Origin of the sequence: Acinetobacter sp. YH12254 (assembly GCF_013417415.1) — a bacterium.
Classification (GTDB): Bacteria; Pseudomonadota; Gammaproteobacteria; order Pseudomonadales; family Moraxellaceae; genus Acinetobacter; species Acinetobacter pseudolwoffii.
In genome coordinates, this window is the sequence record NZ_VPEB01000001.1 from 173,014 (window position 1) to 229,582 (window position 56,569).

The window sequence follows — 56,569 nt, forward strand, 5'->3', positions numbered from 1 at the left end:
ATAGACCAATTCTTTTACAACATATGTCCCTTGTTCTGAACCACCCCTAATTGTGGATACCGGCTCAATATTTACCGATGATGGATTTCCATCATCGACCAATTCAGCAATAAGTTCTTGTGTCTTGTCATTTTGTAGAAAATTAGATGGCTTGTTTTTTACGTCACCACCACTTGCCTTATGTAAATCATTCAGGCTGTAACGACCATATTGATCTTGGTGAATTAAAGCGCCGTCAATATTGATTTGATGTACAGAGGATCTGGTTAATAAATTTGCAGAAGCATTCATAATTAAGCCTCCAATCCTTTTGAAGCCATCCATGCTTCAATATCTTCAATGCGCCATGCGGTGATGCGCTCGGTTAGCTTGATCGGGGCAGGGAACTCGCCAGCACGTACTTTGTCCCAGATTGTTGTTTCTCCCATTGGGAGTAAGCCTTGACGCTCAGGACGTGCCTTGATTATTCGAGTTGTTCCATCTTTGGCAGTGTACTTGCGTTCCTTGCGTGGTGCGGTAGTCGCAAGGTGCGACATGCGGTAAAAACCTTTCGGGGAATGATTTAATTTTTCAGTAGACATAAAAACCTCTAACAATGTGTCGTAGTGCAACGGCGCTAGAGGTAGTATCTAATTTGATTGAATAAAAAGTTGTGGAACAGGTTAGGTAATCACTTTCCCAACTTTTTGTTGAAATTCCTGATCCGCAAGATAAATTAAATATTCACTATCTGTACTTTTAGAATCTAATAATGATTTGGAAAGTGGAAGAATTGTGTCAGTGAGCCGATCATTTTCGAAACTACCATTTCGATAAAGTAGTTGATCTAGCATGTTTTTTTCAAGTGTGTAGTCATTTAACTTAGCCCATAAAATTAGGTCCATTAATTGAATAATTTTGTATTGTTTAATCTTTTTTATAAATTCTTTGGGTTTATTAAATATAGATTTACGCTTTGTTATCTGTCTTAAAAATTTCAGATGTTGCTTAAACTCTTCAATTATAGCGTTATCTGAAAAATTCAAATTAGTTGAAAATGAATAGTTATTACGTTTAGATACAAGCAATTTTCTAAATTCGTTATAGCTAAGGTCATATCGTTTTTGTAGTCTTTGATCTGTATTGAATATTGGTCTTATATAGGGCCTATTATCCCAGCTTATCTGATTTATAAATTGCGAGTCTTCTGTAGGTATTGGCTTAGTGGAATTTTTAGATAATTCTTGAAGTTTATTATCATAATGATTTTTCTCGATTTCTATTTGTTCAATAGTGGTAAGTTCTAATCTACCATCAGGAAGGTTTTGTTCATATTTGCTAAACAAAATTGATAGCGTAATACCCGGGAATAACGCTCTATTATATGTTTCCGGATGTCGACAAAATTTCTTAAATTCTTTTATTTCTCGATAAAGCATTTGTCGGTTATAAATCTCAAAAGAAAGCCGTCTAGCACTATACTTAGCTTGATATTCATCATAAGAAAGACTTTTTAAATATGTAGGAATTAGGCCAATATACTTATTGGAAATACGCTTAACTTTCTTCATTTAATAATCCTATCTTCATTCAAATAGTTAAGTAAAAGCACTAACTTTGTTTTTTTGTTAGAAATACTTAACTAGAGAATGAGGCTATGCTTCTTTAAAACTTATGCGGTTCTGGTGTGCTGTTTGAATTGGATCAAATTTTCACTTTCATCATTCGGCTTAAACTTCGATACATCTCCACCTTGACGTAAGGTATCTAGGTAATCCGCCCATAGCTGCATCATTTCGCGTCTACGGCGTAAAAACTTAGTTCGGTTGTAAGCTGTACCATTTGGGTCTCTAACCTTATGTGCGAGTTGGTGCTCTACAATGTCGGTTCTATATTCGATCTCTTCATCGAGCAGCGTTCTCGCCGTTGCTCTAAATCCATGTACTGTGTGTTGTCCTTTAAAACCTACTCGTTTTAATACTTGGGTTAGAGTGCCGTCACTCATGCACTCAGATGAAGTTTTGACGCTTGGAAATACATATTTTGAAGTTGTCCGCAGCTCCTCAAGTTCTTTGAGAATGTCATAAGCTTGGATTGATAACGGCACTATATGGTCTTGATTGGTTTTACTTGCTGCAAATGACAAGCATCTGTTTTCAAAGTCTACCGATTCCCATAGTAAGGTTCTGATTTCTCCCGGGCGCTGATAAATATACGCTGATAGCTTTATTGCTAATTCAGTTCGGATCCGTGTGCGTGGAAAGTCTTTGGTTAAGTGCCATGTTTTACGAAGTAGATCGGCTAACTCTCTCTCATCCGTCACAGCATTATGATTACCCTTAGTTGGTTGGGGGAGGCTAATGTCTGGAGCAGGGTTATAAGTAATGATTCTGCGTTTTAACGGAAGTTTAAGCACCATATTTATAATTGACTTCACACGTCTAGCTGATTCAAGCGCACCACGCTCTACAAGTGCATCGGTCACATCACGCTCTAGTTGCTCAGTGGTCAGTTGTGCTACTGGCAACTTACCAATAAAGGGAAGTATGTCTTTATCAAGTTTGCGTATTGTTTCACTGTCCACCTTTCCTTCACGTCGGCGTAGCTCTAACCATTCCACAGCAAATTTACTAAAAGTGTTCTCTAAGGTTTCAAGCTGCTCACGTTTTTTATTATTCCGTTGCTCGGCTGGGTCGATACCATCTGCCAGCATCTTTTTAAATTCTTCTCTTTTTGCTCGTGCCTGTTCAAGGCTAATGGTTGGATAAGTGCCAATTGCAAGGGTGTTGTATTTTTGCGTCACTGGTCGGCGGTAATCCATGCGCCAATACTTCGCTTCAGTATCATCAATCAATAAATACAGGCCACCACCGTCAGGGTGTCTTTGCTTTTTTGCACCATTCACATCAAAGCTAAGGTTCTTAACCCCTTTAGCAGTCAGCTTATTAGACTGTTTTGCCATTCTGATTTCTCCTAGTTGTCGGTATAAAATCAGCACTTCTTTGGTTTGGTGGTCAAAATTTAGCTGATTTGAATTTATACCGACAAATATACCGACAAAGTTGTCGGTATACTATAGTTATCCATCGTAGTGTATCGGGCATAAAAAAAGGCTCAATCCCTTTGGAATCAAGCCTTTTGCACTACGGTAAACTACCGTAAAAGTCGAATTTGGCGGTGAGAGAGGGATTCGAACCCTCGAAACGCTATAAACGTTTACACACTTTCCAGGCGTGCTCCTTCAGCCACTCGGACACCTCACCATAGGCCGAGGATAATAGCGAAAAAAACCAGCTGTGCCAAGCTGAAACAATTGATTTGCAGAAAAACTTTTAATGTGGTGCTATGATTCGCAAAAATGCTTGTTAAAAACGAAGACAATATATGCAAAGCACTGCACAAAAAGCAGCTCTCCCGGTGATTACACTGGCTGCGCTTGGGGTCGTTTTCGGAGATATTGGCACCAGTCCACTCTATGCACTGCGCCAATGCTTCCTCACCGCACATCTCGCCATTAGCGAGGCCTCTGTACTCGGTATCCTGTCGCTGATTTTCTGGTGCATGATGCTCACCATCAGCTTTAAATATGTCACGGTCATCATGCGTGCCGATAACAACGGCGAAGGCGGGATCATGTCATTATTGGCATTAAATCTGCGTACCACACGAATTGCCGATCAAAAGAAAATTTTCCTGATTGCCTTGGGTTTTATTGGTGCATCGCTATTCTTTGGTGACGGTATTATTACTCCGGCAATTTCTGTGCTGTCTGCCATTGAAGGCTTGAGTATTGCGACACCTATTTTCAATCAATGGCTGGTACCGCTATCGATTGGAATTCTGGCGGGGCTGTTTATGGTGCAGCGTCACGGTACAGCCACCATGGGGAAATTTTTCGGGCCTTTAACCATGCTCTGGTTCCTGTCCATTGGCGGTTTTGGTTTGTGGAGCATTATCCAGACCCCGTCTGTCCTCTGGATGGTGAATCCGTACTGGGCATATCACTTTGTGGTTGATCAGCCCTACGTGGCTTTCCTGACCATGGGCGCGGTGATTCTGACCATGACCGGAGGGGAAGCAATTTATGCCGATATGGGGCATTTCGGTCGTCTGCCAATTCGTCTGGCCTGGTTTATTATTGTCTTGCCCTGTTTATTGCTGAATTATGCCGGACAGGGCGCATTGTTGTTGCGCAGTCCAGAAGCGCTGGCCAATCCTTTCTATATGCTGCTGCCAGAATGGGCTTTATTCCCGATGATTGGACTGGCCACGGCTGCAGCGGTCATTGCCTCGCAGGCAGTGATTACCGGGGTATTTTCGATGGTCAATCAGGCCATTCAACTGCGTTATTTGCCGCGTCTATCGGTCAAGCATACCTCGGCAGTCGAACGTGGCCAGATTTATCTGCCCTTTATTAACTGGCTGCTGTTTATTTCGGTCTTGATCCTGATTTTACTGTTTGAAAATAGTGCCAATCTGGCCAGTGCTTATGGTGTTGCAGTGACCATGACCATGCTCTGCGGTACTATTCTGATCTCGATTCTGGCTTATGGTTTATGGCGTTGGCCGGTCTGGAAAGTGGCATTGTTTGCTGTGCCATTTTTGGCTCTGGATTTGGTCTTTGTAGCCTCAACTTCTTTAAAAATCACCTCGGGTGGCTGGGTGCCGATTCTGATTGGTGCCGTGCTGTTTACCATTTTGATGACCTGGAAAGATGGACGCGCTTTGGTTTTGAAGCGTCTGGAACAGGATGCCTTGCCGATTGATCTGTTTATTAAAAGTATCTCAATGGGGGAAGGTACCAAATATGTGCCAGGTGAGGCCATTTTCCTGACGGGTACACCGAATATTGTCCCGCATGCCATGCTGCATAATATCAAGCACAACAAAGTCTTGCATGAACGTAATATTATGCTCACGGTCATTACCCGTGATGTTCCCTTTGTAGCTAAGCAAGATCGGGTTGAACTGGAACAATTGAGTGAGCATTTTTATCGGGTATTTATCTATTATGGTTTTAAGGATCAGCCCAATATTCCAGTAGCTTTACAACAGGCTTATCGAAAATGGGGTTTTGAATATGATCTGATGCAGATCAGTTTCTTTATTTCACGTGAACGGATTATGCATACTGTGGGTGAGGGTATGGCACCGTGGCGGGAAAAACTGTTTATTTCCATGCAGCGCAATACCAGTCCGGTCAGTGATTTCTATCAGATTCCACCCAACCGTGTGGTCGAGCTGGGCACCCAGATTCAGATGTAAATAAAATTAAAAAGCATAAAAAACCAGAGACACACTCTGGTTTTTTATGGGAGAAACAGTAAATAACTGAGCTTCGGATTATTGCTCAAGTTCTACGGCAGCCGGCACTTCAGGTGCAGCATTCAAAGGCTGCTCCATCAGCACTGGTTCTGCATCGGCTTGAGCTGCAATTTCAGTTTGTGCATTCATTGCATTGGCTTCAACTACAGCAGCTTGCTGTTGCTCTTCAAGCACAGGCTGTTGTTCTGGCGCAGCCATAGATGTGGTTGCTTCGACTTCAGTACTGTTGGCCGGTTCAGCCAGATTGGCCGGCATGTCTGATTGATTCATACCCGGTTCTGCCACAGGAGGTTGTGGCGAAACCATGTCTGAATTACCTGGTGCCTGCATCATCGCTGGATCATTTGGCATCGCTGGCTGCGTATTTGGCATTGGTTGCTGTGGCGCAGCTGTACGCGGATCGACAAGGCGGATTTGACCAGAGTTGACTAGAGTTTCTAGAGAGCCTTCCTGACCATTTACCGTGGTACTAATTTTAGCTTTAGACAAGCTTTCAAGTGTTTCACCCGGTTGAACCGGTGGCTCGGCAAATGCGCCTGCGCTGATTACACTTGTGAATAATCCTAAACCTAATATTTTAGAGAGTTTGGAATTCATGATTGACACCACTGCTAATAATTGTACGAATTGGGATAGGCGCTTAGCTTTACATACTCATCCGGCAGCTCCAATCAAAGCTACTCAAAGACTGCGAAACCTCATTTAAAATGAAATAAAAAATAGACAGTTTGTTACAGCTTTCGTGGCTTTTAAGCCATTATTGTTTATTTGTTAAGCGAATGGCAGGGTCAAGATATACTTCATATACACAGCTTGTTAAGCTCGGGAAAAATCGGTATTGATCTAAAAAGTACGTGTAATAATGGCCAAGAAGCAGCGTAAATCCAAGAACTCTCTTTTTCAGTTTTTAAGTAAAAATAGTACTAAAGTCATTCTGGGTGTGGTGGCTTCGAGTAGTTTTGCCATCGCCTTTGGTCAGGAAAAAATCAGTCAATGGGTGTCTCTGCCATCTTCATCCGATTCCGCCTGTCTGACACAGTTTTATCGTGATGTTCCGCCGTATCTGATGAAAGACAGCCTGAAAAAAGACAGTTATTCACTGTGCTTTAATGGCTTTAACGTTGGTTATTCCGGTGTTTCGAAAACCCCACTTTGGGTGGCTGAAGCACTCACACCGGCACGCTTAAGCCAGAAAATTCCGCGTCAAGATAATTTTCATGAAGAGACCCAGCTCAAACCTGTGCATCGGGCGACGTTGGCGGATTATCGTGGTTCCGGTTATGATCGCGGGCATATGGCGCCAAATGCGGATATGCCCAATAAGGCTGCACAGTCGGACAGTTTCTCACTGGCCAATATGGTGCCGCAAGCACCGAAAAACAATCAGCAGGTCTGGCGTGAACTGGAAGAAGCGACCCGTGCCATTGTAACCAAACAGAAGCAGGATGCTTATGTTGTTACCGGGCCGGTATTTGCGGCGAAAAAACTAAAAACCATTGGTAATGGCGTGATTGTACCGACGGCGGTGTATAAGGCAGTTTACCTGCCGAAAACCGGTGCGATTGGTGCTTATTATGCGCCGAATGATAATTCGCTCAAAGTGCGTATTGTTAGTGTCTGTTATCTGGAGGAACAGCTCGGAATTAACCTGTTCCCACAATTGACCGAAGAGCAGAAGCGCAATACCTATCGTTTGCCATTGACGGCCAAGGCGGTTAAAGCCAATCAGAAAATCGAATATTCTAACTGGGATGCAGAAAGCCAGTGTGCGGAAGACGTCTCTAAAGAAAACTTGCAGGCACTGCAACGTGAGTTTAAATCTTCAGGTTCAAATACCTCGACGTCCTCAGCGACTGGTGGTGCAATCGATAACGACACCCAAAATACGATTATAAAACAGCTGATAGATGCGCTATTGCAATATATTTTGCAGTTATTGAAATAAACTTGCTGAAAAAAGTGGGATTCGAGTAGCATCGATCTCACCCATTATTGAAAATAACAAAGACAGGTGGAGAGGATATGTTTAAAGCATTTGAAAATGGCAGTGAATCCCATGCCATTCATGATCTGACCTTGGAAAATGATCTGGATTGTGTCAGCCTATATGGAAACTTGCAGATCACCAAGGATCAGGAAGGTCTTAAGGCTGCCAAGGTTTTGCAGGCTTTTGTAAATGATGTGGTGCAGCAACTGGAAAATACTGTAGATCTGCCAGAAAAGCTGCAGCGGGATGATCTGGACGAAATTGAAAATCCATTTTTATAAGATTTTTTCATTTGTTGGAGAATGTTCCATCTGGAACCAGACACAAAGCCCAATATTCCTATTGGGCTTTTTACTGTTTTTAGTCTCAGTATTGCAGCGTCTCAAGCTGTCTGAGCCAAAGATTCTAAGCGCCATTGTTGTGGCGTCAGCTGGGTCCATTGCTTAAATGCCCGCTGAAATGCACTCTGCTCGGAGTAACCAAGCAGCATGGAAATTTCCTGTAAGCTTAAATGCGGATCTTTCAGATATTGCATTGCCATCATAGAGCGGATTTCCTGCATGCATTGCTGATAGGTTTTACCCTGCTTTTGCAAATGTCGTTGTAACTGACGGACAGAGAATTTTATTTGCTGGGCAATATGTTCAATCTGGAACTGGTTTTTTTGCAGGCCCACCAGAATCGCCTGCTGTAACTGCTGGTCAACTTGGGTGGAATTGGGGAATTTTTCCAGTAAAGCTTCAGCTTGTTGTTTCAGAAGCTTTTGTAGGGTCTGATCACCCTGTTTTAAAGGCGTAGACAGCTCGCTGACCGGCATCAGGACTTGAGTCTTGGCTTGACCGAAACGAACCTTGCAGCGGAAATACTGTTCATACAATGCTATATTTTTGGGTGTTGGATGCTGAAAATGCACTTCATGCAGATGCAGATGATTATTATCCAGAATATTCGATTTAATAAATTCGATCATGAGTGCAATCGCGATTTCATCGGTCAGTTGCGTACTCATCTTAAAAGGAACCTCACCCCAGGCAATCGAAAGATGATCTCCTTGCCCCTGGATTTGTAGCGGGCTACCATCATAGATCAGGCGATGGTAGTCATGATAGCGCATGAAGGCTTCACCCAGCGTGTCACTGGAAAGTGCCAGATAACCGATAATCCCGAGATGTTTAGTCTCGACCAGTTGCGCAATTTCCAGGCCCAAAGCCGGGCGCTGCAGCTGTTGATCAAGTGTCGTCAGCAGATCACGCCACAGAGTAAAATCAAAGCGTTCCAGATTTTGAATGGCCAATAATTTCTCAGGGACTTCGAGCTGTTTCAGCTGATAATAGTCCAAAAGTAAATGTCCTAAACCACCGTATATCGAGCCTACGTAGTTTTTTAGAACCAGCATTTTTTAATTCTTTTATTTTGTCGTATTTTGTCAATCATATTGAATATTTTGGTCAATATCTAGTCTTTTACTTAGCCTATATTGAAAAATAGACCAAGAGGTAAAAGATCATGTGGAAAGGTTTTCTGGCAGGACTCGTCGTTGCCAATGGATTTGAATGGTTTGCGCATAAATATGTGTTACATGGAATTCACCGCCAAGGACAGAGCCGCTATAGTCCGGTTCCAGAAAGCATGTGTTCGCATTGGGAACATCACCGCATTGTGCGTAAAACGGAATTTTCCGATTTCGGTTATGTAGAAGGACTGAACAACTGGCGTACCCGCAATGAAATTGCTTCTCTTGCCGTGGTTGCTACAGTCTTTGGATTGACGTTTTATCCTTTTTCCAAAGGGATGACGCTGGCCGTATTATATAGTGCAGGCAATTATTATTATCGGCATCGTCGTGCCCATCTGGAGCCAGAATGGGCCAAAAAAAAGCTGCCTTGGCATTATGATCATCACATGAATAGTAATCAGGATGCCAACTGGTGTGTGACCAAACCCTGGTTCGACTATCTGCTGGGTACCCGGGTGATTTCCTCCGCAGATTTACAGGAGCAGAACCCTTTAGGTATGGTATTGCCTGCACCGATCTCGAAAAAACTGAACTATTGGGCAGACCGTTATTTTCCAGCCAAGTGGGCAGAAACTCCGGCTAAAATTGCTAAAAATCCTGCGACCAATCACTTAAATAGGCCATTAAATCGCTAAAACCCGGTTCTTGTCGTGATTTGTCAATAAAATGCAGATGTATTGTCAATATTATCCTTTTGATTTGGCCTATATTCACGGTTGTTGGTGAGTGAAGCCACATACTTATATGTTTTAGGTGTAATGAATTATTTTGAATACCAAGCGCTGTGGTCTAATCTTGGTTTTTACAGGGAGTCGCGAGACTCCTTTTTTTTTATTTAATTTTTACTTTTGAATATCGGTCAAAATAGAGCGATCTTGTTCATCCTCATACTGGGGTGAATATTGAAAGAAAATAACGTCCTTTATATTTAAGCTGCTCAGCACTGGAAAGCTTCGCGCTGTCCGGCGGCTATTGATCAATAACAATCCCTAAATATCATTTTGAACATACAAGTCCTTTTCTATTAACTCTTTTTTGTCGTGTTTGCTGTTCTGCTTTAATCCACAGAACGATGGATATACTTTTTCAAAGCAGTCATCATTAGAGCAAACCCGGATGTGCCACAGATGATGAGAGTATTTTCCAAATGATTTATTGCCTAGGCTTATCCTGTAGAAATAAAAAAGAGCATCGTTGTGATGCTCTTTTTTTAAATAGGAATTCGTTTTTGAATTAAAGGCGCATTTCAATGCCTTGCGCTGCCATATAGGCTTTGGCTTCAGGAATGGTATGTTGACCAAAATGGAAAATTGACGCTGCCAGTACCGCATCAGCACCGCCATGAATAATCCCGTCTGCCAGATGTTGTAAATTTCCTACACCGCCAGAGGCAATAGTCGGTACAGTGACGCGGTCATTGATAGCACGCATCAGGGCGATGTCATAACCGGCTTTGGTGCCGTCGGCATCCATTGAGGTAATCAGGAGTTCACCTGCGCCGTAATTGGCCATTTGTTCTGCCCATTCCAAGGCATCAATGCCGGTCGGTTTGCGGCCGCCGTGGGTGAAAATTTCCCATTTATCTTCGCCGGTTTTTTTGGCATCAATGGCGACCACGATACATTGTGCGCCAAAACGTTGTGATGCTTCCTGGACAAATTCCGGATTAAATACTGCTGCCGAGTTGATGCTGACTTTATCTGCACCAGCATTGAGTAGCAAACGGATATCTTCGACTTTACGCACACCGCCACCGACCGTCAGGGGGACGAAAACCGATTCAGCCATACGTTCTACAGTACGGTAAGTGGTGTCGCGTCCATGATGTGTAGCGGTAATATCAAGGAAAGTAATTTCATCGGCACCTTGTTCGTTATAACGACGTGCGACCTCAACTGGGTCACCTGCATCACGAATATCAAGGAATTGAACACCCTTGACCACACGACCATTATCAACGTCGAGGCAAGGAATAATACGTTTAGCTAGCATAAATTTTTCCAATTATTACAGCCGATTATGAAACTCACCCACGCAAGCGCTACACCTTGGCAGATGGAAACGGTATTCTAGCAAAATTATGTAAGTTTTTTCGCAGGTTTTCTATGTCGGTTTATACCACTTTGACTTTAAAGGAAGTTCAGGATTTTGCAGCGCCCTACGGTTTAAAGGCGGTTGATCTGATTCCGATTCAAGGCGGTATTCAAAATACCAACTATTTTTTGGTCTGCGAAGACGCACACTATGTGCTGACCGTGTTTGAGGATATGGATGAACAGGCGGCAGGGGAACTTGTGCCTGTATTACAACATTTGGGCAAAGCAGGCTTGGCCGTTCCGGTGCCTTTATCGCATTCAGGCAAGGCTATTCATAGTATTAAAGATAAACCGGCACAGATTGCACCGCGCCTGTTGGGTAAGCATCCCATGCCATCGACCGTGGCACAAGTTGAAGCAATTGCAGTGGCGCAGGCAAAAATGCATGTGGCATTGCAGGACTTCAAATTAGAACGTAATTTCGTGCGTGATCATGCGTATTGGCTGACCGTGTCCCAAGAAATCAAACCAAGTTTAAGTCCGGCCGATAAAGTATTGCTCGGCAAGCTTTTAGGCCTGTATGACGCTTTAACAGCAGTCTATCCAGATCGTCCACGTGGCTTTATTCATTCCGATCTGTTCCGGGACAATACCTTATTTGAGGGTGATCAACTCAACGGTATTCTGGATTTTTATGAACTAAACAAAGATGAATTTTTATTTGATATCGCGATTACTTTAAATGACTTTTGCACCAACTATCCGGATGTCACTTTAAACGAAGAAAAAGCCATTGTCTTTTTAAATGCCTATGAAAGCGTCCGCCCCTTAACAGCAGATGAAAAATCATGTTTAGAGTTGTACTTGGCCATGGCCGCAGGTCGCTTCTGGATGATGCGGTTACAGGTGGCACAGCGTAACGCGGCCTTGGGTCGTACTGGCGAAGATATTTTGCAAAAAAATCCAGTCGAGATGCGTAATATGTTGATTGAGCGATTAAAATTCGTTACAGCTTAAATATTTAAAATTTATAAAGACAAAAGGACAGGGGATATGCGCGATCAGGGGCGTTTAGTAGAGTGGTTTGATGACAAGGGTTATGGCTTTATTCAGCCCAATGATTCGGCCAAAGATCGCGTATTTCTGCATATCAAGGACTTTGCCAAGCAAGGTCCGCGTCCGATTGTCGGCTGTGCCTTAGATTACACGGTCATTTTAGATGAGCGCGGACGATACAAAGCACAGCAGGTCATGTATCTGAAAGCATCGCAAACCAAAACGTCTCAGGCCAAGCTCAAACCCTCCAAGCAACAGCAGTCACAGAAATTACAACCGATGCAGATTGCCTGTGTGGTTTATATTCTGTTGCTGACCGCATTGACTTTGGGCGGTCTGCTCAGCGGACTGGTCTTGTTGCTGATCAGTTTGATGAATGCATTGAGTTACTGGTTGTATGCGCAGGACAAGGAAGCGGCGCAATCGGGTAAGCAACGTATTCCGGAAAATACCCTGCATCTGGTGGCTTTTTTAGGTGGTTGGCCAGCAGCCTGGTTAGCCCAGCAAAAACTGCGACATAAAACACAAAAACAACCGTTCCGACAGATATATTTTTGTACTATAGCCTTTAACATCATTTTGATTATATGGCTAATTTCCCCATTTAACAGTTTAAATATTTAGGGGAAAGATCAGGAGGGGACGTGAACTATTCTATTGATAAAGACCCAAATCGCACACTGACTTTTGCACTGTACATTCTATATATTGTGGCCATTTTTAGTGCTGGCCTTTTGGCTGTCGTGGCGTTGATCATTAACTATGTCAAACGTCGCGATGTGCGTGGTTCAATTTTTGAAAGCCACTTCACCTGGCAGATCCGCAGTTTCTGGTGGTATCTGGTCTGGAATATCATTGCCTTTATTCCATTTTTGTTTCTGTTCTTTACTGGCGAAGATCCGAACCTGTTTGCAGGCGTGGCATTTGGTGCATCCGCTTTCTGTTTGTTGGTGGTCTTTCTGGCCTGGATCTGGATTGTGTATCGGGCGATTCGTGGCATCATGCGCTTGAATGACAATCGACCGATGTATAAATCCTAAATTTTATTGTAGAAAAAGCAGCCAAAGTGCTGCTTTTTTTATGCCTCATGTAATAGAACGGATTCCGGCTGTCCGCATAGGCTGAAAAAAATTACCAACTCGCACCACTTTTATTCAAGCTTGCTCTATTTTAGTGAGCAATTCTTATCATCATTGAACATAATGACGAACATTGCTAAATATTTTTAATTTTATAAATTTACATTTTTAATATTTAGACTTTACTTTTTTGTTTCATAAATTTACTTTTTTAATAAATATAGTTTACGTTTTTAATAAAGAAAACTTACATTAATGTACATTTATTTTTTTAAATTTAACAGGTCGAATTATTTTATTGTCGGGCTCATTTTTAATTTAAGAATAAAAGCGACCACGACGGCGACGCATGCGTAAAACATGAATAGCACGCACCAGAACCGCATAAGAAACTGCATAACCAAAGCGCTGTTCAAATATTGGAACCAAATCACTAATATTTTGAAATTTTAAAGATCTTACAAACACTTGAAATTCATTCCAATCTTTAATATGGCCCGGTGCGCCGCGATTTTTTACAGGTTTATGGACCAAGTCGCCAGTTTCTTCTTCAAGGCGGATCCATGCATCCAGAGTCACCCGAGAGATGCCAAATTCTTTACAGACAGCCACCTTGTAATCGGTCTTTTTATACATCTGAATGGCTGCAATTCGAGTTTCTAAATTGTACTTTGGCATTTTCTATCCTCACTCAATTTATTTATATTTTTATTATATGGCATAGTCATTGCAATTGAACAAATAACGAAAATAAATAATGTTCAGGTGACATCAATGGAAAAAGCACAAGTTGCTTTCAAAAAAATGTCTTTGTGGCAGGTCGTGATCATTGGTGTGGCATATATGACCCCGATGGTTGTTTTTGATACCTTTGGGATTGTTTCCGGCATCACTGAGGGACGTGTTCCACTCGCGTATATCCTTGCCTTAGGTGCCATGCTGTTAACGGCATTCAGCTATGCGCGATTTAGTCGCCAGACAGAAAAACCGGGCTCGGCTTATACTTATACGGCGGAATCTTGCGGGCCGAAAGCCGGTTTCTTTGTTGGCTGGTGTGCCTTAATGGATTATATATTGCTGCCGCTCGTGAATGCTTTACTGGCCGGGATCTATTTGGAAGCCCTGATTCCAGGCGTGCCATATTGGGTGTGGGTCTGTATCTTTACCGGTTTGGTGACCCTGATTAACTGTTTCCGCATTAATATCTTGGCGAACTTAAGCCTGATTTTTGTGGTGGCTCCCTTGATTTTAATGCTGCTGTTTATCTATCTGGTGATCAAGGGTATTGGTACGGAGCAAGGTTATCATCACGTCCTGACCATGACGCCATTATTGAACGGCGATAGCAGTATATTGCCGTTAATTGCCGGGGCATCAATTTTATGTTTCTCGTTTCTGGGCTTTGATGCCGTGACGACGATGTCACACGAAACTAGAGACCCGAAAAAAAATATTCCACGTGCTGTAATGCTGACCACGTTGACAGGCGGGGTGATTTTCTTCTCGGCATCGTGGTTTATCCAGTTGTATTTCCCCAGCAATGTCCGCTTTAACAACCCCGATGAAGCATTGCCTGAAATTGTGATGTATGTCGGTGGGGCACTGTTTCAGGCGGTGTTCCTCTGCGCGCAAATCATGAATACCTTTGCTTCAGGTTTGGCGACTCATGCCAGTGCCTCGCGTTTAATCCATATCATGGGACGTGACGGAATTTTCCATAAACGCACATTCGGTCAAGTGCATAACAAGTTGGGTACACCACTTTATGCCGTGCTGTTCATTGGCTTAACTTCACTCCTCGCCATCAGCCTTGATCTTGCGACAGTGGTGAGTATGGTGAGTTTCGGTGCCCTGATTGCCTTTACTGCAGTGAATTTCTCGGTATTTGTAAAATTTTTTGTTCAGGACAAACAGCGTCAAGGCTTAAAAAATGTCTTCCTTAACTTGGTTTTGCCCCTGCTTTCGGTGGGCGTGATGTTGGGTTTATGGATCAACCTGGAAATGTCAGCTTTGATCTGTGGCTGTATTTGGCTCGCAGTAGGCGTGCTGCTCTATATGTATAAGCGTCTGCGTAAACAGAATATTGTGATTAGTAGTGCTTACTAAGATCGAATCAATTGTATTGAAGTAATAGTGAGAAGATGAAATGAATAAACCAAAATTTATTGAAGATGTCGAGTTTAAAGCCAGTATTAATACACAGAGTGGCAAAGAGTGGAACTGGATTAATCCCAAACATGGCAATTTTGAACATCCTGCCAATTACTATGAAAGCTCACTCGAAACTGGGCATGCGTTTCCAGGTTTAAATGCCGATCTTGAATGTGATGTGGTGGTGATTGGTGGTGGGCTACTTGGAGCATCGACAGCACTCCATCTGTCTGAACATGGCATAGATACCATTTTGGTAGAAAAAAATCGCATTGGTGGCGCTGCTTCAGGACGTAATGGTGGACAGCTCACACCGGGGCTAGCGCGTTGGGAAGCGTCAGAAATGATTGAGCATTTCAGCTATGCAGATGCAAAAAAACTCTGGCACTTTAGCTCTACTGAAGCGATGTCTTTAATCGATGACATTGCAGAAAAATACCAACTTGAGCTACAGCGTAAACGTGGACATATTACCGCAGCAGTGCATGAAGGGCACTTGGTTGGTTTAACTCAAGGGGCAGATGCACGTAAATTTTTAGGTGAAGACCACACCAAAATTGTCGGTGAGCATGAGCTGAAACAGCATATTGCTTCAGAGAATTATTGTGGTGGTCTAATTGACTCGCTGGGGGGACATATCCATCCACTCGCACTGAACCGTGGACTGGTTTATGGCTTCTGCCAAAACGGTGGACAGGTGTTTGAGCAAACTGAAGTGGTGTCAGTAGAAGAGCGTGAAGATGGGATTTATGTCACGACCATAAGTGGCGTAATAAAAGCGCGTAAGAGTGTGGTCATGGGCGTACATCATGCTTCGTTTAAACTGCTGCAAAAGAACAATCGAACCACAATTCCATTTTATACTTATGTATGTACCACAGCCCCTTTAGAAGTAAATTTAAAAGAGCTATTGCCAACCGATGCGCCTGTCTACGACACCCAGTTCCAGATTGATTATTACCGGGGTGTGTCTCAAAACCGAATTTTATTTGGTGGTGAAGGGACAGGTTCGTGTTGGAGTCCTGAAAAAACCCATCAGTATTTGTTAGGTCGAATTCAGCATGTATTCCCACAATTAAAACAGGTTGAGCTGGATTTTGTCTGGAGTGGAACCACGGATCTGACCATGAATGGTGCAGCCGACAGCCGTAAATTTGGCAATAAATTCCCGATTTATGCCGTGCAAGGCTGGAGTGGGCATGGTGTGGCGCAAACGGTGCGTATCGGTAAAGCGATTGCAGATGATTTCTGTGGCAAGGCAGATGATTTCAATATGCTGACCACTATTCAGCATCAGGATATGTTGTTTGGTCGCACACTTGCCCCTGTGGTGATTCCAATTGCCAAAACTGCCTATGGACTGGGAGTACTGGTGAATCCGGGCAAGATGGTGTCTTTCTAAAATTAAATACAAATATAAAAAATTCTCCTTTCTTAAAAGGGGAATTTAGGGGGATTAAAAATAGGAAATTAAGTGATTTATTCTTTTATTTTCCGCTTTAAAAACTTCGGTTTCCATTCACTGGCAATTACGCCCAGTACCACCATTAATCCGCCCAACAGTGCCAGTGCAGGTAGGCGTTCTCCTGCAAGTCGGTCAAAAAGTGCTGCCCATACCGGTTCACCGGCATAGATAATCGCTGCCTGTGATGCATCTACCCTACGTTGTGCCCAGTTCATGACCAGTTGAATCATCGCACTGGCAATGCCTAAACCGACTAAAATGCCTGCCAGATGCCAGTGAAATTCAGGTAGCTGAGATTCACCTAAAACAGGTGCAATCATAAAGCAGAACAAGGACGCAAAAATCAGTTGCAGCACTGTGACCCGGCGTACATTCACCTGCTCAGCAAAATAACTGATCAAAATAATCTCCAGGGCAATGGCAATGGAGCCAAGTAAAGTCAAAGTTTGTCCAAAACTGAGCTGAATTGCTGCAAAGCCATTACCAGTCAAAAACACTAACCCGATAAAGGCAAACAATGCCCCGATCCAGGTCATCACCTGTGGTTTTTGACCAAACAGCAGCCAGAGCAGGATTGGTACCAGTGGAACATACAAGGCGGTTAAAAAAGCAGACTCGCTGCTGCTAATCGTTTGCAATCCCACGGTTTGGGTGCCGTAACCGATGGCGATCATGATCCCAATCACCGCGCCGGCAATAATTTCCTTGAGGGTCATGCCTTTTAAAGATTTTAATGAGATCAGGGTCACGGCAATGGCGGCTGCAGCAAAACGCAGCCCAACAAACATAATCGGACTGCTAAAATTCAGCCCGTATTGTACAGTAATAAAACTGCCGCCCCAGATCAGGGTAATCAGAATTAAAGCAAGCTGCGGAAGTTTGGCTGCCAGAGCGGGAGAGCGAAAGCTGGAAATGAGGGTCGGCATGTCAGGAGATCGGAAAATAACAAATAAAAAAAGAGGTCCGAAGACCTCTTGTGCAGCAGGCTTAATTATAGCGTTTGTTGTTCATCTAACAATAACTGCGCTTCACGCAGGCTTAATGTACCTTCGTAAATGGCACGACCAGTAATAGCACCTAGAATGCCCGGCTGATCTTTCAGGTTACGGACGTCATCCATATTGGTTACGCCGCCTGAAGCAATCACAGGTAAACCTGAATATTGTGCCAGATTTACGGTTTGCTCAATATTCACACCCTGCATCATGCCATCACGGGCAATATCAGTATAGACAATGCTGGATACGCCCGCATCGGCAAAACGCTTGGCCAGATCTGTCGCTTTGACATCCGTCACATTGGCCCAGCCATCGGTTGCCACCATGCCATTCATGGCATCAATGCCGACAATGATATGACCCGCGAATTTTTTGCATGCTTCTTCCACAAATTCAGGATCCTGAACTGCTTTGGTACCAATAATCACAAAAGATACGCCTGCTTGCAGATAATGCTCGATGGTTTCCATCGAACGGATACCGCCGCCAATCTGGATCGGTAAATCTGGCTGCGCTCTGGCAATGGCTTCAACCACTGGCTTATGGATAGGCGTACCTGCGAAAGCACCGTTTAAATCCACTAAATGCAAGCGGCGAGCGCCTTCATTTACCCAATGCTGTGCTGTTGCGACCGGATCGTCAGAAAATACGGTATCGTCTTCCATACGACCTTGTTTTAAACGGACACATTTGCCATCTTTCAGGTCAATTGCAGGGATGATCAGCATGCTTTCGCTCCTTGCTTAATCTTTAGAATGAATTTGAGTGAGTTCATCTTAGCAAATAAAGTCGAAATTTCTAACTCTTAAACAGTATCAATAAAGAAAACCTGTCCGAAGACAGGTCGCAGTCAGGTAATTTATTTTTATCCTTTTAATGATTCAGCGACTGCGCATACGATCTGCTTTATTTTCACTGTCAGACTGATTAGACATAGCTATAAGTTTGAGACAGATGGTCTAGTGAATTGACTTGGCCCAGCTGCGCTCCCAACTTATAAAGTCCCTGATTGACTGTACTGACAGTTTCACCCACTAAACCGACCACCGTACCTGCAACTGGCAGGCTGGTCGCGACGTCCGTGACCGGAACCAGGTCATTGAGCAGGGCATCCAGTGTGCCCGATACATCCTGAATTACGCCGCCGACACTGGCGACCGGATTTTCTAGGGTATTGTTAATCAGCTCAAGTGGATTGATTGCTGCCACATATTGTCCGGTTTCATCGACCAGACCACTTAGATTGCTGCCAGTCTGCCCAATCGCGGTCACCACATCACCCAGGATCGGTAAGTTAGCCAATGGAGCAGTCAATGGAGCCGTAGCGGCAAGCATACTGTCCAGAATGTCAGATACACCCCCTAGACCCTGACCCAGCAGATCAGTCGTACCATTCAAGGCAGTATTAACACCGCCTGCTAAGTCTCCTGCAATCCACTGGTCCGAGATGGCATGTACACCTGCGCTGACGCCACTGACCAGACCAGTGCTGACATTCAGGACGGTCGATAGCAGATCTCCGACAACGGGCAGTGCACCGAGCTGAGCGCTAAGAGGCGCAGTCAGATCCGATACGGTTGATACCACTTCATCTACCACGGTGATCACCGTTTTAGTCAGCACACCCAGTGCTGTCGTAATCCCTTGCAGTGCCAGACTCAGCACGCCACTGATTTTTTCATTCAATAAACTGAACATGTGTATTAACCCTCTAGAACATGCACATCCTGATCGGATGATGAATAAGATGGCTCATGTTTTAGCAAATTTTTTAATAAAAAACAGAACGGAGAAACTGCAAATAGATCATGAAAAATAAAGAAATTATAAAAAGTTGAATATATTCAAATTGCTAAGTTTGAAAATGGTTATTGTTTTAAAATGTAAATAAAATCAGTAAATTAATTTGAATTTTATGGTGCTTTTTGAGATTTTATGCCTCAAGATTGGGCATGATTCTATCTGAAGTTAAGTTTCAAGTTAAAGAGACGCTGAAAGTTGCTAAATTCACTTGGGATGGGCATTTAAGCAGTCTTAATATTGCCAACTTTTGGGGCAGAATCTGATTTACACAAAGTTACATTGTTGCGGTGTGCTGAAGACATTAAAGCCTTGACGAAGGGCGTAGACGTAATTTCAGTGATGTATTCGGAATTTCTTTAGGGAGTAGATTTCGGCGCAGCAATTCTTCAAATACCAACACTGGCGCATAGGCATCTGCAGCTGCATAGTCAATCTGGGCTGCACTTAAGTTTTTACTGGCCCAATTGGAAGTGCTAATCCGTTTCGATTTAGGGAAATTTAGTCCAAATAACAGGGCGATGGCATTTTTCAGTCCGACCGGATTTTTTAGACCAAAATGACCGAAGCATTTCGACAGCTCAATCACGCTATTCAGTTCTATGCCTCGTTTACGAAACAGATGCGCATCATTTTTCAGGCCAAAACCAACCTTGATCTGATCACGATTGGCAAAAATTGGTGCAAGAAAAGCCCAGATGGCCGGGTTCATTTGAAATAAATAGGCTTTGTCTAGAGTGGCCAGCTGAATTAGATGTGGCCCGGTAGAGATTTCATCGACTTTAAAGGTCGGTTTGGATTCAGAATCAAAGCCAAATAGTGCACAGCTTTTCAGCTCCTGTTCAACAGCCAGACATTGTTCTAGACTATGAATAAGTTGAATCTGCTGCATGGGAAGATTTTGAAATACAGGAAAGGCCTGAATCTGTTCTTTGCTCGGCAGTATTGTCGGCTGGAGCGCTTCCATAATTATCAATAGTTCACTGGGCTTGGGCACTCAGCTTAATTACTTTTCTACGTTTAAGCAAAAATAAAGCCTAGATTGACCAGCGGAATGAGGATCAGGAGCGACAAGGTCATCAGCATGTTCCAGCCAGATAAGACAGGCGGTCAAAACATCCATTTGGGTTTAAGGCTGATTCACGAGTGTGAGAGTATTGATACATTATTTTATTCCCATATGCTTTAATTATTGTTTAAATATAAGGGCTTGACTAAGCAGAATAATAATTCTAGTGACTAAAAAATAGTCATGATTCTGGTGGTAGATTAATCTGAACGAATAAAAAAGCCCGCAATCTGCGAGCTTTTTAAGTGAAAGGAAAATCAGATTTTCCAGTCCACAAAGTTTTTCAGTAATTGCAAACCTGCGGTATGGCTCTTTTCCGGATGGAACTGGGTCGCGAACAGGTTTTCTTGATGAATCGCGGTACAGAACTCGATGCCATAGGTACAGCTGGCAGCCACCAGCTCTGAATCTTGTGGCTCGACATAGTAGCTATGTACAAAGTAGAACCGCGCATCCTGTTCAATATTGTTCCACATCGGATGGTCTGGATTGGCCTGATGTACCTGATTCCAGCCCATATGTGGCACTTTTAGACCGGCCATTTCCGGGAAATGCTTGACCGCACCTTTGAAAATACCCAGCGCATTTGTGCCACCATTCTCTTCAGAATGCTGCATCAAGGCCTGCATACCGACACAGATTGCCAGTACCGGTTTGTTAAACACGGCATTGCGTACCACTTCATCGATACCTGCTTCATGCATACCTTGCATACAGTCACGCATGGCGCCTACACCCGGAAAGACAATTTTGTCTGCTTGCGCAATCAGTTTGGGATCATTGGTCACATCAACCGTGGCACCGACATGTTCGAGTGCTTTTGCTGCAGAGTGCAAATTTCCCATGCCATAATCAAGAAGGGCAATACGGGTCATTACAGCGTTCCTTTGGTTGAAGCGACCGTGTTCGCAGCACGCGGATCCACTTCACAGGCCATACGCAGCGCACGCGCAAAAGCTTTAAATACGCTTTCGATCTGGTGATGGCTGTTTTTGCCTTTCAGGTTATCGATATGCACGGTCATCAATGAATGGTTCACAAAGCCCTGGAAGAATTCAGAGAATAAATCCACATCAAAACGGCCGATCATGGCACGGGTAAATGGAATATCCATAAACAGGCCTGGACGACCAGACAGATCCACCACAACACGGCTTAAAGATTCATCGAGTGGTGCATAAAAGTGACCGTAGCGTTTCAGGCCTTTTTTATCGCCCAGCGCTTGTGCAAAAGCCTGACCCAAGGTAATACCACAGTCTTCTACGGTATGATGGTCATCAATTTCCAGATCACCTTCACAATGAATATCAATATCAAACAAACCATGACGCTTGATTTGATCAATCATATGGTCTAAAAATGGAATACCCGTGTTTAAGGTGCCTTGACCAGTACCGTCGAGATTCAAACGAACTCGAATTTTGGTTTCGTTGGTATTTCTTACCACTTCACTGATACGATCTGTCATAGACACGTTCCTCAAATACGTCAAAATGATTGATGTAGAAAATATTTTCGCCGTGACGACGTCACCGCATATTAGATTGCTCAGGAGGGTTTATCAATGCCTATTACCGTACATGCTTATACTTCTTTAGAAAATGATGAAGTGCGCAGCCAGCTTGAGCGACTGTATGACACTAGCCCTGAATTTAGTGATGGGGCAGATGCCATGGAACAACTAGAGCAAAACCTTACACAGTATACCTCAGTTTATAGTGCAGAATTTAATACCAAGATTATCGGGGCAATCTGGTGCACCGGACAGGGAGAAAGCCGGATTCTGGAAAATATCGTGGTGCATCCGGCCAACCGCGGGCGTGGCGTTGCAGAAAGGCTGGTCAGTGAAGTCTGCCGCATGGAAGAAGAAAAAGGGGTGAAGAATTTTGTGCCGGGGTGTGGTGCCATCCATCGTTGTCTGGCCAATCTGGAAAAAATCTAAAAATAGATCAAGCAGTCGCAGCCTTCGGGCTGCTTTTTTTGTAACTAAGACCGCAGATTTGTTTTATTAGTGAAGTCTTTGGTAAAAACTGTTTAATTTATGACTCAAATTGATGCGATTTGATGGAAAAGTAAACATTTGATGAAAATTATTCTCTGCGCTCTTGACGATTTAAAGCTGAAACTGTTTAATACGCGACATCGGCGTGATAGCTCAGTAGGTAGAGCAACGGATTGAAAATCCGTGTGTCCCCAGTTCGATCCTGGGTCTCGCCACCATATTTTAAAACATTTTAAAGTTTTCAATCCCTGATCCCATCAGGGATTTTTTTTAGACCAAAATTCAGTCATTCAATTATTTTTTTTATAATTTTGATTGACTAATGCAGCCAGATACGGCTTAATACACCGCATCGGCGTGATAGCTCAGTAGGTAGAGCAACGGATTGAAAATCCGTGTGTCCCCAGTTCGATCCTGGGTCTCGCCACCATATTCGAAAAAACCTCAAACATTGTTTGAGGTTTTTTTTCGCCTGTCATTTTGTCTTTCAGCTGAAAACAGTGGTTTTGCCTCACTATTCGGCTTTCAGACGATGAGTCCATGCTTTGCTGACTTTCAGGATAATTCACATGAGTTGCCATTCATCTGAGCAAGCATGAGTTATCCAATTAATCAATGTAATCTAGTAGATAAGAATATTGAAAATAGACTGGATCATCGTCAGTTGCAGTATTTGGGCCATCAATAATAGGGGAAAGGCAAACCAATGAATATCATGAAAATGTCTATATTCGGACTCATGCTCGGTGTTTACAGCATCGGAGCACAAGCCGAGGACAAGCAAGCGGTCGTGACGCTACCGACCCTGACCGTGATGGCCGAACCTGAAATGAGTAATGAAACCGGCTATGTGCCTTTTGTACAGGAAGAAAAGAATCTGCGCGCCTTACAGCATCAGGTGATTCGTGGTACCCGGGATGCAGAGAATTTCATGGTCAATCCTGATGTGGTGGCAAACCTCGAGATCCAGCCCATAGAAGCCCCTGATCTAGATTCACTGTCACCGGCACTACAGCAGTATGTGCTGACCATTGCCAAGGGACTGCAATCCAGTGATCCAACCCAAGGGTTATATACCATTCTGGAAAATTTTGGCATTGATCGAAGTAACAGCCTACAGCCAGATCGCAATATGAAGATCCAGATCAATCTGGACAAGGTGAATATCGACCTGCTTGAAAATCACCTTAATGTACCTGCTGTCATACAATTACCGAAACAGCCCTGAAATACTGTCCAATGCTACCTATCCATCCCCGCCAGTCGGGGATTTTTTATTGCTAAAATTTACGGTAAAAGGAGCATGAATTTCTAATCGCCCGCTTAAAACCAGCATCGAAAGATACGCCAGTAATCATGCTGAAATGACCGTGTATCAATACTCACAGTAATACTGATCATGTTTACACAAGTTTAAGGAACAATAGGGTCTCTCCCCCTGAAATGATGATGCGGAGGTTTTCCTTATGCGTCCCCTTAGCACAACTTTCCTGATGTTACTGAGCCTGTTTACTGCACTGCGCATGGTCGATGCACATGCCGCACCAGATTCAGTCACTTTACCGACACTGACCGTGATGGCAGATCGTGAATTGCGTGAAGAAACAGAGTTCATGCTTCCCCTGCAACAACAATCCAGCCAGAAAAAGGCGTTAAAGATGCGGATGATGAAGATTGAACGCGAATTGCAGGACTACACGGTCAATACTGATTTCGCGGGTGATCTCGACATTCTACCTAGCAGCAATCCGGCACGACTGGATAGCCTGCCACCGGGGCTGCAACAGTATGTGCAGGCGATTGCGGATGGTTTGCGCTCTGCTGACCCACGTGATGGTATTTATCTGATGCTGGTGCCATTTGGCATTAACCGTAATGCAACTTCAGTTCAGACTGCCCGAGAACAGTTCAACCTGAATAATATTGACCGGGCGCTGCTGAATGAATGGTGTTCGGCAAACGCTTGCTAGATAAAGTCAAACGATACAGCGTGAGTTTAAAACAGGATTTCGATCTGATTTCCTTTTGGAACAGTCCGTGCCTTTGCAGAGGTTTTGTATAGAAGAATTGATTTATGCTTAAAAAATAAGCATATTGATAAAAAGGAAATCTATACATAACTTGCAGCAGGGGAGCATGTGCATGCCGCGTGTTTTTATGATTTTAGCCGCTGTGACACTGGCAATTTTTATCGGACTGTTTTATCAAAACTCTGCCCAGAAAAAACATCAGGCTGATTTGCTCGAATATGAAACTGTGCTTGAAGAAAAGACCGAGAGCATTGCGCAGCAAGCGCAGGACTGGTCTAAGCCGATTGAGCTTGAGCTTGAAGATGACCGGTTGGATGGAGACTATGCCATCATGGCTGAATTCATGCTGGGTCAATTGCGTGACAGTGCCGAGGAGCGGAATCAGTACCTGCGTGATTTAAAAGCGGCCAACTGGCAGAATTTTCTGGATATCGACCGCCTGGCCAAGGATCAGGCACAAGACTATAAAGAAACTGAAGCCATGCTCAAGCAGGTTCATCATATCGTCAACAGCTATGAGCAGAAAATTCAGCAGCGAGATGCCGAACTGATCAATAAGGCACAGCAACTGGATATTAAAAACCGTTATCGCCAGCAACTGAGCCAGACCCTGAAAGATAGTCAACAAAATAGTAATGCGCATGTCATTTTTGAAATTGAAAAACAGACTTTGGCCAAGGCCGATGCCTTGTTTGCCGTATTGAAAAAGCATAAATGGCAAAAGAAAAATAAAACCTTCATGTTCTATGAAGATCAAGCAGTGCAAGAATTTAATGCACTGTATAAAGAAATATTAAATCTGAATAAGCAGATGGAACACATTGCGAGTGCCAACCAGAAAGCGGTGGAAAACAAGTTATAACTTGGCAGAGATAACCGGATTGCCATAGGACTGTCATCTGCTGTTCAAACTCGCTTGCTAAGTTGGAGGGGTCGCACAGATCACGACATAACATTCAGGCAGGTGAGTCATGCAAACAATTCAGGTTTTTGCTGATATTCAGCAGATGTACGGTGAGTTTGTCGCAAATAAAACATGTCCAAAATTACAAAGTCTGAATAATGAGGGCAGGAGCCGATTTTTCTTGAATCAATATTTCAAGCTGATAGAAGACTGGCACTATACCGAACAGATTGTCATCCAGTTTAATCAGCAGTATTTCAGTCTGGATCTGGGAGGCGCGCCGGATTTTATGGATCAGGAAAATTATATGCGCTGGCTACAATCAGAACTACTGCATTAATCCAGTCACCCTATTCATTCTCTGGCTAAACTCAAGCTGTCGATCGAGGCAGCTTTTTTATTTTCCAGATTTGGTCTGCATCTTGCTGCTGTATTGGCACAGCGTAAATAAGCGCTGATTCCAATTCCGGCCTGAACCAGCTATGCTGAAATGAATAAAACCGTCGCTATAAGCATGACAGGCGGCGCATGCATGAGATGGAGGGCGATATTGATGCAAGAACTGATTTGTTATAAGCAACTTCCGGTCTGGACAGAAAAGAGTATTCCTCAGGGCTTCAAGAATCAGCACAATACCAAAGCAGGGACTTGGGCCAAACTGACGTTACTTAAAGGTGAGTTGCATTTTGCCATGCTGGAAGCATCCGGTGCGGTGCAATCTGAACATGTGTTTACACCAGCGCAGCAACCGCCATTTATTGAACCTGAGGCTTGGCACAAGATTGTTTCTGCCAGCGAGGATATCGAATGCCAGCTGCGTTTTTATTGCCGGCCTGAAGATTACTTCATCAAAAAATATCAGTTGAATCCTACCCATTCTGAAGTACTGGCTGCCATGCCCTATTTAAAGGGTGGCCGTGCGCTGGATGTCGGTTGCGGTACAGGACGTAATGCGCTGTATTTAAGTCAGAATGGTTTTAATGTCGATGCCTGGGATGTCAATGAAAACAGTTTGCAGACCTTAAGACAGATTGTGCAGACGGAGCACATTGATCACGTGCAGATCCAGCGCCGTGATCTCAACACAGATACCAGCATTACAGGCCAGTATGACTTCATTTGCTGCACCGTGGTGATGATGTTCCTCGAGGCGAAAACCATTGCACCCTTGATTGCGCAGATGCAGCAGGCCACCGTGCCGGGTGGTTATAACCTGATTGTCTGTGCGATGGATACGCCAGAGATTCCGGTACAGCCCGATTTTCCATTTAGCTTTAAGCCGGGCGAGTTACGGGCTTATTATGAGGACTGGAAGATTGTGAAATACAATGAAGATATTGGTGAGCTGCATCGGGTGGATGCGCAGGGCCAACGGATTAAACAGCATTTTGCGACCATGCTGGCGCAAAAGGTCGAATAAGTGCTTTAAGCTGCTGTTAAACTCTTGAATTAAAATGAGAGTGTTCAAAACAAAAAAAGATGTCGTAATGACATCTTTTTTATGCTCAAAAAATCTTAAGCAGCTTTTTTGAACCAAGAGAACCAGCCTTTTTTCTCAGCTTTTACGTCTGCTTGAGCAGCTTCGGCTTTCTCAGTAGTCGCTTCTTTTACTTCAGCAGCAGTTTCAACAGTTGCTTCTTTTGCTTCTGCTACTTCTGTTTTTGCAGCTTCAACTTTTTGTTCTGCGGTTGCTTGTGCAGTTTCTACTTGAGCAGTTGTTTCAGCTTTCACTGTTTCAACTTTCGCTTCAGTTACTTGTTTTGCATCTGTAGCAGTGGCTTGAGCAGCTTCAACTTTTGCTTGCACAGGCGCAACCGCTTCTGTAGCAACAGTTTGAACTGTAGTGGTTGTAGCAGCAGGTGCTACTTGAGCTTCAGTTGCCATTGCAGATGCAGAAGTTGCTACGATTGCAGTCGCAAGCATTGTTTTAAGCATGTTCATATAAACCCCTTAAGGAAGTAGGAAAAAAGAGGCTTGATCATACACAGATAAAATTTAAGCGATTCATAATTAAGATTTTAATGGTGGAAAAATAAACCAATTTTACAAAGGGATAACATTCTAGTTTAAATAAAAAAGCTCCGAAGAGCTTTAACTAATGACATAAAGCTTTGGTCGAGATTTAGATTCTTCATATTTAATTAAAGAATCAAATGTTAGTTCATTAAAGTCTTTTTCAGATATACGAATTTCATCGAGCATTTTCTGCTTACTAAATTTTGGATCTGAAGCTAATGTTAAAATTAATTTAGGAAGCATTACGCTTTCATCACGGTGAGTTTCGTTAGGCTCATTAATGTGATAACCTAAGGTATTAATTTTCATAGAGTTACTTCGATAAAACCAATCTGTTATACGTTGCAATTTATGCGATTTATAATTTATAGCCTTTAAACATGTTCGCCATACTTTCTTATAGTCGATCATATTTTCAATCGTTAAATAAGAAGGAACTGTACTTAAAAAACCTTCAGTAGGCATTAAAAATTCTGAAGCAAACTTATCTGCTTCAGTTTCTAAAATGCGATTGTCTACTTCATTGCGGACATATTTATTATGTGTGTGCATAACGGTGTGGCCTAATTCATGCGCACAATCGAATCTTACCCGTTCGGCAGATTTTGTATCATTCAAAAAAATAAACGGTGAGCCTGATTCATCATCAAAAAAAGAAAGGGCATCAATTTCTTTTTTTTGTATAAAAAAACCCCGCACTAAGCGGGGTTTATTTTTATCTGAGTATTTAAGAATTAAACACGTTCGATAATTGTCGCAATACCTTGACCCAAACCAATACACATGGTCGCAAGACCAATTTGCGTATCTTGCTGTTCCATCACGTTAAGCAAAGACGTGGTAATACGCGCACCAGAACAACCGAGTGGGTGACCCAACGCAATCGCACCACCGTTATGGTTTACGATGTCCTGTTTGTCATAAATGCCTAAGCCTTTAAGAACAGACAGACCTTGTGCAGCAAAGGCTTCGTTCAATTCAAAAGTCTGAATATCAGAAATGGCAAGGCCAGCACGTTTCAAGGCTTTTTGCGTTGCCGGAACCGGGCCATAACCCATGATCGCAGCATCACAACCTGCAACTGCCATAGAGCGGATCACGGCACGTGGCTTAAGACCTAAGGCTTGTGCACGCTCATAAGACATGAGCAACATTGCAGAAGCACCATCAGACAAGGCTGAAGAGGTTGCCGCAGTCACTGTACCGCCTTTCGGATCGAACACTGGACGTAAAGCACGGAATGATTCGATGTTGGCATCCGGACGGATCACTTCATCGATATCACATAGAACTTTATAACCATCAGCGTTGTGACCTTCAATGCCCACAATCTCGTTCTGGAACAGACCATTTTCAGTCGCAGCCCAGGCACGACGATGTGATTCCACACCAAAGGCATCCTGTTCCTCACGGCTAATGCCATTCATGCGACCCAGCATTTCCGCAGTCAAGCCCATCATGTTGGACGCTTTGGCATAATGCTTAGACGCTTCCGGGTTCAGGTCGATACCGTGCATCATGCCAACGTGACCCATGTGCTCGACACCACCAATGATGAAGATATCACCCTGATTGGTGGCAATTTGCGCAGCCGCAGTATGAATCGCCTGCATAGACGAACCACACAAACGGTTCACGGTTTGACCAGCCACAGTTTTCGGCAAGTCTGCCAGTAATGCGATATTACGGGCAATGTTCATCCCTTGTTCCAGAGTCTGGTTGACACAGCCCCAGATCACGTCTTCAACTTCATTCGGGTCGAATTCGTTACGTACCATCAGGGCACGGACAAGTTCAGCAGACAGGCTGTCCGCACGTACATTGCGGAACATACCGTTTTTGGTTTTACCCATTGCTGAACGTACGCCATCGACGATGACAACGTCACGTGGATTTAAAGTAGCCATTCACGTTGCTCCTTAACCGTAGAATTTTTTGTTGTTAGCAGCCATTTCACGCAACATTTCTGGCGCTTCATAAGCTTTACCAAGGTGCGCATACTTATTGCAAAGCGCAACATACTCAGCTACACCGGTTTGATCGATGTAACGGCATGGACCACCACGGAATGGAGGGAAACCGACACCCATGATCATTGCCATATCTGCTTCAGAAGCAGTCGCGACAATGTTGTCTTCCAGGCAACGAACCGTTTCGTTACAGAAAGCCAGCATCATACGGTCAATGATTTCCTGAGCGTCAAATTCACGTTTTTCCACAGTTGCAACAGAGGCCACAAGCTCATATGCAGTTGGATCAACCACTTTGGCTTTTTTGCCTTTACGGTCAAGTTCATACTTGTAGAAACCCACGTCGTTCTTTTGACCCAGACGTTTGTTCTCATACATGGTTTGAATCGAACCTTTGAAGTCCGGTTTCATACGATCCGGGAAGCCTTCAGCCATCACTTCTGCACCATGCACGCCAGTATCAATACCGACAACGTCCATCAGGTAAGCAGGGCCCATCGGCCAGCCGAATTTTTCCATCACTTTATCGATTTGCTGGAAATCAGCACCATCTTTAAGCAATAGGTCAAATGCACCGAAGTAAGGGAACAATACGCGGTTGACCAGGAAGCCCGGGCAGTCATTCACCACGATTGGTGTTTTACCCATTTTCTGAGCAAGTACCACAGTCGTTGCAATGGCTTCGTCAGAGGTCTTCGCGCCACGGATCACTTCAACCAAAGGCATCATATGTACCGGGTTAAAGAAGTGCATCCCCACGAAGTTCTCAGGACGTTGCAGGCTTTCAGCCAGACGCGTGATCGAAATCGTAGACGTATTTGAAGCAATGATGGTGTTCTCACGTACTGATTTTTCAGTATCAGCAAGTACAGCAGCTTTGATTTTAGGGTTTTCAGTTACCGCTTCAATCACGATATCCACTTCTTTAAACTCTTCCAGGCTTAAAGTCGGACGGATACGTGCAAGCGTTTCACCCATTTTCGCTGGTGTCATTTTTTTGCGTTCAACCTGTTTGGTCAACAATTTGTTCGCTTCAGACATACCCAATGCAAGCTGTGGATTACCAATATCTTTCATGATGATTGGTGTGCCTTTGCTCGCCGCCTGATAAGCAATACCACCACCCATGATCCCAGCGCCAAGTACCGCCGCCTGGTTCACCGGATGCGCACCTTTTTCATAGCGCTTCGAGGTTTTTTTCACGATCTGGTCGTTCAGGAACAAACCGATCAATGCACCTGCTTGTGGCGTAACTGCAGCTTTGGCAAAGCCTTCAGCTTCAACTTTTAACGCGTCATCACGATGCAAGCTTGCACCGGCCTGTAATGAATCAAGCAGTAATTTTGGCGCCGGATATTGAGCCGGATTGGCCTTGGCCAGAACCATGCCTTTCGATGAATTAAACGCCATCATCTGTTCGATCGGGCTGAGTTTAACCGGATCCAGTTTTTCCTGACGCTTGGTTCTCCAGTCTAAACGGCCATGAATCGCCTGTTTGACCAGATCAAGTGCAGCATCTTTAAGTTTTTCAGCAGCAACCACCGCATCTACAGCACCGTCTTTTAGTGCAGCAGCAGGCTTTTTCGGGTTGGCCATGGCCATCCATTCTACAGCATTGTCGATACCGATCAGACGGCTTAAACGTACTGTACCACCGAAGCCCGGGAAGATACCCAGCTTGATTTCAGGCAGGCCTACTTGCGCTTGTTCTGACATGACACGGTAGTCACATACCAGGCACATTTCGAAACCGCCACCCAGTGCCATGCCGTTAATGGCCGCCACTTTAGGAATGTCGAGGTCTTCGAAGCTGTTAAAAATTTCATGTACTGGCATTGCCCAGTCAACAATCGCTTGTTCACCCTGAGCAAAGTTGTCGCCGAATTCAGTGATATCAGCACCTACAATAAATGTAGATTTACCTGAAGTAACGATTAAACCCTGAATGTCTGCTGCGGAAACTGCGTCAATCGCAGCCTTGAAATCTTCAATCGTTGCACGGTTGAATTTGTTAACGGACTCACCTTGTAAGTCAAAGCGGAATTCTGCAATCCCGTCCTCAAGCATTTGGACGGTAATGGCATTGCCAGCGTGGATCATGCCCTGATCTCCTTTATTTTGGAGGACTTCTAAGTTGATGTTGTGAAGCAAGTGCGCATGTCCCGCGCACTTTTTGACTTCGCTAATCTTACGATAACTATATCCAAAAAGAACATAACAAGTTGTATCAAGCCGTGACGCAATGGTCATCAATTTCTGCCGGCTTGATCCGACCGGTTATAATTTTTCCTTTCAGTTTCTTATAGCCCGATGAACCAAAGATTCTGTTTCAATTCATTATTTTTCATTGATCAGCCTGACTGATATGGAGCAGGGTGGACAATATTCAAGGGCAGGCTTTACCGCTATTTGGTCAATTCAGTCAATTATCGGCCTGTGGAACAAGGGAAATCAGGGCTGAATCTCGCTCAGTACAGGGCGTGCAGGCATGTATAGATATTTTCGGATCAGCCGCAATAAAACTGCAGTTGATTGTTTTAGTCGAGGGTTTTCTGAGGATTTCAGCCCCAGCATGCCTATGTTGATGCTAGGCCTGAAATAACAGTGCTTCTGTTGGATATGACCTCTGTCATCTGGCACAGAATTGTTTATGATGATTAGGCACATAGATATGGGGATCTCGATGCAGGTATTTCGTTCCAAAAAAGACTGGTGGCTGGTCGCTTTTCTGATCTGTATGAGTGGCCTGTTACTGCAACTGCTGCTGACCATGCAGGCCAAAGGCACCCTGCAGCAATATCCACTGCACACTGCCATCTACATTCTGACCATTATTATTCTGTGGTGGCCGCTGTGGAGTACGCGCTATGTGCTGGAAAATGGGGTGTTGAGCATTAAAAGCCTGTGGTTGAGCTGGCAGATTCCGTTGAGCGCCATCCAGTCCATTCAGCCGACGGATCATTCCATTATTGCACCGGCCTTGTCCTTAAAGCGTCTGCGGATTGACTATACGGAAGACGGCGTGCAGAAATTTGTATTGGTTTCACCTAAAGATCCGACCACTTTTAGACAAGCGATTCAAGCAAATAAACCGGATATTGAGTCTGCATGATTTAAGCTTTTGCTTGCTCAGGCAGAACCACAAATTGTCCATCGACACAGTCCAGATGCAGACTGAACTGCTCGGGCTGGCTTAAAAAATACAGCGCCAGAACCGGTTCCAGTTCGGTACGCAGCTTGCGGCCCAAATGCCGGGCGCCGTAACGAATATCATAGCCCTGATAGAAATAGGCTTTGGCTGCATCCGATAAATGTACCTGTCGGTTTTGATGTTGCAGGCGTTTATTGAGTTTTTCCAGTTCAATTTCGACCAGACGCGGCAGGGCATCATGCTGTACCGCCTGATAATGCAGGCTGCGGTCAATCCGGTTTAGAAATTCAGGATCGAATTTACGCTGCATGACTTTTTCAATAATGCGCTGGGTGGGTACATGTTTCAGGCACAGTGCCTGCATTTGCTGTGGCAGGTAGCTGAGTTTATCCAGATATTGCTGTGCCGCCTGTGCGCCGACATTGCTGGTCATAAAAATCATGCAGTTACGAAAATCAATAGTTTTGGTTCCGGCTGTCAGGGTCAATCGGCCAGTATCCAGCACATTCATCAAACCGCGAATCACCTCGTTACTGGCTTTTTCCAGCTCATCAAACAGCATGATGCCGGGACGGGTATGACTGCCGGCAATCGCCGTTTCATCAAACAGGCTGTGACCTTCTTTAGAACCGACATAACCTGGCGGCGCACCGGTGAGTGCCGCGGCATAATGTTCCTGTGCCAGGGTATTCATGTCAATCCGGCAGAAAGCATCCGGACGACCATAAATCGCTTCGGCAATCAGACGCACGGTTTCAGTTTTACCCACGCCGGTTGGGCCGAGCATCAAGGTGACCGAGAGTGGACGCTCCGGACTGGAGAAATCGGCCTTGACCACATGCAGCATTTTTTCAATTTCATTCAGTGCGGCATCCTGTCCAATCATCCGTTCACGCAGCAATTGCATCACGTGATTCGGCTCGAAATGAAAACGCGGTTTGCCAATCCGGCGATCACGCTCAGATGGGTGATGGGTGGAGCTGGATGGTTGAACAATATGGATGCCCGATTGCTGCATGGTCATGCGAATCATCTCAAAACTAGACCCTTCGAGCATAGCAAAGTTAAAGGTTGAAATTTAGAGCTTTTAGCAATCAGATCATGCGGAGAAAGCTATAGATTGCAAAGATGGCTGAGCTATAGTTTTAAATTGGGTGTCAAGTTGAGGGGAATTTTGTGTTTTCGCTTGAAAATAACCGAATAATCATCACATATATCTGCAGATTGCATGTAAAAAATAGGCTTTAGGTGAACGAAAACGCACGTCCTCATATCGAGAAAATTCTGGCCAATATGACCAGCCTGCCCGGGGTCTACCGGATGTATGGCAAAGACGGCGAACTGTTGTATGTGGGGAAAGCCAAAAATCTAAAAAACCGGGTCTCCAGCTATTTTGTCAAAACGCTGGATCATCCCAAAACCCAGGCCTTGGTGGCGCGGATTTATGATATTCAGACCTTGGTGGTGCGCTCTGAAACCGAAGCCTTGTTGCTGGAACAGAACCTGATCAAGCTGCATCATCCGCCGTATAACATTATGCTGCGCGATGATAAATCTTATGTCTATATCTTTGTTTCCGCAGATAAACCTTATCCACGACTGGCCAGTGGGCGCGGCAAGGGCAAGCATCAGGTCGGCAAGTTTTTTGGGCCTTATCCGAGTGCCTATACCGCCCGGGATACCTTGGTGGTGCTGCAAAAATTGTTTAATGTGCGTTCCTGTGAAAACAGCTTTTTTGCCAACCGAACCCGTCCTTGTCTGCAATACCAGATCAAGCGCTGTTCTGCGCCCTGTGTCGGATTTATCTCTCCGGAAGACTACAAAGCAGATGTGGATAACTCGATTCGCTTTTTGCAGGGCGATACCAAGGAGCTGAATCAGGAACTGATCGCAAAAATGGAAGCGGCAGCCGAAGCTCTGGAATTTGAAAAAGCCGTGTTCTATCGCGATCGGATGGCACTGTTAAGAGATGTGCAGTCACAGCAGGCGATTTATAAGCTCAAAGGCGAAGCCGATATCCTGTCGATTGCTTATCAGGCCGGGGTGACCTGTGTGCAGATCATGCATGTGCGCAACGGTAAAATGCTCGGCGGAAAAAGCTATTTCCCGGATATGCTCAGTGATGATCTGGGGCAGATGCTTGCCGATTTTATTGCCAATTTCTATTTTCAGGTGGCGGATGAAATTCCGGCCGAGCTGATTGTCAATGTCGAAGTGGCCGATCACAAGGAACTGGAAGCTGCCTTGTCGCAGCATTTTGACAAGAAAATCCAGATCAAGTCCAAGGTACGAGAAACCCGCGCGGAATGGCTGGAACTGGCACAAATGAATGTACAGCATGCGATTCAGGGCAAGCTGGCCAATCATTTTGAGCTGAATGACCGTTTCCATCAGCTGGAACAGGTGGTCGGCCGCCCGGTGGACCGGATCGAATGTTTTGATATTTCGCATACCATGGGTGAAGACACTATCGCGTCTTGTGTGGTATTTGATAGTGGTGGGGTACGTAAACGTGATTATCGTCAGTTTTCCATCCATGACATTCAGGCGGGCGATGACTATGCCGCCATGCGTCAGGCTTTGACCCGTCGTTATAAAAAAGCCATGCTGCCAGATTTACTCCTGATTGATGGCGGCAAGGGGCAACTGCATATGGCGATGGAAGTGATGCAGGAACTGGGGCTGGAGGCCTTTATGGTCGGTGTGTCCAAAGGCGAGGGGCGTAAACCCGGTCTGGAAACCCTGCACTTTACCGATGGTCGCAAGATTCAGTTGCCAGAAGATCATAAGGCACTCCATTTGATTCAGCAGGTGCGGGATGAAGCGCATCGCTTTGCGATTACCAAGCACCGCGCCAAACGCGATAAAAAACGCGGTTCATCGGTACTAGAAGTCATTCCGGGCCTTGGGCCAAAACGCCGTCGTGACCTGTTGACCCATTTTGGCGGGATTCAGGGGGTACTGAAAGCCTCAGAAAGAGATCTGCAACTGGTGCCGGGATTGGGTTCAGTCATGGCACGGATGATCTATAAAGTGCTGCATGAATAATTATCAAGCCCAATGCAAGGGCAAAAGAGCACATTGACGCACGGGTCATTGATCATTCACAGCAGAGCAAGCTTGACTCAATATACTGAGGATCAAGACTCACTGAGGGATCAACATGTCTTTGCAGGCGCTTTATGCACAAATTTCCGAACAGGAATGGGTGGAATTTCCATCAGGGTGGTTACAGGGGCGCACCCTGTATGGTGGTCTGGCTGCAGCAATGATGATGCAAAAAGCGGTTATTCAGATCAATGATCCGGCCAAACATCTGCTCAGTTGCAGCGTCACCTTTGTTGGGCCGATCCAACAGGCGAAAGTGCGACTGAGTGCTGAAATTTTGCGGGAAGGTAAGTCGGTCACCACCATCGAAGTACGTCTATGGCAAGACGAGGTAGTACAAAGTATTCTGATTGCCAGTTTTGGTATCTCGCGTGACTCGGAAATTCAGGTGCAGCAAGAAGAACAGGCACCTGACTATGCTGCACCAGAGCAGCTGTTGCAGATTCCTGCGGGTTATGGCCTGCCAGAATGTTATGACCATTTTGAAATCGCCTGGGCGGACGTCAATCTGCCTTGTAGTGCCAGCTCACGTCCGGACTTTGGCGGCTGGTGCCGTTTTCATCCTGAAAAGCATAGCAATCGTGAATTCCTGATCGCTGACCTGATGGCAATTTTCGACATCTGGCCACCTGGTGTACTACCGATGTTTAAAAGTATGACACCCGCGAGTAGTCTGACCTGGAGCGTGACCTATGTGCATCCGCTTCAGCATCAACTGCATGATTGGTTTAAATATAAAGTATTTACGGATCATGCTGCGGATGGTTATGCAACCGAGCATGCCTATCTCTGGGATGCAGAAAATCGCCTGATTGCGATGGCAAGACAAACAGTGACGGTGTTTGCCTAGTGACACTGACAGCCAATTCGTATAAAGTGAAGCCTATTAATGATGGATCAAACCTCTAAAAAAGTGTGCATTTTCATCGTACATGAGGGGAACAATTGGCGGTGTCTATGACTACAGGTCGTATCCTGAATATTCCAAATATCTTGACCTTGGCGCGTATCGCTCTTATTCCGGTATTTTTATTGGTGGCTTACTGGCCGCCTGCAATGGGCTTTGAAGCCAACCATTCCGACATGACACGGCATATTATTTTGACCACGATTTTTGTAGTGGCTGCAGTGACGGACTGGTTTGATGGCTATCTGGCTCGAACTTTAAACCAGACCTCTGCTTTTGGCCGTTTTCTCGATCCGGTCGCAGATAAATTGATGGTCGCAGCTGCGCTGATTGTATTGGTGCAATGGCAACCTTCAATGTCGATGGCTTTTGCTGCGATTGTGATTATTTCACGTGAAATTACTGTTTCAGCATTACGTGAATGGATGGCAGAACTGGGTGCACGAACCAATGTTGCAGTATCAACCGTGGGTAAATACAAAACGGCTTTTCAGATGATTGCGATTACCGTGTTTTTGCTGAACTGGCCACCACTGGAAATGCTGGCCTATGCGTTATTGTACACAGCAGTCATCCTGACTTTATGGTCGATGTTTATTTATCTGAAAGCGGCTTGGCCCTATTTGAAACAGCCTTAAGCAAAATTAAAAAATAAGCTCCTTGAAAGGGGCTTTTTTTATGCTCCGAAATTATCAAAATTTGATAAATCACAGGCAAAAAAATACCCAGCCTTTGGGGGAAGAACTGGGATGAAATCGGGGTATTTGTTGCTTATTGTTATAGTTATTCAAAGATATCTCATCTTCTTAGAGCTCATTATAGAGAGACCGTTTTGCAAAATCATATGACTTCTTGTAGCAGATTGTTGTGTTTTGTGATCAGTCTGTATGTAGGATTTACAATCTATAATTTTGATACAAATATGAATGTTTTTCAGCAGGATAGTGGCTGACTATTGGCGGGGGATAGGCTAGGTAAAAATGCTTTTTAATCCTTCAGCTTTTGTCTAAAAAGTACAGAATACCGGCCGCCGCCCAATCAAAACCCTGAATCCAACACATCAATGTTTCAGCATACTGCTATTACTCTGTTCTTGAAATTCGAAAGCGCTATTGGAAAGAAAGATTTATAATTTCAGAAATGAAAAAGAGCCTCAAAAAAGAGACTCTTTTAGATTAAAGCCTACGCGCAGTATAGCTGCTTGTCTTGCGTTCGGGTGGAGCAGTATTAGAGATACTAAAAAGGAGCCTTTTCAGACCCCTTTATCACATTCGAAACTACGTGCTTCGCTTGTCTTGCGTAATGTTTAGAGCAGCGCTCTAAACATTACTCAGGCTTTAGCCCTTCAGCTTTTTCCAAAGTTTCGTCATTGCTAAAGAACTTTTCACGTTGTTCTTCTAGAAACTTTTTCGCGTCCGGTTCAAATACGTTTAAACGCTTTTCATTAATCAGCGTAGTCTGGTGTTTGAGCCATTCCTGCCAAGCCTGTTTAGACACATGGTCAAACAGTTCCTGACCCTTGGGGCCTGGGAAGGGTGCAAAGTCCAGGCCTTCCATTTCTTGTTGATACTTACGGCAAAATACTTGTCGAGACATATCAATACTCCGAATTTAAGCTAAAAAAGTTAAGCGTAAAGATTTTCTAAGCGAGTATAAGCACGGGCAATAGCAGCTTCGACTTGCGCAGGTGCAGTTCCACCAATATGGTTACGTGCATTCACAGATGCTTCAAGTGTTAACGCTTTTTCAAATACATCGGCCTGAATCAGGTCAGAGAACTGTTGAAGTTGTTCAAGTGTCAGCTCAGACAAATCTTTCGACTCTGCAACACCCAGTGCTACAGCTTTGCCGACAATTTCGTGCGCATCACGGAATGCAACGCCATTTTTCACCAAGTAATCTGCCAGATCAGTCGCAGTAGAGAAACCACGTAGCGCTGCTTCGCGCATTTCAGCAATGTTTGGAACCAGTGCAGGAATCATGTCGGCAAATGCCATCAATGAACCACGTACCGTATCGATCGCATCAAACAAGGGTTCTTTGTCTTCCTGATTGTCTTTGTTGTACGCCAGCGGCTGGCCTTTCATCAGGGTCAGCAGACTCATCAGGTCGCCATAGACACGGCCGGTTTTACCACGTACCAGTTCAGGCACATCCGGGTTTTTCTTCTGTGGCATGATTGAAGAGCCCGTACAGAAACGATCCGGAATATTCACGAATTTGAACTGCGCTGAAGTCCATAGAATCAGTTCTTCAGACATACGAGACAAGTGCATCATAATTAACGAGGCAGCAGCATTAAATTCAATTGCAAAGTCACGATCCGATACTGCGTCTAAAGAGTTTTCAGCAACGGCTTCAAAACCTAACAGCTCAGCGGTGTAAGCACGCTCGATCGGATAGGTGGTTCCTGCAAGTGCAGCAGAACCCAGTGGCATACGGTTGACACGTTTACGGCAATCAATCAGACGCTCAGAGTCGCGTACCAGCATTTCAAACCAGGCCATTAAGTGGTGACCAAAAGTCACCGGCTGAGCGGTTTGTAAATGGGTGAAGCCCGGCATGATGGTATCGGTGTTTTTAGCCGCCAGGCTTAAAATACCTTTTTGTAATTTTTCGAGTAATTTTAAAATCGCATCAATTTCATCACGTACATAAAGACGAATGTCAGTTGCGACCTGGTCATTACGGCTACGGCCAGTGTGTAATTTCTTGCCTGTGATGCCAATACGCTGAGTCAGGCGCGACTCAATGTTCATGTGCACATCTTCTAGGTCAATGCGCCATTCGAACTTACCTGCTTCAATATCGGCTTGAATGGCAGTCAGACCTTCGATGATGTCATCGCGTTCCTGTGCCGTCAGTACGCCTACTTTGGCCAGCATGGTTGCATGGGCAATCGAGCCTGCAATATCCTGTTTATAAAAACGTTGGTCAAATTGAACAGATGCTGTAAATTCAGCAACAAAAGCATCAGTCGCTTCAGAGAAACGACCACCCCACATACCCGAAGTCTGGGCTTGTGATGGATTAGAGGAATTAGAAGATGTGGTCATGTCGGCTCAATCAGATTAAAAGCAGTAGAACGAAAAAGAGTATAACAAATTCAAAGCCTATTGCCGAAGTCACATCTGCTCAATCTTTCGCATCGATAAATGGGCAAACACAAAGTTCCTATTTTTTTAGCCAGATTGGCAATCTTCGCTATTTGCTGGAACTGTTTGTCGGCGGCAATATTCTGGCCATGATTCTAGCGCTCGCAGAAGCACAGTCGTGGCAAGCTTTAAATGCGATGCATCTGCTGCAATATATGCTGTATATCAACTGGGTACTGTTATGTTTTGCAGCACTGGTGGAATTATTCCATCAGGCCTTTCAGCATATGGGGATTAAGCTGGCGCTCATTTCCGGTTTTTTGCTACTACAGGCCATTGTGGTGCTGACCACCATCAGTCTGAATGTTGTGATACATTTTGGAATGAATTTTAATTTTCAGGGCTTAAACCTGGCAATTGCCCTGGATCAGGTTGGGTTACATCTCAGTTTGGGTGTTTTGCTCGGTATGTTTTGTTTTCGCTACCTGTATTTGCGTGAACAATGGGAACAGCAGCAGCATAGTGAACTGAATGCCCGGATTCAGGCCATGCAAGCGCGGATTCAACCGCATTTTCTGTTCAATAGTATGAACAGTGTGATTAGCCTGATCAGCATCGATCCGGATAAAGCCGAACAGATGCTGCTGAATCTGTCCCGCTTATTTCGTGCCAGTTTTCAGGAGTTGAAACTGGTCAGTCTGCAAGAGGAAATTGATCTGTGCCAGCGCTATCTGGAGATTGAGCAGATCCGTTTGGGTGAACGCCTGCAAATCGAATGGAAGTTAGAAAACAAAGACTTATACTCACAAGTACAAATCCCATTATTAACTTTACAACCCTTGTTAGAAAATAGTATTTTCCATGGAGTTGAAAAAATTCTCACAAAGAGTACGATAAGCATATTGGTTGAAATATTGCAAAATCAAATTAATATCATTATTACTAACCCTTATACGCAGGATAATAAAACTTTAAAAAAGGGGCATGGTATTGCAATAGAAAATGTCAGACAGCGTCTGCAAGCTTATTACGGACCCAGTATGACCTTTCAAACCTTTGCCGGCGAAGGGATGTTTACGACGGTAGTGCGATATCAATATAAATAAAAATAAATCAAAGAAATCGCAGTTAGCTTTATCATGTATTTGATCATGTTAACTGGGTAAGGAGGAGCAATGGACATCCTGATTTGTGATGATGAGCCTTTGGCTGTCGAGCGATTATCACGTTTAGTCTCTCAGCTGGGGCATGATGTGGTGGCGACTGCAAGTCATGGTCGTCAAGCGATTGATCTGGCTCACCAATACGAACCCGATGTCATACTATTAGATATTCAAATGCCTGAAATGAATGGCCTTGCTTGTGCGCAGTATTTGCGTCAGCTGGACCCGATGCCGGCAATTATCTTTTGTACGGCCTATGACCAACATGCGCTGGATGCATTTAAATCAAATGCCGAAGGCTACTTGCTTAAACCCGTGATGCAACAGGAATTGGCACAGGTTTTGGAGCACTTAACTAAACTTACCCAAGCTCAGATGAGCCAACTAAAACAAAAAGAAAATATGGACGAAATCAATATCAGCCGCCAGCAGATTGCGGCAAAGACCTATCGTGGTGTCGAATTGGTGCCAGTTGAAAATATCTATTATTTTCTGGCGGATCAGAAATATGTCACTGTACGTCATAAAAACGGCAGTGTACTGATTGATGAAACCTTAAAGGAGCTAGAGCAGGAGTTTGGGAACCAGTTTATCCGGATTCATCGTAATGCCTTGATCTCTGTGAATTATCTGGATGGTCTGGAAGTGGTCAGTTCAGGTCAGTATCAGGTGCGTTGTCGTGAGCTGGACGACCGTTTAGCGGTCAGTCGGCGACATTTGCCCTTTTTAAGGGATCGGATTCAAAAGCTATAGCAGGAATCAATGAGAGCATTCAGTTGAAACTTGTATAAATTCACTTGCATTTTAAAGTGAGCAGGTTAAGTTTAGACTATTGTTCTCATTTACTGTTATTGAAATTTATGAAGACCCTAAAAATTGCAACTCGACAAAGTCCACTTGCGCTTTGGCAAGCGGAACATATCCGTGCGCGCCTACAAGATTTGCACGCTGGTTTGCAGGTCGAGTTAGTCACTTTTGTTACACAGGGCGATAAAATCCTAGATACGCCGCTGGCCAAAATTGGTGGTAAAGGTCTATTTGTAAAAGAATTAGAAGCTGCTTTACTCGATGGCCGTGCCGATCTGGCCGTACATTCCATGAAAGATGTACCGATGGCCTTGCCGGAAGGTTTAAGTCTTGCGGTGATCTGTGAGCGTGAAGATCCACTGGATGCCTTTGTCTCGAATACCTATGCCAGCTTTGATGAATTGCCACAGGGCGCCAAAGTGGGCACTTCCAGTTTGCGCCGTAAAACCCAGATTTTAAAACAGCGCCCTGATCTCGAAATCATTGATTTGCGCGGGAATGTCGGTACACGTTTGTCCAAGCTGGATGCCGGTCAGTATGATGCGATTATTCTGGCCAGTGCCGGTTTGAAACGTTTAGGTCTGGCAGAACGTATTCGTCATGCTCTGACTCCTGAAATCAGTCTACCGGCCGTAGGTCAAGGTGCACTGGGGCTGGAATGCCGTACCCATGATCAGGCGGTACTGCACTTGATTCAGCCATTATTACACCCAGAAACGGATGCCTGCGTACGTGCTGAGCGTGCCTTTAATGCCTATCTGGAAGGTGGATGTCAGGTGCCGATTGCCGGCTATGCCACGCTCCAGAATGATGTGATTTCAATCGAAGGTCGTGTCGGCAGTGTTGATGGAACGGTTTTGCTGCGTGCACAGCACACTGGAAAAATTGCAGAAGCTGAACAGTTAGGGGTGGAATTGGCCAAAAATTTACTCGATCAAGGTGCAGGCGAGTTGCTGAAAGCACTTTATTCAAACTGATGTTACTGATTAATACCCGTCCGAGTGAGCGTGCTGCGAGTTTGACTCAGCAGTTACAGGCAGCGCAGATTTCTGTACTAGAATTGCCTTTGCTGGAATTGCACGCACAGCCTTATTCCGACGAGCTGTTACGCTTGTATCGCCAGCTGGATCAGGCCAAAATCATTGTGGTGGTCAGTCCGACTGCCGCCCAGATTGGCATGCAATATTTGCAGCAGGCGGAAATTACCTTATCGCGCTTGGCAGATGTGCAATGGGTGGCGGTGGGTAAAGCCACTGAGCAGACGCTAGCTGGTTATGGTATTCAAAGTCATGTGCCTGAACTTGAAACTTCGGAAGGCATGTTGCAATTACCCGTGTTAAGGCAACTGCCTGCTGGCTCAGCTGTGGCCTTCTGGCGCGGAGAAGGTGGTCGTCAATTTATGATGGATCATCTGCGTGCAAATAATATCAAAATTTTGAATTTTATTTTATATCGGCGGCAATGCCCCGCAAGCACAGCAATAATTTTGGCAGAAAACCTGGCATTGCTTGAAGCGCAGCAGCGCTTTGCCGTGCTAATCAGCAGTGAAGCAAGCTGGTTAAACTGGCTGACATTAATGCAGGATAACTCGGATTTAATGCATCAGGCCCGTTATTTGGTTTTGGGGCCGCGTTTGGCCACTCTTCTTGGGGAATATCAACAGCAGCATCAGGCAGGGTTTGAATTTGTGCAAATTGATGATTTAGAGGCGAATACGATCTTGCAAAAAATGAGGCTGATACTAGGGAACGCATGAAGAAACTATTTATTGTATTTTTCATTTTGAGTGTGGTGTGGCTCATCAAACTCAGCTATGACCTTTATGTTCTCAATGCAGCGCAGACTGAACTTCATCAAGGTGTTAAACAGTTGCACCAGCAAAATGCCAATCTCAATGATCAGTTTGTGGCATTAAAACGCCAGTTTACCGCCCAGCAGCAAAATGCAGGCGCTCCCTCAGCTCAGGCAGCAGCTGCAGTGCTAACTGCTGACACGCAGAATGATATTGCTCTCGTACAACAGCAGCTGGATCTGATTGAATTTGCACTACAACAGCAACAATATGCCACCGCCATTGAAAAACTAAACCACCTGCAGAATGAGTTGGATGAGTATGTCTTGGCGCCCGCCTTGGTCAGTAGTCTGCAGCAAGTGATTGCGAAAGATCAGGACATGCTGAAAAAATTCGTCAATAGTCGCTTGGTGCAGCAAAATAAATTAAAAGAAGTATTGATGCAGATGGATGCTGAAATTGAAAAAGAAATTCAGGCTCCGCATCTTCAAAGTTTGGAAACTCAACGCTCTTTCTGGCAGCGCTGGATACAGATCGAAGCTGCAGAGCAGCCGAGTACCGTATTAATGCAACGGCATCTGGTATTGAAAGAAGCTCAGTTGCGCTTGCTCATTGCACAAAATACGTTGCAGCAAGATCAATCTGTCGCCTTTCAGCAAGCGTTGAATGCGGTGATTGATGTCTTGGAGCAATTACCGGATGCACGTAGTCAGTACTGGATTCAGCAGTTGCATCAAATCAAGGCCACACCGGTCACTCCAACGCCTTTATTAAATACACGCACCTTAGTTGGCTAATTGCTTATGAAACAGATTTTGCTGGCCTATTTATTTATCTGCCTACTGGGTATAGCGGGGCTGAGCATCCTGAGTTATGGGCATGGGGCCGGCTATGTCTATTTATATTGGCGTGAGTGGCAGTTACAAACCACATTGTGGTTTTTGGCAGCCTCACTGGTCACGTTCAGTTTTCTGATCCATTGCCTCTGGTACGCGATCAAACAGTATCGCAGCCGTGAACAGCGTAAAAATGAAACCGTATTTAGTTTTGCCCATTTACATCCTTATGAACAACTGGCTGTGATCTGGTTATTAAATGCGGCTCAGGATCAACGGGATTTTATTCAGCAGTCTTTTAGCAAGTCGGGCTTACTCAAACATATTATTGATGCACGATTATCTTGGGGGCAACAGCAATATACAGATGCCTTGACTGCTTTAAATCAGTCTAACCCGATGGCATTTGAGTTGGCAGAATTGCAGCGAATTGAAATTTATTTATCGCAACAGCACGGTGAGCAAGCACTGACCCATTTAGAATTTTTAAATCAGCATGAATTATCACCATGGTTAATACAGGTGAAACCAGCCTATGAACAGCGACTCACCACATTATGGGGCGTATTTGCCATACAGTTTCCCTGGTTATATTTACGCTCGACTAAATATGGACATTTAGAACAAGAAGTAAAAAAAATATGGCTTGAACAATTATTATTGGCCTATGATCAAGCCACACAAGATGATTTAATTTATTTACAACAGCGTTATTTAGATTTAAAAAAGCAAGTATTTGATCGTGACTATACAGTCAAGTTATTATGGTTGAAATTATTATTCAGAATACCTGAAATGAGTGCCGAACATGAAACAATGGCAATTCATTTATTAGAGCAACAATTTAATCAGGACGTATTTTATTTGTGGTTTCAACAGCAATTGTTACGGCAGAACCCGGATTATGATCATATTGCACAGCAGATTTCGCATTGGGAAACCAAGTATCCGGCATTACCGATTTTGAGTTTTGCAAAATGGCATGTGTTACAGGCCACCGGTTATACAGAGGAAGCCCAGCATTTGCTTGACTTATATCCTGATGATATTCGTATGAGTTATTTGAGAATTAAAGCGGCCTTACAAGACCGTGAAGACTTGCTCCAGCAGTTAAATGCAGTATTTGAATCCAATGTAAACTTTATCGAAATTAAAATTTGAGAATCATCATGTCAGAATTACAAAAATATCCAGTGGTTTATGCACAGAGCGTGGCATGGGGAGACATGGATGCATTGGGCCATGTGAATAATGCCATGTATTATCGTTACATAGAAAATGCACGTCTGGCTTATCTGAATGCATTGGATTTACTGAATGAATCGGTCTCTACGGTGGTCTCTTCAAATCAGTGCCGTTATTTAAAACCGGTGGTTTTTCCAGATCATTTAAAAATTGCAGCACGTATTGAAGAGATTCGAAATAGTGCATTCCGCATGCATTATTTATTATGGAGTGAAAAACAGCAAAGTATAGTAGCAACTTCTGAAGCGGTTATTGTTTGTATTGATCAAAAAACCCTGCAGAAAACTCAAATTCCAGAACATATCCGAAAGAAAATCGAAGCACTTGAATTAACAGCCGGACATGAAATCTAAAAAATGAATTGATTATTTAATTTTGTCATTATTTCTAAACTTTATTGTTATTGATTTAAATATTTATATTGAATGTTTTATTTAATATAAATATGATGGGGTATTATTTAACAAAACAAATAATATTATTTAATCGGAGAGCATTATGCCAGATATTACTCATTTATCAGTAGAAGAGTTAAAGCGTTTACAAGCCGAAGCAGAATCACTGATTGCTTCAAAAAAAGACCAAGAGATCGAAGATGCTTATCAGCAAATCTTGGCCGTTGCTGACAAAGTAGGTATGACGGTTGAACAGTTACTTGAATTTGGCGCGTCTAAACGCAAGAAATCATCACGTAAATCGGTAGAGCCACGTTATCGTAGCAAAAGCAACCCAGATGATACCTGGACGGGTCGTGGCAAGCAGCCGCGCTGGTTGGTGGCAGAGCTGGACAAAGGTGCCAAGCTTGAAGATTTCTTGATCTAAGCCTCGATTTGATCTCGTCATTAGGCTGTCATACAGACAGTCTAAGATTGCTGAACCAAGCATGATTGCTTGGTTTTTTTATATCTATGAATTGGCGTTGGGAAAAAAGTGTGCATAATGTGTCTGTATAAGGAAAACATTATAAATGGGGATTTAGACTTGAGATATTGGTCGTGGTGGGATGAGCAATAAACCTAAAACTTTAAAATGGTTCATCCTTGCGCTTGTGGCGTTTTTTGTCTTTGTGATCCTGCAAGTGCCAGCTGCCTGGTTGATTTCAAAATTTTATAAAAATAATCAGGCCTTGCACAATGTAAACGGGAATATCTGGCAGGGCAGTGCTGACTGGAAAAAAGGTAATTTGCGGGGCAGCCTGAACTGGAAAGTACGGCCATTGGACTTGCTGTTGCTGCGAGTTGGGGCAGATGTTGAATTGCATAGCGGCAATACTCAGCTTTCAGGGATCATGGGCTATGGGCTGAATAAAGCCTTGATCGTCAAAAATCTTGAGGGTCAGCTCGCGCCGGAAACCTTAAAAAAAGTGGCAGACTGGCAATGGCCAGCGACTGCTATTCAGTTTAAAGAGCTGGATTTTAAATATAAACAGGAACAAGGCTTCAGTCAGGTGACCGGGCAAATGCAATGGGCGGGTGGTGAGCTGATTTATAGCTTTGCCCAGCGTCAGGAACGTATGAATGTACCGGCCATGACCGGACAACTGGCAGATGAGAGCGGACAGCTCTTACTCGACGTTCGGGATAACCGAGAGCAACGTATGCTGAATATCAAGCTTGATCCCAGTCTGATGCTCGATATCCAGCTCACCCAGCGCTTTTTAATGAATGCACCCTCCTATGAAGGTAAAGCTGGCCTGGATACTTATGTGATTAGTACCCGCCAACCCCTAATGGGAGGCTTGAACTAATGGCCATTTCTCTTGGCGATCTAAAAAATATCGATCTGAAACAGGCCAATCGTGTTGCGCCTGTCGTGTTGCTGTTGTTGATTCTATATTTATGCTGGAAACTGGCGGCCATGTTCTGGTTGCTGATTGCGCCACCTCAAGCTATGCAGCTGGATCGGGTGGAACTGGGTTCACAACAGGCGCAAATCCCCAATATCAGTGCATTTTCGCTGTTTCAGGAAAGTGGACAAACAGCAGCAGGAGCAGAAGCTGCCAATATTCTTTTGCAAGGCGTGGTGGTTGCCAGTCCAAGCTATAACTCTTCTGCGGTGCTGAAAGTCAATGATCAGGTGGATCGTTATCGCGTTGGAGAAATGCTGGGCAATAGTGGTTTTGAGCTGGCCGAGGTCTATTGGGATCGGGTCATTCTGCGCAGAGCAACCGGTGCCACTCAAGAAGTGTTATTTAAGGGTCTGGAAAATGGCTTGAATCAGCCGATCGTGCCGGCAACCCCAGCATCTAATATGATGTCTGCTCCATCTTCGACTATGAATAGCGCAGCTGAAGCACAAAATCTGCCTTCAGCGCAAAATGAAATCGGTCGGGCAATCCAGCAGATGCAGGAAAATAAGGATCAGTATTTACAGCATATGGGGGTCAGTGCGTCGGATGGAGGCTTTGAAATCACTTCCCGGACACCAGCTGCACTGCGTAATCGACTCGGTTTAAGACCGGGAGACCGGATTTTATCTTTAAACGGTCAGACGCTATCGCAGGGGCAAACCGAGGCGCAATTACTGGAACAGGCTCGACGTGAAGGTCAGGTCAAACTCGAAATAAAACGTGGTGATCAGACGATGACCATACAACAAGATTTGAAGTGATGTGTCATCACGCATAGGGTTAGGAAACACAAAAGTTTATGGCTTTATTTAATAATAATCGATCAGCATGGGCATGTTGTGTGGCCGCCCCGCTCGTAGCAATGATCAGTACGGCGGGTTATGCGCAAACCTGGAAAATCAACCTGCGGGATGCTGACCTCACCGCATTCATTAATGAAGTGGCTGACATTACCGGCAAGAACTTCGCAGTCGATCCGCGGGTGCGTGGTAATGTTACCGTTATTTCCAATAAAGCACTGAATAAAAATGAAGTCTATGACCTGTTTTTAGGTGTGCTCAATGTCAATGGTGTGGTGGCGATTCCTTCGGGCAATACCATCAAGCTGGTACCGGACAGCAATGTCAAAAGCTCGGGCATTCCCTATGATGCCAGAAGCCGTGCCAGTGGTGACCAGATCGTGACTCGGGTATTGTGGCTGGAAAATACCAATCCGAATGATCTGATTCCAGCACTGCGCCCTTTGATGCCGCAATTTGCCCATCTGGCAGCAGTGCCGGGCACCAATGCGCTGATCGTATCAGATCGGGCCAATAATATTTATCAGCTGGAAACCATCATTCGTAATCTGGATGGCACCGGTCAAAATGATATGGAAGCGGTCAGTCTACAATCGAGTCAGGCCGAGGAAATGATCGAGCTGATCGAGTCCATGACAGCCACGGGTGCAGCCAAAGATGTTCGTGGTTCGCGGGTACGTGTCATCGCAGATACCCGCACCAACCGGATTATCATTAAAGGTGATCCGACGACGCGTAAGCGGCTGCGTCAAATGATTGAAACCCTGGATGTGCCGGCGGCAGACCGTCTGGGCGGCTTGAAAGTCTTTCGTTTGAAATATGCCAGTGCCAAGAATCTGGCAGAGATCTTGCAGGGACTGGTGACAGGGCAGGCGGTGAACAGTAGTTCAAATTCCACTGGCACGTCTTCGGGTTCATCTTCCCTGAGTTCGAATAACAGTTTAAACAATAACAACAGTAGCAACACCAGCGGAAATAATACTTCCTCCGCTATTCAGTTGAATACCGGCATGAACGCCGAGCAGGGTGGAATTAGCAGCTTTAGCGCAAACGGGGTGAGTATTATTGCCGATGCCACGCAAAACTCTTTGGTGGTTAAGGCCGATCCGCAATTGATGCGGGAAATCGAATCAGCAATTAATCAGCTGGATATTCGCCGTCAACAGGTACTGATTGAAGCTGCCATTATCGAAGTAGAAGGTACAGATGCCGATCAGCTTGGGGTGCAATGGGCCTTGGGAGATATCAGTAGCGGTATTGGGCTGATTAACTTTGATAATTTTGGTACCAGTCTAAAAAATGTGGCAGCCGGTTATCTCACCGGCGGTGGTGCAGGTGCTGCAAGTACCGTGGGAGCTGGGACTTCGTTGGTGCTTGGTGATTATCGTGAAGGCAGTGATGGTTCACGCCGTCTGTATGGTGCGCTGATTCAGGCCTTAAAAGAAAGCACCAAGTCCAATCTGTTGTCTACGCCATCCATTGTGACCATGGACAACGAAGAAGCCTATATTGTGGTCGGTGAAAACGTACCCTTTGTGACAGGCTCGGTTTCAACTGGCGCTGCTGGGGTGGCCAATCCCTATACCACGATTGAACGTAAAGATGTCGGGGTCACTTTAAAAGTGGTGCCGCATATTGGTGAAGATGGTACGGTGCGTCTGGAAGTGGAGCAGGAAGTATCGGCTGTTAATCGGGATCGTGGACAAGCGCAGGATCTGGTGACCAGCAAGCGTGCGATTAAAACTTCGATTCTGGCTGAAAATGGGCAAACCATTGTGCTGGGTGGTCTGATTTCGGATAACACCAGTTATGGCCGTCAGGCAGTTCCGGGTCTGGGCGCAATCCCTGGTCTTGGGCGTTTATTCCGTTCTGAAGGTAAATCTAATCAGAAACGTAATCTGCTGATCTTCATCCATCCAACGATTGTGGGGGATAAAAATGAAGTCAGTAAACTGACCCAGCAACGTTATAGCCAACTGTATAGTCTGCAACTGGCCCTGGATGCTGATGGTAATTTTGCCAAGCTGCCTGAACAGGTCGGTGATGTCTATCAACAGCGTATTCCGGTTTCGAAAACACCTTTACAAAATTCGTCTTATCAAACTGTGCCGACGGCTCCAGTGCCGACTCAGCCAGCTGCTGTGGTAGTCACGCCTGTCGCGATTGAGCCTGTGTTGCAGTCACAACCCGGACAACACGTCGAAAAGCGTAAAAATACCGTGACCACCACAACACTTAGACCGAAAAGCTAAGTGATGTAGCATGAACAAACAGCATGTTATGATAATGTCAAAGAGAAAAGAGAAGTAAATTCATGACTTGGAAAATACACGCGATTACAGGTGACTTGACAGGGCAAGAGATTAGCATTGACCGTGATATGCTGGTGGGACGTCATCAGGCCGCAGACATTGTGTTGCAGGCCGCAGAGATCTCGCGCAAACATGCTGCTTTCTTGCTCAAAGATGATGCGCTCTGGGTACAGGACTTAGGATCATCGAATGGCACTTTCGTCAATGATGTGCAGATTGCACAGGAAACCTTATTAAAACAGGATGATATCGTTCAGTTTGCCAGCCTGAAATTTTCCGTGTTGGCGCCTGTGGCTGCGGTAGAAGTTCCAGCAGAAATAGAAGCCACGGCAGAAAAAGTCGTGGCACAGGTTGAAGTGACTGAACCAACGCCAGCACAACAAATGAATGAGCAGGGTATACCGGAACTGACACAGCGAGATGCCTCAGTCCAGCTGACCCGAGATGGCATGCCAACCCATGTCGGGATTCCAAAACCAGCGCCGATTCCTGAAGGCGTCGATCTTGCTGCAGTGAAACCAGAACCTACGCCAATGCCGGTTGAGCAGCCTGTGTCACGGGTAGAGCAGGAAAAAGAAACCCAGAAAAATGTGTCTGTTGGTTTGATTTCAGTGATTGTATTGATTATTTTGGCAATTATGGCTTGGGTAATGTTCAAATAAGCCGATGATTGGTTACAATCAAGGCATGCACAGCGCATGCCTTTTTTGTGGCTGCGAATAATATAAAAGAGGGTCGGGATGTCTATTGCACAATTAGAACAGCGTGAACTGATCTTGTTTGATCTGGATGGTACTTTGGTTGATTCGGCGCATGACCTGTATCGTGCCATGAATATGAGCCTGAATGTGTTGCAATTGCCTTTGGTCACGGAAGAGCAGGTTCGTACCTGGGTGGGCAAGGGCACCTCGATATTTTGTGAAAGTGTATTGCTACATCTGGTCGGTGAAGTTACACCCGCACAGCATCAGGAGCTGCTGAATACTTTTCTGGATATTTATAATGTCGATCCTTGTGTCGACACCGTTCCATTTCCCGGGATTCTGAAGTTTCTCGACTGGGCCAAAGCGCAGGGCAAAACCCTGATCTGCGTCACCAATAAGCCGGAGCTTCCTGCTTGTGCTATTTTAGAGACATTGGATATGGCACATTATTTTGCCGAGACCATTGGTGGCGACCGTTTTAGCGAACGTAAACCGCATCCGCGTCAATTATTGCACTGTGTCGAACAGTATGGTGTAACGAAAGAACAGGTATTACTGATCGGGGATTCTTCCAATGATGTGGAGGCTGCACGTCGCGCCGGGATTGATTGTATTGTGGTGAGCTACGGCTATAATCACGGTGAAAATATAGCAGACTGTCATCCTCAAGAAATTGTAGATGATCTACGTGAATTGCTTGCTTAATTAGGGTGTTAGGAAAATAAAATGAATAGTGATCAGGTTTTTCGATGGCGTCGCTCAGTTCAAGTCTATTTATACACTGAGTAAACCCAATTTAAAGAGAAAAACCGCATGACCACACAAGCACAATTCCAGCAACTTGCTGCACAAGGCTATAACCTGATTCCAGTGTACCGTCAGCGTCTGGCCGATACGGATACCCCACTTTCTATTTTCGCGCGTCTTAAGCAGCATCAGCAGGCTTATCTGTTTGAATCTGTCGAAGGTGGAGAAAACTGGGCACGCTATTCGATTATTGGGCTGGGCGAATCTACGGTATTTTCCTGTAATGCCGGTGAACTGACGGTACAGCATGCGGACGGCTCGATTGAAAAGCAGCACTGTGCAGATCCTTTTCACTATATTCGTGACTTTCAGGCTCAGTTTAAAGTGCCGACCCAACAGGACTTGCCTGCATTGCCAAGCTTCACTGGCGGTCTGGTGGGCTACTTTGGTTATGATGCCGTGCGTTATATTGAACCAAAACTCAAAAATGTGCCTGAAGCAGATCCGGTTGGCTTGCCTGATATCTGGATGATGTTGTCTAAAACCGTCATTGTCTTTGACAATTTAAAAGATACCTTATTTCTGATTGTGCATGCCGATGCAGCTGACCCGATTGCTTATGAAAAAGCACATGAACAATTGAATGAATTGGAAAATATTCTGGCAACACCGATTAGCCTGAAAGCTGAAAAACATAGTCCGCCACATTTTGAATCTCTAACCGGACATGACAACTTTATTGCCTCGGTTGAAAAGGTCAAAGAATATATTCGTGCCGGCGATGTGATGCAGGTGGTGCCCGGGCATCGTATGGTGTCAGATTTCGATGGTGATCCTTTGCAGGTCTATCGTGCGCTACGTCATCTGAATCCTTCGCCGTATCTGTTTCTGGTACAAGGGCAAACCTTGGAAAACAATACACCGTTCCATATTGTCGGTTCTTCGCCAGAGATTCTGTCACGTCTGGAAAATGGCATTGCCACAGTGCGTCCTTTAGCAGGCACACGACCACGTGGCAAAACCAAGGAAGAAGATCTGGCCCTTGAGCAAGACTTGCTCTCTGATGAAAAAGAAATTGCCGAACATGTCATGCTGATTGACTTGGGTCGCAATGACGTCGGACGCATTGCAAAAATTGGTAAAGTTCAAGTGACTGATCAAATGGTGATCGAACGTTATTCGCATGTCATGCATATTGTCTCGAATGTACAGGGTGAAGTGCGTGACGATGTCGATGCCTTGGATGTTTTTAAGGCAACTTTCCCTGCCGGTACGCTTTCAGGTGCACCAAAAATTCGTGCCATGGAAATTATTGACGAAGTTGAGCCGGTAAAACGCGGAATTTTTGGAGGCGCTGTCGGTTATTTAGGCTGGCACGGCGAAATGGACATGTCGATTGCGATTCGTACCTGTGTGATCCGTGAAAATAAAGTCTATGTTCAGGCCGGAGCAGGACTGGTTGCCGACTCAAATCCCGAATCTGAATGGAATGAAACCCAAATAAAAGCTCGCGCAGTGATCAAAGCGGTTGAATTATCATCAAATGGTTTGATTTTATGAGTTTTTGAGGTTTTTTTTGAAAAAAACACTTGCATGGTTTGTGAGTTTTGCTAAACTGCACACCGTTCCGATACGAAACGTACGAAACACTAAGAAACGCCGGCATAGCTCAGTTGGTAGAGCAACTGACTTGTAATCAGTAGGTCCACAGTTCGAATCCGTGTGCCGGCACCATCTTGGAGAGTTTCAAGGGTTGAGTAAAGAACAGCACTGATGTAAGTGTAAAATGGTGAGGTTCCCGAGCGGTCAAAGGGGGCGGACTGTAACTCCGCTACGAAAGTTTCGAAGGTTCGAATCCTTCCCTCACCACCAATTTTAATACTTCAATAAGTGGTTTGTACCAACATCGTGCGGGAGTAGCTCAGTTGGTAGAGCGGTAGCCTTCCAAGCTGCATGTCGCGAGTTCGACCCTCGTCTCCCGCTCCATTGAAGTGCTAATATTTGCTCTTATAGCTCAGTGGTAGAGCACTCCCTTGGTAAGGGAGAGGTCTCGAGTTCAAATCTCGATAAGAGCTCCAGATTACAGTTTAGCAATTTTTATTGCACAATATTTCAGAAGCAGGCTATTTAGTCTGCTTTTCAAGTATTTGGTATTTGGTTTTTTAAAACGACATGTCGGAACTGGGTTTTACTCAGAATTGTGTTCGACGTAAACGAGGAGTATTAACATGGCTAAGGCTAAGTTTGAACGTAATAAGCCACACGTTAACGTGGGCACAATTGGTCACGTCGACCATGGTAAAACAACTTTAACAGCTGCGATTGCAACTGTATGTGCGAAGAAATTCGGTGGCGAAGCGCGTGATTACGCTGCAATCGACTCTGCACCAGAAGAAAAAGCACGTGGTATTACAATTAATACTTCACACGTAGAATACGATTCTCCAACTCGTCACTACGCTCACGTAGACTGCCCGGGCCACGCCGATTATGTTAAAAACATGATTACTGGTGCTGCTCAGATGGACGGCGCGATCCTTGTATGTGCTGCGACTGATGGTCCTATGCCACAGACTCGTGAACACATCCTGCTTTCTCGTCAGGTAGGTGTACCTTACATCGTTGTATTCTTGAACAAATGCGACCTTGTAGACGACGAAGAGCTTCTTGAACTGGTTGAAATGGAAGTTCGTGAACTTCTTTCTACTTATGACTTCCCGGGCGATGACACTCCAGTAATCCGCGGTTCTGCACTTGCTGCACTTAACGGTGAAGCTGGTCAGTATGGCGAAGACGCTGTTGTTGCACTGGTTGAAGCACTTGACTCTTACATTCCAGAGCCAGAACGTGCAATCGACCTTCCATTCCTTATGCCAATTGAAGACGTATTCTCAATCTCTGGTCGTGGTACAGTAGTAACTGGCCGTGTAGAGACTGGTATTGTTAAAGTAGGCGAATCAGTTGAAATCGTTGGTATCCGTGATACTCAAGTAACTACAGTTACTGGCGTTGAAATGTTCCGTAAATTGCTTGACGAAGGTCGTGCAGGCGAGAACTGTGGTGTTCTTCTACGTGGTACTAAGCGTGAAGACGTACAACGTGGTCAAGTATTGACTAAACCAGGTGCGATCAAGCCACATACTAAATTCGATGCGGAAGTATACGTACTTTCTAAAGAAGAAGGTGGTCGTCACACTCCATTCCTTAACGGTTACCGTCCACAGTTCTACTTCCGTACTACGGACGTAACTGGTGCGATCGCGCTTAAAGAAGGCGTGGAAATGGTTATGCCTGGTGACAACGTTGAGATGTCAGTAGAGCTAATCCACCCAATCGCAATGGACCCAGGTCTACGTTTTGCGATCCGTGAAGGCGGTCGTACAGTGGGTGCTGGTGTAGTTGCTAAAGTAACTGCATAATCATAGAATAAGATAAACGGGTTGGGGTTTCGGCTCCAACTTGTTATTTTGCAGGTCAGTAGTTCAATTGGTAGAGCGTCGGTCTCCAAAACCGAATGTTGGGGGTTCGAGTCCCTCCTGACCTGCCAAGTTTTGAAAAAGACGCTTGATGTCGGCAAAATTGGTCATATAATAAGTCGCGAAACCTACGACGAGTACAAAAATGTCGAATGAAAAATCACGCGACGCATTAGGCGAAGCGGCAATTCCTCAAAGAAATAATCCTGCAGTAGATGTAAGTTCTGGTTCTCCATTAGACATGGTTCTATGGGTTATCGCCTTGATTTTATTGGTTGGTGCAATGATGGTAAACCAATATTTACCAGCATACTGGGCCCCTGCGAATGATATTTGGGTGCGTGTTGGGGTGATTTTGGCTTGTATCGTTGCAGCATTCGGTTTATTATACGCCACCCATCAAGGCAAAGGCTTTATTCGTCTGCTGAAAGATGCACGAATCGAGCTCCGTCGAGTGACCTGGCCTACCAAGCAAGAGACTGTGTCCACATCTTGGCAAGTTCTTGTTGTAGTCGTAATTACCTCCATTGTTTTATGGTGTTTCGATTATATTTTAGGCTGGTTAATCAAGTTTATTATCGGGTAAGAGAGCTATGAAACGTTGGTACATTATTCATGCCTATTCAGGTTATGAAAAACAAGTAATGCGTTCGCTTAATGATCGAATCCAGCGTAGCGCTGTTGCCGATAGCTTTGGTGAAGTCCTGGTTCCTACCGAAGAAGTGGTAGAAATGAAGGATGGCAAGAAACGTAAATCAGAGCGCAAGTTCTTTCCTGGCTATGTTCTAGTCGAAATGGAAATGAATGACGACACTTGGCACATTGTTAAAGAATGTCCGAAAGTTTTAGGCTTTATTGGTGGTACGGCGGAAAAACCGGCGCCAATTACGCAAAAAGAAGCCGATGCGATTCTTGCGCGTGTACGCAATACTGGTGAAGCACCTCGTCCTAAGACGATGTTTGAACCAGGCGAAGAATTACTCGTAGTTGACGGTCCATTCACAGACTTTAAAGGTGTGGTGGAAGAAGTTCAGTACGAAAAGTCACGTTTAACGCTGACCATTAATGTATTTAACCGTCCAACTCAAGTTGAACTGGAATTTCGTCAAGTCGAAAAATCAGTTTAATTGGTTTGGGTTGAAAACGCCTGATTTGCGTGCAAATCAGGCATTGTTGTTGTAACGGTATCGTTAC

The 56,569-nt window shown here is 44.6% G+C and carries 56 protein-coding genes, 8 tRNA genes and 1 pseudogene (1 of these 65 cut by a window edge); 43 read left to right on the forward strand and 22 right to left on the reverse strand.

Annotated features, from left to right (window positions below; all coding sequences use genetic code 11):
- From FTV29_RS15060 to FTV29_RS00770, 5 genes are all read right to left on the reverse strand, one after another.
- Positions 1-291, reverse strand: partial view of a KilA-N domain-containing protein gene (locus FTV29_RS15060; protein WP_228277086.1) — the 5' end (the start) only. It extends 471 nt beyond the left edge of the window; 291 of the gene's 762 nt are visible here — the first part of the coding sequence; its start codon is at positions 289-291; its stop codon lies off the left edge, out of view.
- 2 nt (positions 292-293) lie between these two features.
- Positions 294-536, reverse strand: coding sequence for a helix-turn-helix transcriptional regulator (locus FTV29_RS00755; RefSeq protein WP_373683597.1), 243 nt, complete (start codon positions 534-536; stop codon positions 294-296).
- Between the two features lie 126 nt (positions 537-662).
- Positions 663-1,550 (reverse strand): DUF6387 family protein, encoded by an 888-nt coding sequence (locus tag FTV29_RS00760; protein ID WP_180074955.1) that lies wholly within the window; start codon positions 1,548-1,550, stop codon positions 663-665.
- Positions 1,551-1,651: 101 nt separating this feature from the next.
- Positions 1,652-2,941: an integrase arm-type DNA-binding domain-containing protein gene (locus FTV29_RS00765; RefSeq protein ID WP_180074956.1), complete on the reverse strand. Its 1,290-nt coding sequence runs from the start codon at positions 2,939-2,941 to the stop codon at positions 1,652-1,654.
- A 210-nt stretch (positions 2,942-3,151) separates the two neighbouring features.
- Positions 3,152-3,242, reverse strand: a tRNA-Ser gene (locus FTV29_RS00770).
- A 121-nt stretch (positions 3,243-3,363) separates the two neighbouring features.
- Here FTV29_RS00770 and FTV29_RS00775 point away from each other — a divergent pair.
- The gene (locus FTV29_RS00775; protein WP_005095159.1) at positions 3,364-5,244 is read left to right on the forward strand and encodes a potassium transporter Kup; all 1,881 of its coding nucleotides are present in this window, start codon (positions 3,364-3,366) and stop codon (positions 5,242-5,244) included.
- A 78-nt stretch (positions 5,245-5,322) separates the two neighbouring features.
- Here FTV29_RS00775 and FTV29_RS00780 read toward each other — a convergent pair whose 3' ends face one another.
- Entirely contained in the window at positions 5,323-5,901 is a 579-nt protein-coding gene (locus FTV29_RS00780; protein ID WP_005173169.1) for a hypothetical protein, read from the reverse strand.
- 265 nt (positions 5,902-6,166) lie between these two features.
- Between FTV29_RS00780 and FTV29_RS00785 the strand changes: the two genes are divergently transcribed.
- On the forward strand, positions 6,167-7,249 hold the full coding sequence (locus tag FTV29_RS00785; RefSeq protein WP_159138367.1) for a DNA/RNA non-specific endonuclease: 1,083 nt from the start codon (positions 6,167-6,169) through the stop codon (positions 7,247-7,249).
- Between the two features lie 77 nt (positions 7,250-7,326).
- Entirely contained in the window at positions 7,327-7,572 is a 246-nt protein-coding gene (locus tag FTV29_RS00790) for a hypothetical protein (protein ID WP_005095167.1), read from the forward strand.
- Positions 7,573-7,673: 101 nt separating this feature from the next.
- Here the strand turns inward: FTV29_RS00790 and FTV29_RS00795 are convergent, their stop codons facing one another.
- Positions 7,674-8,687, reverse strand: a complete 1,014-nt coding sequence (locus FTV29_RS00795; RefSeq protein WP_100354911.1) for an AraC family transcriptional regulator — start codon at positions 8,685-8,687, stop codon at positions 7,674-7,676.
- Positions 8,688-8,797: 110 nt separating this feature from the next.
- Here FTV29_RS00795 and FTV29_RS00800 point away from each other — a divergent pair, with 110 nt between their 5' ends.
- A complete protein-coding gene (locus FTV29_RS00800) occupies positions 8,798-9,442 on the forward strand; it encodes a hypothetical protein (RefSeq protein WP_074383899.1) in 645 nt (214 codons plus the stop codon).
- A gap of 598 nt (positions 9,443-10,040) precedes the next feature.
- Here FTV29_RS00800 and hisF read toward each other — a convergent pair.
- Positions 10,041-10,799, reverse strand: a complete 759-nt coding sequence (hisF, locus tag FTV29_RS00805) for an imidazole glycerol phosphate synthase subunit HisF (RefSeq protein WP_005095173.1) — start codon at positions 10,797-10,799, stop codon at positions 10,041-10,043.
- Positions 10,800-10,912: 113 nt separating this feature from the next.
- Between hisF and FTV29_RS00810 the strand changes: the two genes are divergently transcribed.
- The 3 genes from FTV29_RS00810 to FTV29_RS00820 are packed head-to-tail and all read left to right on the forward strand — an operon-like array spanning position 10,913 to position 12,939.
- The gene (locus tag FTV29_RS00810) at positions 10,913-11,860 is read left to right on the forward strand and encodes a homoserine kinase (protein ID WP_100356954.1); all 948 of its coding nucleotides are present in this window, start codon (positions 10,913-10,915) and stop codon (positions 11,858-11,860) included.
- A gap of 36 nt (positions 11,861-11,896) precedes the next feature.
- Positions 11,897-12,523 (forward strand): DUF1294 domain-containing protein, encoded by a 627-nt coding sequence (locus FTV29_RS00815; protein WP_180074957.1) that lies wholly within the window; start codon positions 11,897-11,899, stop codon positions 12,521-12,523.
- A 20-nt stretch (positions 12,524-12,543) separates the two neighbouring features.
- The gene (locus FTV29_RS00820) at positions 12,544-12,939 is read left to right on the forward strand and encodes a hypothetical protein (protein ID WP_005095179.1); all 396 of its coding nucleotides are present in this window, start codon (positions 12,544-12,546) and stop codon (positions 12,937-12,939) included.
- Positions 12,940-13,296: 357 nt separating this feature from the next.
- Here FTV29_RS00820 and FTV29_RS00825 read toward each other — a convergent pair whose 3' ends face one another.
- On the reverse strand, positions 13,297-13,656 hold the full coding sequence (locus FTV29_RS00825) for a helix-turn-helix domain-containing protein (RefSeq protein ID WP_180074958.1): 360 nt from the start codon (positions 13,654-13,656) through the stop codon (positions 13,297-13,299).
- Positions 13,657-13,752: 96 nt separating this feature from the next.
- On the opposite strand from FTV29_RS00825, the gene FTV29_RS00830 reads away from it, so the two are divergent.
- Positions 13,753-15,084, forward strand: coding sequence for an APC family permease (locus FTV29_RS00830; RefSeq protein WP_180050200.1), 1,332 nt, complete (start codon positions 13,753-13,755; stop codon positions 15,082-15,084).
- Positions 15,085-15,124: 40 nt separating this feature from the next.
- Positions 15,125-16,531, forward strand: a complete 1,407-nt coding sequence (locus tag FTV29_RS00835; protein WP_180050197.1) for an FAD-binding oxidoreductase — start codon at positions 15,125-15,127, stop codon at positions 16,529-16,531.
- Between the two features lie 77 nt (positions 16,532-16,608).
- Here the strand turns inward: FTV29_RS00835 and FTV29_RS00840 are convergent, their stop codons facing one another.
- From FTV29_RS00840 to hisB, 6 genes are all read right to left on the reverse strand, one after another.
- Entirely contained in the window at positions 16,609-17,520 is a 912-nt protein-coding gene (locus FTV29_RS00840) for a DMT family transporter (RefSeq protein ID WP_180074959.1), read from the reverse strand.
- A gap of 65 nt (positions 17,521-17,585) precedes the next feature.
- Positions 17,586-18,320, reverse strand: coding sequence for a 1-(5-phosphoribosyl)-5-[(5-phosphoribosylamino)methylideneamino]imidazole-4-carboxamide isomerase (gene hisA, locus FTV29_RS00845; RefSeq protein ID WP_180074960.1), 735 nt, complete (start codon positions 18,318-18,320; stop codon positions 17,586-17,588).
- Between the two features lie 199 nt (positions 18,321-18,519).
- On the reverse strand, positions 18,520-19,290 hold the full coding sequence (locus FTV29_RS00850) for a hypothetical protein (RefSeq protein ID WP_180074961.1): 771 nt from the start codon (positions 19,288-19,290) through the stop codon (positions 18,520-18,522).
- Between the two features lie 406 nt (positions 19,291-19,696).
- Positions 19,697-20,359, reverse strand: coding sequence for a 3'-5' exonuclease (locus tag FTV29_RS00855; RefSeq protein WP_180074962.1), 663 nt, complete (start codon positions 20,357-20,359; stop codon positions 19,697-19,699).
- A 359-nt stretch (positions 20,360-20,718) separates the two neighbouring features.
- Complete coding sequence (hisH, locus tag FTV29_RS00860; RefSeq protein WP_074383909.1) at positions 20,719-21,336, reverse strand: imidazole glycerol phosphate synthase subunit HisH; 618 nt, start codon at positions 21,334-21,336, stop codon at positions 20,719-20,721.
- A complete protein-coding gene (gene hisB / locus FTV29_RS00865; protein ID WP_005095198.1) occupies positions 21,336-21,929 on the reverse strand; it encodes an imidazoleglycerol-phosphate dehydratase HisB in 594 nt (197 codons plus the stop codon). Before hisB ends, hisH begins: the two co-directional genes overlap by 1 nt.
- A gap of 96 nt (positions 21,930-22,025) precedes the next feature.
- On the opposite strand from hisB, the gene FTV29_RS00870 reads away from it, so the two are divergent.
- From FTV29_RS00870 to tehB, 8 genes are all read left to right on the forward strand, one after another.
- Entirely contained in the window at positions 22,026-22,403 is a 378-nt protein-coding gene (locus FTV29_RS00870) for a GNAT family N-acetyltransferase (RefSeq protein ID WP_005095200.1), read from the forward strand.
- A 202-nt stretch (positions 22,404-22,605) separates the two neighbouring features.
- Positions 22,606-22,681: transfer RNA gene (locus FTV29_RS00875), tRNA-Phe, on the forward strand.
- A gap of 136 nt (positions 22,682-22,817) precedes the next feature.
- Positions 22,818-22,893 (forward strand) — tRNA-Phe (locus FTV29_RS00880).
- A gap of 285 nt (positions 22,894-23,178) precedes the next feature.
- A complete protein-coding gene (locus FTV29_RS00885; RefSeq protein ID WP_257224394.1) occupies positions 23,179-23,691 on the forward strand; it encodes a hypothetical protein in 513 nt (170 codons plus the stop codon).
- Positions 23,692-23,929: 238 nt separating this feature from the next.
- A complete protein-coding gene (locus FTV29_RS00890; RefSeq protein WP_100354900.1) occupies positions 23,930-24,433 on the forward strand; it encodes a hypothetical protein in 504 nt (167 codons plus the stop codon).
- 172 nt (positions 24,434-24,605) lie between these two features.
- Positions 24,606-25,355 (forward strand): hypothetical protein, encoded by a 750-nt coding sequence (locus FTV29_RS00895; RefSeq protein WP_180071867.1) that lies wholly within the window; start codon positions 24,606-24,608, stop codon positions 25,353-25,355.
- A gap of 109 nt (positions 25,356-25,464) precedes the next feature.
- Positions 25,465-25,737 carry a hypothetical protein gene (locus FTV29_RS00900; protein ID WP_180071868.1) on the forward strand — a complete coding sequence of 91 codons (273 nt, stop codon included), beginning with the start codon at positions 25,465-25,467 and terminating at the stop codon, positions 25,735-25,737.
- Between the two features lie 213 nt (positions 25,738-25,950).
- A complete protein-coding gene (gene tehB / locus FTV29_RS00905) occupies positions 25,951-26,817 on the forward strand; it encodes an SAM-dependent methyltransferase TehB (RefSeq protein ID WP_180071869.1) in 867 nt (288 codons plus the stop codon).
- Between the two features lie 95 nt (positions 26,818-26,912).
- Here tehB and FTV29_RS00910 read toward each other — a convergent pair whose 3' ends face one another.
- The 4 genes and pseudogenes from FTV29_RS00910 to fadB all read right to left on the reverse strand — a co-directional run bounded on the left by FTV29_RS00910 (position 26,913) and on the right by fadB (position 31,483).
- Positions 26,913-27,338 (reverse strand): hypothetical protein, encoded by a 426-nt coding sequence (locus tag FTV29_RS00910; protein WP_180071870.1) that lies wholly within the window; start codon positions 27,336-27,338, stop codon positions 26,913-26,915.
- A 150-nt stretch (positions 27,339-27,488) separates the two neighbouring features.
- A pseudogene (locus FTV29_RS00915) lies at positions 27,489-28,088 on the reverse strand (ImmA/IrrE family metallo-endopeptidase); the annotation flags it as partial.
- Between the two features lie 59 nt (positions 28,089-28,147).
- Positions 28,148-29,320 (reverse strand): acetyl-CoA C-acyltransferase FadA, encoded by a 1,173-nt coding sequence (gene fadA / locus FTV29_RS00920; protein WP_005095215.1) that lies wholly within the window; start codon positions 29,318-29,320, stop codon positions 28,148-28,150.
- A 12-nt stretch (positions 29,321-29,332) separates the two neighbouring features.
- Positions 29,333-31,483, reverse strand: coding sequence for a fatty acid oxidation complex subunit alpha FadB (gene fadB, locus FTV29_RS00925; protein WP_180071872.1), 2,151 nt, complete (start codon positions 31,481-31,483; stop codon positions 29,333-29,335).
- Positions 31,484-32,066: 583 nt separating this feature from the next.
- On the opposite strand from fadB, the gene FTV29_RS00930 reads away from it, so the two are divergent.
- Positions 32,067-32,495 carry a PH domain-containing protein gene (locus FTV29_RS00930; protein ID WP_035337533.1) on the forward strand — a complete coding sequence of 143 codons (429 nt, stop codon included), beginning with the start codon at positions 32,067-32,069 and terminating at the stop codon, positions 32,493-32,495.
- A 1-nt stretch (position 32,496) separates the two neighbouring features.
- On the opposite strand, the gene FTV29_RS00935 is transcribed toward FTV29_RS00930, so the two are convergent.
- Complete coding sequence (locus FTV29_RS00935) at positions 32,497-33,558, reverse strand: AAA family ATPase (protein ID WP_005095222.1); 1,062 nt, start codon at positions 33,556-33,558, stop codon at positions 32,497-32,499.
- 224 nt (positions 33,559-33,782) lie between these two features.
- Here FTV29_RS00935 and uvrC point away from each other — a divergent pair, with 224 nt between their 5' ends.
- The 3 genes from uvrC to pgsA all read left to right on the forward strand — a co-directional run bounded on the left by uvrC (position 33,783) and on the right by pgsA (position 37,187).
- The gene (gene uvrC / locus FTV29_RS00940; RefSeq protein ID WP_180074963.1) at positions 33,783-35,582 is read left to right on the forward strand and encodes an excinuclease ABC subunit UvrC; all 1,800 of its coding nucleotides are present in this window, start codon (positions 33,783-33,785) and stop codon (positions 35,580-35,582) included.
- 115 nt (positions 35,583-35,697) lie between these two features.
- Positions 35,698-36,492 carry a thioesterase family protein gene (locus FTV29_RS00945; RefSeq protein ID WP_180074964.1) on the forward strand — a complete coding sequence of 265 codons (795 nt, stop codon included), beginning with the start codon at positions 35,698-35,700 and terminating at the stop codon, positions 36,490-36,492.
- Positions 36,493-36,599: 107 nt separating this feature from the next.
- The gene (pgsA, locus tag FTV29_RS00950) at positions 36,600-37,187 is read left to right on the forward strand and encodes a CDP-diacylglycerol--glycerol-3-phosphate 3-phosphatidyltransferase (protein ID WP_005095228.1); all 588 of its coding nucleotides are present in this window, start codon (positions 36,600-36,602) and stop codon (positions 37,185-37,187) included.
- Positions 37,188-37,875: 688 nt separating this feature from the next.
- Here the strand turns inward: pgsA and FTV29_RS00955 are convergent.
- Positions 37,876-38,145 carry an oxidative damage protection protein gene (locus FTV29_RS00955; protein WP_005095230.1) on the reverse strand — a complete coding sequence of 90 codons (270 nt, stop codon included), beginning with the start codon at positions 38,143-38,145 and terminating at the stop codon, positions 37,876-37,878.
- Positions 38,146-38,174: 29 nt separating this feature from the next.
- A complete protein-coding gene (gene argH, locus FTV29_RS00960) occupies positions 38,175-39,605 on the reverse strand; it encodes an argininosuccinate lyase (RefSeq protein WP_171294103.1) in 1,431 nt (476 codons plus the stop codon).
- Here argH and FTV29_RS00965 point away from each other — a divergent pair.
- The 22 genes from FTV29_RS00965 to nusG all read left to right on the forward strand — a co-directional run bounded on the left by FTV29_RS00965 (position 39,596) and on the right by nusG (position 56,502).
- Complete coding sequence (locus FTV29_RS00965) at positions 39,596-40,750, forward strand: sensor histidine kinase (protein WP_074383921.1); 1,155 nt, start codon at positions 39,596-39,598, stop codon at positions 40,748-40,750. The two genes, argH and FTV29_RS00965, sit on opposite strands and share 10 nt — an antisense overlap.
- A 69-nt stretch (positions 40,751-40,819) precedes the next feature.
- Positions 40,820-41,560 carry a LytTR family DNA-binding domain-containing protein gene (locus FTV29_RS00970; RefSeq protein WP_005095238.1) on the forward strand — a complete coding sequence of 247 codons (741 nt, stop codon included), beginning with the start codon at positions 40,820-40,822 and terminating at the stop codon, positions 41,558-41,560.
- 107 nt (positions 41,561-41,667) lie between these two features.
- Positions 41,668-42,591, forward strand: a complete 924-nt coding sequence (gene hemC / locus FTV29_RS00975; protein ID WP_180074965.1) for a hydroxymethylbilane synthase — start codon at positions 41,668-41,670, stop codon at positions 42,589-42,591.
- Positions 42,591-43,370 (forward strand): uroporphyrinogen-III synthase, encoded by a 780-nt coding sequence (locus tag FTV29_RS00980; protein WP_180074966.1) that lies wholly within the window; start codon positions 42,591-42,593, stop codon positions 43,368-43,370. Before hemC ends, FTV29_RS00980 begins: the two co-directional genes overlap by 1 nt.
- The gene (locus tag FTV29_RS00985) at positions 43,367-44,203 is read left to right on the forward strand and encodes a hypothetical protein (RefSeq protein WP_005173060.1); all 837 of its coding nucleotides are present in this window, start codon (positions 43,367-43,369) and stop codon (positions 44,201-44,203) included. Before FTV29_RS00980 ends, FTV29_RS00985 begins: the two co-directional genes overlap by 4 nt.
- A gap of 6 nt (positions 44,204-44,209) precedes the next feature.
- Positions 44,210-45,403, forward strand: coding sequence for a heme biosynthesis protein HemY (locus FTV29_RS00990; protein ID WP_180074967.1), 1,194 nt, complete (start codon positions 44,210-44,212; stop codon positions 45,401-45,403).
- A gap of 8 nt (positions 45,404-45,411) precedes the next feature.
- Positions 45,412-45,840, forward strand: coding sequence for a thioesterase family protein (locus tag FTV29_RS00995; RefSeq protein ID WP_180074968.1), 429 nt, complete (start codon positions 45,412-45,414; stop codon positions 45,838-45,840).
- A 142-nt stretch (positions 45,841-45,982) separates the two neighbouring features.
- Entirely contained in the window at positions 45,983-46,309 is a 327-nt protein-coding gene (locus FTV29_RS01000) for an H-NS family nucleoid-associated regulatory protein (RefSeq protein ID WP_167381258.1), read from the forward strand.
- Between the two features lie 181 nt (positions 46,310-46,490).
- Positions 46,491-47,234: a type II secretion system protein N gene (gspN, locus tag FTV29_RS01005; RefSeq protein ID WP_100354887.1), complete on the forward strand. Its 744-nt coding sequence runs from the start codon at positions 46,491-46,493 to the stop codon at positions 47,232-47,234.
- Complete coding sequence (locus FTV29_RS01010; RefSeq protein WP_180074969.1) at positions 47,234-48,097, forward strand: type II secretion system protein N; 864 nt, start codon at positions 47,234-47,236, stop codon at positions 48,095-48,097. The genes gspN and FTV29_RS01010 overlap by 1 nt, the downstream gene beginning before the upstream one ends.
- 38 nt (positions 48,098-48,135) lie before the next feature.
- On the forward strand, positions 48,136-50,388 hold the full coding sequence (gene gspD, locus FTV29_RS01015) for a type II secretion system secretin GspD (RefSeq protein ID WP_005173053.1): 2,253 nt from the start codon (positions 48,136-48,138) through the stop codon (positions 50,386-50,388).
- 62 nt (positions 50,389-50,450) lie between these two features.
- Positions 50,451-51,110, forward strand: coding sequence for an FHA domain-containing protein (locus FTV29_RS01020; RefSeq protein ID WP_005095259.1), 660 nt, complete (start codon positions 50,451-50,453; stop codon positions 51,108-51,110).
- 78 nt (positions 51,111-51,188) lie between these two features.
- Positions 51,189-51,857, forward strand: a complete 669-nt coding sequence (gene gph / locus FTV29_RS01025) for a phosphoglycolate phosphatase (protein WP_100329455.1) — start codon at positions 51,189-51,191, stop codon at positions 51,855-51,857.
- A gap of 108 nt (positions 51,858-51,965) precedes the next feature.
- Positions 51,966-53,459, forward strand: coding sequence for an anthranilate synthase component I (gene trpE, locus FTV29_RS01030; RefSeq protein ID WP_005095263.1), 1,494 nt, complete (start codon positions 51,966-51,968; stop codon positions 53,457-53,459).
- Positions 53,460-53,557: 98 nt separating this feature from the next.
- Positions 53,558-53,633: transfer RNA gene (locus tag FTV29_RS01035), tRNA-Thr, on the forward strand.
- Positions 53,634-53,687: 54 nt separating this feature from the next.
- A tRNA-Tyr gene (locus FTV29_RS01040) sits at positions 53,688-53,771 on the forward strand.
- 38 nt (positions 53,772-53,809) lie between these two features.
- Positions 53,810-53,885: transfer RNA gene (locus FTV29_RS01045), tRNA-Gly, on the forward strand.
- 17 nt (positions 53,886-53,902) lie between these two features.
- A tRNA-Thr gene (locus FTV29_RS01050) sits at positions 53,903-53,977 on the forward strand.
- 150 nt (positions 53,978-54,127) lie between these two features.
- Positions 54,128-55,318, forward strand: coding sequence for an elongation factor Tu (gene tuf / locus FTV29_RS01055; protein ID WP_005095265.1), 1,191 nt, complete (start codon positions 54,128-54,130; stop codon positions 55,316-55,318).
- 52 nt (positions 55,319-55,370) lie between these two features.
- A tRNA-Trp gene (locus FTV29_RS01060) sits at positions 55,371-55,446 on the forward strand.
- 74 nt (positions 55,447-55,520) lie between these two features.
- Positions 55,521-55,961 carry a preprotein translocase subunit SecE gene (gene secE, locus FTV29_RS01065; protein WP_005095267.1) on the forward strand — a complete coding sequence of 147 codons (441 nt, stop codon included), beginning with the start codon at positions 55,521-55,523 and terminating at the stop codon, positions 55,959-55,961.
- Positions 55,962-55,968: 7 nt separating this feature from the next.
- The gene (gene nusG, locus FTV29_RS01070; RefSeq protein ID WP_004278615.1) at positions 55,969-56,502 is read left to right on the forward strand and encodes a transcription termination/antitermination protein NusG; all 534 of its coding nucleotides are present in this window, start codon (positions 55,969-55,971) and stop codon (positions 56,500-56,502) included.
- The last annotated feature ends 67 nt before the right edge of the window (positions 56,503-56,569 follow it).

What these genes read in the sequence shown, in the direction of transcription:
- FTV29_RS00825 (WP_180074958.1), bottom strand. Translation starts at nt 13,656, where the DNA reads ATGCCAAAGTACAATTTAGAAACTCGAATTGCAGCCATTCAGATGTAT.
- FTV29_RS00775 (WP_005095159.1), top strand. Translation starts at nt 3,364, where the DNA reads ATGCAAAGCACTGCACAAAAAGCAGCTCTCCCGGTGATTACACTGGCT.
- hisA (WP_180074960.1), bottom strand. Translation starts at nt 18,320, where the DNA reads ATGCTGATCATCCCTGCAATTGACCTGAAAGATGGCAAATGTGTCCGT.
- FTV29_RS00760 (WP_180074955.1), bottom strand. Translation starts at nt 1,550, where the DNA reads ATGAAGAAAGTTAAGCGTATTTCCAATAAGTATATTGGCCTAATTCCT.
- FTV29_RS00900 (WP_180071868.1), top strand. Translation starts at nt 25,465, where the DNA reads ATGCAAACAATTCAGGTTTTTGCTGATATTCAGCAGATGTACGGTGAG.
- hisH (WP_074383909.1), bottom strand. Translation starts at nt 21,336, where the DNA reads ATGACCCGTATTGCCCTTCTTGATTATGGCATGGGAAATTTGCACTCT.
- hemC (WP_180074965.1), top strand. Translation starts at nt 41,668, where the DNA reads ATGAAGACCCTAAAAATTGCAACTCGACAAAGTCCACTTGCGCTTTGG.
- FTV29_RS01010 (WP_180074969.1), top strand. Translation starts at nt 47,234, where the DNA reads ATGGCCATTTCTCTTGGCGATCTAAAAAATATCGATCTGAAACAGGCC.
- pgsA (WP_005095228.1), top strand. Translation starts at nt 36,600, where the DNA reads ATGACTACAGGTCGTATCCTGAATATTCCAAATATCTTGACCTTGGCG.
- FTV29_RS00985 (WP_005173060.1), top strand. Translation starts at nt 43,367, where the DNA reads ATGAAGAAACTATTTATTGTATTTTTCATTTTGAGTGTGGTGTGGCTC.
- FTV29_RS01020 (WP_005095259.1), top strand. Translation starts at nt 50,451, where the DNA reads ATGACTTGGAAAATACACGCGATTACAGGTGACTTGACAGGGCAAGAG.
- secE (WP_005095267.1), top strand. Translation starts at nt 55,521, where the DNA reads ATGTCGAATGAAAAATCACGCGACGCATTAGGCGAAGCGGCAATTCCT.
- nusG (WP_004278615.1), top strand. Translation starts at nt 55,969, where the DNA reads ATGAAACGTTGGTACATTATTCATGCCTATTCAGGTTATGAAAAACAA.
- gspN (WP_100354887.1), top strand. Translation starts at nt 46,491, where the DNA reads ATGAGCAATAAACCTAAAACTTTAAAATGGTTCATCCTTGCGCTTGTG.
- FTV29_RS00785 (WP_159138367.1), top strand. Translation starts at nt 6,167, where the DNA reads ATGGCCAAGAAGCAGCGTAAATCCAAGAACTCTCTTTTTCAGTTTTTA.
- FTV29_RS00980 (WP_180074966.1), top strand. Translation starts at nt 42,591, where the DNA reads ATGTTACTGATTAATACCCGTCCGAGTGAGCGTGCTGCGAGTTTGACT.
- tehB (WP_180071869.1), top strand. Translation starts at nt 25,951, where the DNA reads ATGCAAGAACTGATTTGTTATAAGCAACTTCCGGTCTGGACAGAAAAG.
- FTV29_RS00930 (WP_035337533.1), top strand. Translation starts at nt 32,067, where the DNA reads ATGCAGGTATTTCGTTCCAAAAAAGACTGGTGGCTGGTCGCTTTTCTG.
- tuf (WP_005095265.1), top strand. Translation starts at nt 54,128, where the DNA reads ATGGCTAAGGCTAAGTTTGAACGTAATAAGCCACACGTTAACGTGGGC.
- FTV29_RS00815 (WP_180074957.1), top strand. Translation starts at nt 11,897, where the DNA reads ATGCGCGATCAGGGGCGTTTAGTAGAGTGGTTTGATGACAAGGGTTAT.
- hisB (WP_005095198.1), bottom strand. Translation starts at nt 21,929, where the DNA reads ATGACAGATCGTATCAGTGAAGTGGTAAGAAATACCAACGAAACCAAA.
- FTV29_RS00780 (WP_005173169.1), bottom strand. Translation starts at nt 5,901, where the DNA reads ATGAATTCCAAACTCTCTAAAATATTAGGTTTAGGATTATTCACAAGT.
- argH (WP_171294103.1), bottom strand. Translation starts at nt 39,605, where the DNA reads ATGACCACATCTTCTAATTCCTCTAATCCATCACAAGCCCAGACTTCG.
- FTV29_RS00965 (WP_074383921.1), top strand. Translation starts at nt 39,596, where the DNA reads ATGTGGTCATGTCGGCTCAATCAGATTAAAAGCAGTAGAACGAAAAAG.
- FTV29_RS00830 (WP_180050200.1), top strand. Translation starts at nt 13,753, where the DNA reads ATGGAAAAAGCACAAGTTGCTTTCAAAAAAATGTCTTTGTGGCAGGTC.
- FTV29_RS00870 (WP_005095200.1), top strand. Translation starts at nt 22,026, where the DNA reads ATGCCTATTACCGTACATGCTTATACTTCTTTAGAAAATGATGAAGTG.
- FTV29_RS00755 (WP_373683597.1), bottom strand. Translation starts at nt 536, where the DNA reads ATGTCGCACCTTGCGACTACCGCACCACGCAAGGAACGCAAGTACACT.
- FTV29_RS00885 (WP_257224394.1), top strand. Translation starts at nt 23,179, where the DNA reads ATGAAAATGTCTATATTCGGACTCATGCTCGGTGTTTACAGCATCGGA.
- FTV29_RS00850 (WP_180074961.1), bottom strand. Translation starts at nt 19,290, where the DNA reads ATGTTCAGTTTATTGAATGAAAAAATCAGTGGCGTGCTGAGTCTGGCA.
- trpE (WP_005095263.1), top strand. Translation starts at nt 51,966, where the DNA reads ATGACCACACAAGCACAATTCCAGCAACTTGCTGCACAAGGCTATAAC.
- FTV29_RS00890 (WP_100354900.1), top strand. Translation starts at nt 23,930, where the DNA reads ATGCGTCCCCTTAGCACAACTTTCCTGATGTTACTGAGCCTGTTTACT.
- FTV29_RS00765 (WP_180074956.1), bottom strand. Translation starts at nt 2,941, where the DNA reads ATGGCAAAACAGTCTAATAAGCTGACTGCTAAAGGGGTTAAGAACCTT.
- FTV29_RS00990 (WP_180074967.1), top strand. Translation starts at nt 44,210, where the DNA reads ATGAAACAGATTTTGCTGGCCTATTTATTTATCTGCCTACTGGGTATA.
- FTV29_RS00835 (WP_180050197.1), top strand. Translation starts at nt 15,125, where the DNA reads ATGAATAAACCAAAATTTATTGAAGATGTCGAGTTTAAAGCCAGTATT.
- fadA (WP_005095215.1), bottom strand. Translation starts at nt 29,320, where the DNA reads ATGGCTACTTTAAATCCACGTGACGTTGTCATCGTCGATGGCGTACGT.
- FTV29_RS00955 (WP_005095230.1), bottom strand. Translation starts at nt 38,145, where the DNA reads ATGTCTCGACAAGTATTTTGCCGTAAGTATCAACAAGAAATGGAAGGC.
- FTV29_RS00910 (WP_180071870.1), bottom strand. Translation starts at nt 27,338, where the DNA reads ATGAACATGCTTAAAACAATGCTTGCGACTGCAATCGTAGCAACTTCT.
- fadB (WP_180071872.1), bottom strand. Translation starts at nt 31,483, where the DNA reads ATGATCCACGCTGGCAATGCCATTACCGTCCAAATGCTTGAGGACGGG.
- FTV29_RS00840 (WP_180074959.1), bottom strand. Translation starts at nt 17,520, where the DNA reads ATGCCGACCCTCATTTCCAGCTTTCGCTCTCCCGCTCTGGCAGCCAAA.
- FTV29_RS00810 (WP_100356954.1), top strand. Translation starts at nt 10,913, where the DNA reads ATGTCGGTTTATACCACTTTGACTTTAAAGGAAGTTCAGGATTTTGCA.
- FTV29_RS00970 (WP_005095238.1), top strand. Translation starts at nt 40,820, where the DNA reads ATGGACATCCTGATTTGTGATGATGAGCCTTTGGCTGTCGAGCGATTA.
- gph (WP_100329455.1), top strand. Translation starts at nt 51,189, where the DNA reads ATGTCTATTGCACAATTAGAACAGCGTGAACTGATCTTGTTTGATCTG.
- hisF (WP_005095173.1), bottom strand. Translation starts at nt 10,799, where the DNA reads ATGCTAGCTAAACGTATTATTCCTTGCCTCGACGTTGATAATGGTCGT.
- FTV29_RS00935 (WP_005095222.1), bottom strand. Translation starts at nt 33,558, where the DNA reads ATGACCATGCAGCAATCGGGCATCCATATTGTTCAACCATCCAGCTCC.
- gspD (WP_005173053.1), top strand. Translation starts at nt 48,136, where the DNA reads ATGGCTTTATTTAATAATAATCGATCAGCATGGGCATGTTGTGTGGCC.
- FTV29_RS00800 (WP_074383899.1), top strand. Translation starts at nt 8,798, where the DNA reads ATGTGGAAAGGTTTTCTGGCAGGACTCGTCGTTGCCAATGGATTTGAA.
- FTV29_RS00855 (WP_180074962.1), bottom strand. Translation starts at nt 20,359, where the DNA reads ATGGAAGCGCTCCAGCCGACAATACTGCCGAGCAAAGAACAGATTCAG.
- FTV29_RS00795 (WP_100354911.1), bottom strand. Translation starts at nt 8,687, where the DNA reads ATGCTGGTTCTAAAAAACTACGTAGGCTCGATATACGGTGGTTTAGGA.
- FTV29_RS00895 (WP_180071867.1), top strand. Translation starts at nt 24,606, where the DNA reads ATGCCGCGTGTTTTTATGATTTTAGCCGCTGTGACACTGGCAATTTTT.
- FTV29_RS00995 (WP_180074968.1), top strand. Translation starts at nt 45,412, where the DNA reads ATGTCAGAATTACAAAAATATCCAGTGGTTTATGCACAGAGCGTGGCA.
- FTV29_RS00945 (WP_180074964.1), top strand. Translation starts at nt 35,698, where the DNA reads ATGTCTTTGCAGGCGCTTTATGCACAAATTTCCGAACAGGAATGGGTG.
- FTV29_RS00790 (WP_005095167.1), top strand. Translation starts at nt 7,327, where the DNA reads ATGTTTAAAGCATTTGAAAATGGCAGTGAATCCCATGCCATTCATGAT.